The organism is Hymenobacter sp. AT01-02 (genome assembly GCF_000961955.2).
In the GTDB taxonomy this organism is placed as follows: domain Bacteria; phylum Bacteroidota; class Bacteroidia; order Cytophagales; family Hymenobacteraceae; genus Hymenobacter; species Hymenobacter mucosus.
Genome location: NZ_JZIR02000009.1, coordinates 1 through 40,562, shown reverse-complemented (window position 1 = coordinate 40,562; position 40,562 = coordinate 1). Strand labels below are relative to the sequence as shown.

Annotated in this window: 33 protein-coding genes and 2 pseudogenes; 27 read left to right on the top strand and 8 right to left on the bottom strand. The window is 49.2% G+C overall.

Annotation, left to right across the window (positions count from 1 at the left end):
* Positions 1-50 precede the first annotated feature (50 nt).
* The 5 genes from VI25_RS03605 to VI25_RS03585 all read right to left on the bottom strand — a co-directional run bounded on the left by VI25_RS03605 (position 51) and on the right by VI25_RS03585 (position 8,583).
* The gene (locus VI25_RS03605) at positions 51-3,284 is read right to left on the bottom strand and encodes a TonB-dependent receptor plug domain-containing protein (RefSeq protein ID WP_055562274.1); all 3,234 of its coding nucleotides are present in this window, start codon (positions 3,282-3,284) and stop codon (positions 51-53) included.
* A 32-nt stretch (positions 3,285-3,316) separates the two neighbouring features.
* Entirely contained in the window at positions 3,317-3,616 is a 300-nt protein-coding gene (locus VI25_RS24995; RefSeq protein ID WP_082455384.1) for a carboxypeptidase-like regulatory domain-containing protein, read from the bottom strand.
* A gap of 255 nt (positions 3,617-3,871) precedes the next feature.
* Positions 3,872-4,669 (bottom strand): DUF4397 domain-containing protein, encoded by a 798-nt coding sequence (locus tag VI25_RS03595; protein ID WP_045687106.1) that lies wholly within the window; start codon positions 4,667-4,669, stop codon positions 3,872-3,874.
* Positions 4,670-4,702: 33 nt separating this feature from the next.
* A complete protein-coding gene (locus tag VI25_RS03590; protein WP_052694919.1) occupies positions 4,703-7,948 on the bottom strand; it encodes a TonB-dependent receptor in 3,246 nt (1,081 codons plus the stop codon).
* A 149-nt stretch (positions 7,949-8,097) separates the two neighbouring features.
* On the bottom strand, positions 8,098-8,583 hold the full coding sequence (locus tag VI25_RS03585) for a C40 family peptidase (protein WP_236704861.1): 486 nt from the start codon (positions 8,581-8,583) through the stop codon (positions 8,098-8,100).
* Between the two features lie 240 nt (positions 8,584-8,823).
* Here VI25_RS03585 and VI25_RS26410 point away from each other — a divergent pair, with 240 nt between their 5' ends.
* Complete coding sequence (locus tag VI25_RS26410) at positions 8,824-9,654, top strand: FAD-binding oxidoreductase (protein WP_236704860.1); 831 nt, start codon at positions 8,824-8,826, stop codon at positions 9,652-9,654.
* Positions 9,603-10,232 (top strand): FAD-binding oxidoreductase, encoded by a 630-nt coding sequence (locus VI25_RS26405; protein ID WP_236704859.1) that lies wholly within the window; start codon positions 9,603-9,605, stop codon positions 10,230-10,232. The genes VI25_RS26410 and VI25_RS26405 overlap by 52 nt, the downstream gene beginning before the upstream one ends.
* A gap of 106 nt (positions 10,233-10,338) precedes the next feature.
* Here the strand turns inward: VI25_RS26405 and VI25_RS03575 are convergent, their stop codons facing one another.
* The gene (locus tag VI25_RS03575; RefSeq protein ID WP_052694920.1) at positions 10,339-10,836 is read right to left on the bottom strand and encodes an acyl-CoA-binding protein; all 498 of its coding nucleotides are present in this window, start codon (positions 10,834-10,836) and stop codon (positions 10,339-10,341) included.
* A 122-nt stretch (positions 10,837-10,958) separates the two neighbouring features.
* Here VI25_RS03575 and asnB (VI25_RS03570) point away from each other — a divergent pair, with 122 nt between their 5' ends.
* The 25 genes and pseudogenes from asnB (VI25_RS03570) (at position 10,959) to VI25_RS03445 (ending at position 39,150) form a co-directional block, all read left to right on the top strand.
* On the top strand, positions 10,959-12,866 hold the full coding sequence (gene asnB / locus VI25_RS03570; RefSeq protein WP_045687108.1) for an asparagine synthase (glutamine-hydrolyzing): 1,908 nt from the start codon (positions 10,959-10,961) through the stop codon (positions 12,864-12,866).
* 91 nt (positions 12,867-12,957) lie between these two features.
* Positions 12,958-13,689, top strand: coding sequence for a glycosyltransferase family 2 protein (locus tag VI25_RS03565; RefSeq protein ID WP_045687109.1), 732 nt, complete (start codon positions 12,958-12,960; stop codon positions 13,687-13,689).
* A 55-nt stretch (positions 13,690-13,744) separates the two neighbouring features.
* On the top strand, positions 13,745-15,082 hold the full coding sequence (locus VI25_RS03560) for a UDP-glucose dehydrogenase family protein (RefSeq protein WP_045687110.1): 1,338 nt from the start codon (positions 13,745-13,747) through the stop codon (positions 15,080-15,082).
* A gap of 84 nt (positions 15,083-15,166) precedes the next feature.
* Positions 15,167-16,111, top strand: coding sequence for a UDP-glucuronic acid decarboxylase family protein (locus VI25_RS03555; protein WP_045687111.1), 945 nt, complete (start codon positions 15,167-15,169; stop codon positions 16,109-16,111).
* Between the two features lie 103 nt (positions 16,112-16,214).
* Complete coding sequence (locus VI25_RS03550) at positions 16,215-16,625, top strand: sugar 3,4-ketoisomerase (protein WP_045687112.1); 411 nt, start codon at positions 16,215-16,217, stop codon at positions 16,623-16,625.
* Positions 16,626-16,894: 269 nt separating this feature from the next.
* Entirely contained in the window at positions 16,895-17,557 is a 663-nt protein-coding gene (locus VI25_RS03545; RefSeq protein WP_152981479.1) for a hypothetical protein, read from the top strand.
* Positions 17,558-17,629: 72 nt separating this feature from the next.
* Positions 17,630-18,571 carry a glycosyltransferase family 2 protein gene (locus tag VI25_RS03540; RefSeq protein ID WP_045687114.1) on the top strand — a complete coding sequence of 314 codons (942 nt, stop codon included), beginning with the start codon at positions 17,630-17,632 and terminating at the stop codon, positions 18,569-18,571.
* Positions 18,572-18,588: 17 nt separating this feature from the next.
* Complete coding sequence (locus VI25_RS03535; RefSeq protein WP_045687115.1) at positions 18,589-19,701, top strand: DegT/DnrJ/EryC1/StrS family aminotransferase; 1,113 nt, start codon at positions 18,589-18,591, stop codon at positions 19,699-19,701.
* Positions 19,702-19,864: 163 nt separating this feature from the next.
* Positions 19,865-20,635 carry a glucose-1-phosphate cytidylyltransferase gene (gene rfbF / locus VI25_RS03530; RefSeq protein WP_045687116.1) on the top strand — a complete coding sequence of 257 codons (771 nt, stop codon included), beginning with the start codon at positions 19,865-19,867 and terminating at the stop codon, positions 20,633-20,635.
* 2 nt (positions 20,636-20,637) lie between these two features.
* The gene (rfbG, locus tag VI25_RS03525; RefSeq protein ID WP_045687117.1) at positions 20,638-21,711 is read left to right on the top strand and encodes a CDP-glucose 4,6-dehydratase; all 1,074 of its coding nucleotides are present in this window, start codon (positions 20,638-20,640) and stop codon (positions 21,709-21,711) included.
* Entirely contained in the window at positions 21,708-22,610 is a 903-nt protein-coding gene (locus tag VI25_RS03520) for an NAD-dependent epimerase/dehydratase family protein (RefSeq protein WP_045687118.1), read from the top strand. The genes rfbG and VI25_RS03520 overlap by 4 nt, the downstream gene beginning before the upstream one ends.
* 83 nt (positions 22,611-22,693) lie before the next feature.
* Positions 22,694-23,992, top strand: coding sequence for a lipopolysaccharide biosynthesis protein RfbH (rfbH, locus tag VI25_RS03515; protein WP_045687119.1), 1,299 nt, complete (start codon positions 22,694-22,696; stop codon positions 23,990-23,992).
* 9 nt (positions 23,993-24,001) lie between these two features.
* Positions 24,002-24,982, top strand: a complete 981-nt coding sequence (locus VI25_RS03510) for a glycosyltransferase family 2 protein (protein WP_045687120.1) — start codon at positions 24,002-24,004, stop codon at positions 24,980-24,982.
* Between the two features lie 67 nt (positions 24,983-25,049).
* Positions 25,050-25,829 carry a glycosyltransferase family 2 protein gene (locus VI25_RS03505; RefSeq protein WP_055562272.1) on the top strand — a complete coding sequence of 260 codons (780 nt, stop codon included), beginning with the start codon at positions 25,050-25,052 and terminating at the stop codon, positions 25,827-25,829.
* A 30-nt stretch (positions 25,830-25,859) separates the two neighbouring features.
* The gene (locus VI25_RS03500; RefSeq protein ID WP_052694923.1) at positions 25,860-26,861 is read left to right on the top strand and encodes a glycosyltransferase family 2 protein; all 1,002 of its coding nucleotides are present in this window, start codon (positions 25,860-25,862) and stop codon (positions 26,859-26,861) included.
* Between the two features lie 86 nt (positions 26,862-26,947).
* Positions 26,948-27,934, top strand: a complete 987-nt coding sequence (locus VI25_RS03495; RefSeq protein ID WP_052694924.1) for a glycosyltransferase family 2 protein — start codon at positions 26,948-26,950, stop codon at positions 27,932-27,934.
* 53 nt (positions 27,935-27,987) lie between these two features.
* The gene (locus VI25_RS03490; RefSeq protein WP_045687121.1) at positions 27,988-28,932 is read left to right on the top strand and encodes a glycosyltransferase family 2 protein; all 945 of its coding nucleotides are present in this window, start codon (positions 27,988-27,990) and stop codon (positions 28,930-28,932) included.
* A gap of 186 nt (positions 28,933-29,118) precedes the next feature.
* Positions 29,119-30,894 carry an ABC transporter ATP-binding protein gene (locus VI25_RS03485; protein ID WP_045687122.1) on the top strand — a complete coding sequence of 592 codons (1,776 nt, stop codon included), beginning with the start codon at positions 29,119-29,121 and terminating at the stop codon, positions 30,892-30,894.
* Between the two features lie 49 nt (positions 30,895-30,943).
* Positions 30,944-32,086, top strand: a complete 1,143-nt coding sequence (locus VI25_RS03480; protein WP_045687123.1) for a glycosyltransferase family 4 protein — start codon at positions 30,944-30,946, stop codon at positions 32,084-32,086.
* A 128-nt stretch (positions 32,087-32,214) separates the two neighbouring features.
* Positions 32,215-33,210, top strand: coding sequence for a hypothetical protein (locus VI25_RS03475; protein ID WP_055562270.1), 996 nt, complete (start codon positions 32,215-32,217; stop codon positions 33,208-33,210).
* Complete coding sequence (locus tag VI25_RS03470) at positions 33,207-34,091, top strand: hypothetical protein (protein WP_045687126.1); 885 nt, start codon at positions 33,207-33,209, stop codon at positions 34,089-34,091. Before VI25_RS03475 ends, VI25_RS03470 begins: the two co-directional genes overlap by 4 nt.
* A gap of 32 nt (positions 34,092-34,123) precedes the next feature.
* The gene (locus tag VI25_RS03465; protein WP_045687127.1) at positions 34,124-35,050 is read left to right on the top strand and encodes a glycosyltransferase family 8 protein; all 927 of its coding nucleotides are present in this window, start codon (positions 34,124-34,126) and stop codon (positions 35,048-35,050) included.
* 35 nt (positions 35,051-35,085) lie between these two features.
* Entirely contained in the window at positions 35,086-35,973 is an 888-nt protein-coding gene (locus VI25_RS03460; RefSeq protein WP_052694925.1) for a glycosyltransferase, read from the top strand.
* Between the two features lie 66 nt (positions 35,974-36,039).
* Positions 36,040-37,895: pseudogene (gene asnB / locus VI25_RS28780) on the top strand (asparagine synthase (glutamine-hydrolyzing)).
* Complete coding sequence (locus VI25_RS03445; RefSeq protein ID WP_236704858.1) at positions 37,807-39,150, top strand: glycosyltransferase; 1,344 nt, start codon at positions 37,807-37,809, stop codon at positions 39,148-39,150. The pseudogene asnB (VI25_RS28780) and the gene VI25_RS03445 overlap by 89 nt, the downstream one beginning before the upstream one ends.
* A 16-nt stretch (positions 39,151-39,166) precedes the next feature.
* Here the strand turns inward: VI25_RS03445 and rffA are convergent, their stop codons facing one another.
* Positions 39,167-40,312, bottom strand: a complete 1,146-nt coding sequence (gene rffA / locus VI25_RS03440; protein ID WP_173664781.1) for a dTDP-4-amino-4,6-dideoxygalactose transaminase — start codon at positions 40,310-40,312, stop codon at positions 39,167-39,169.
* Positions 40,309-40,562, bottom strand: a pseudogene (locus tag VI25_RS26400) (glycosyltransferase); the annotation flags it as partial. The pseudogene VI25_RS26400 and the gene rffA, both read right to left, overlap by 4 nt.

Below are 40,562 nucleotides of genomic sequence, written 5' to 3'. Positions count from 1 at the left end.
AGTGGGTTAGCGCTAGCGCTAACCCACTTTTAAAAACATAAACGGTTGGCTTAGTTAAAGATATACCGAACGCCAACCTGCGCTTGCCAGCGCGAGCTGATGGTCGTCACGTTGTCACGGAACGTCCTTGCCTGCGGAACGCCGGGGGTAACTGTAGTAGTACCGTTAACCGTGGTAGCTGATGGGTTCGTCTGATAAGGGAACTGGAATACTGGTTGGTTATTTGTGCTGTAACCAACGAAGCTTACTGGGTTGTTGCGGTTGGTAGCCCGTAGCGTACCCCAATCACTGTTCAGTAGGTTGCCCACGTTGAAGATGTCAAAGCTCAGCTGCAGAGTATGACGGTTTTTATCATTGATAAATATGTCCTGGAGCAGTTTAGCATCAACTTGGTGCAGCCACGGAAATTCAGCGCCGTTGCGTTCAGCATATTCACCGCGGTGGTCGCTCAAATACTTGTCTTGGTTGATATAAGCATTGAGGTCGTTCCACTGCTGAGCAGCCGAATACACACCACCACCCTGCGCTGCCGTCAGCGTGACGTCACGTAAGAGAATGTCGTTCTGGTCACGGGGGATGTACATCAGGTCGTTAGACGTCTGACCATCGCCGTTCATATCGCCGTTGTACACATAGCTGAAGCGCCCGGCAGGGGCTCCAGTGTAGAATAGCGAGAGCGTGGTGCCTAGGTGGCCGAGGTACTCACGGCGGTAAGAAGCCACTGCTACGATGCGGTGACGCTGGAAGAACTGGGAGTAACCCAGCACGTTCGCGTTAGGGTCACCAGACACTTGACGGTCACGCCACTGTGACTGGGCAATTGAGCCGCCATCGTTTACTGAGCGAGCGTCCGTGTAAGTGTACGCCACGCTAGAGTAGAAGCCATTGCTGAAAGACTTCTGCAACTGGCCCGTAACGGCGTAAGAGTAGCCCTTGTTGGTATTGCGCAGGACAATAGCATCCGAAATGTTCGGGCGAGCTACTGTGTTACCCCCCTGGTTGGCCGGAACAGAGCCGTAAATACGGTTATTGGCAATCAACGAAGCCGGCGTTCCGCTAGGTACGCTGGCGGCGTAGTATCCCTGATACAGGGTGCCGGGCGTATAGAAGATTGGGCGGTTGTCAGGGCCATTAGCGGTTCTAAAAGGAGCCGACTCAGAGCCTGGTAGGTTGATATTCTGTAGGTATACGGCGTTCAGGTCGCGGGTATAAAAAGCTTCCAGGGTACCAACAATGCCACCGGGCAATTGCTGGTCGATGGCCAGGTTCGTACGCCACACTTGTGGGAATTTAAAATCCCGGTCTGTTACCGCGAGGTTGTAAGCTACGTTAGCCGCTGCTGGGCCCGCCACTGGACCTCCTGAGCCAGGAACGTAGTACGTCGTGTTCGGATTAAACCGGTTGTAGGCTGCGTTAGCACCAGTAAAGTTGGTAATAGACTGAGAGCCAAACAGTACACCGTTGTTGCTGGCCTGGTTAGAAATCCACACGAACGGAACACGGCCGGTGAAAATGCCGGTACCACCACGCACCTGCGTAGTTTTATCGTTTTTCACATCCCAGTTGAAGCCGATGCGGGGCGAGAACAGAACCTGGCGCTTTGGCAAACGACCGGTATTGATAGTCTCGCCGTCGCGGAAGGTCAGCCCTGGGTACGTAGTGCCAGTTGCTGGGTCTGTACCACCCGATACAGCGTAGTTCTGCGCTACATCTGACGTGATGATGGGTAAGTCGGCGCGCAGACCTGCGGTGATGCGCAGATTAGTAACAGGCGTATATTCATCCTGTACATACACACCTAGCTGAGCAGCTTGAATGCGTGCGTAGGGAAACTCGTTATTCGCATTGGCTCCGTATTGAATACCGAACTGCGAAGGGTTTGATCGGGCCGCATTAGCAGCTAATGGCGTCAGCGTTTGACCAGCACGGTCGTAGCTGTACCCAACGTTGCTGTAGAAGTCCTCGAGAGAGTTGAAACGGTAAAAGCTGTTGTAGTTGGGGGCAAAACCGTTTTTGAAGCGGTAGTACTCATTATAAGTGCCCACCGTTACGTTATGCTTACCCAGGAAGGCGGTGAAGTTGTCGCCGATCTGATAAACATCTGTATTCAGGAGGTTGCCAGCCGTGAAGGGCTCGTAACCAAACGACGTAAGAGTTGCGTTAGGAGCCTGGGTTCCAGTTTGGCCTTGCAAGCCCACACCATTGCCAATCTCTACGAAGGGAAACAGCGAGGAGAAAGGGGTGCGGTAGTCACGGAAAGCGGTGTAGCCGGCCGTTAAGTTGTTGGAATACCGAGTCCCGAACGTGCTGTTCAATTCAGCAATGATGGAGTTCAGGTTGTTATTGATAGTATAGTAAGCGGACTGATACGGCAGGCCAAATTGGTTACCCGAACGACCAAGAGTTGTGTTAATAGCTCCGCTACCGCTTGGGGGAATATCAGCGTACGACTTTAGGTAGTTATACTTGATATTGAAGCGGTGATTGGCACTAATGTTCCAGTCAATCTTCGCCGTGAGCTTGTCGCTATTCTGGCGCTGACTGTAGCCCTGGTAGGGTCCGGTGCTGTAATTATACTGGCTCTGTAGGAAATCACTCAGGGTATTGAGAATGGGCTCGCTTGCTTGCGAAACACTCGTGCTATTAGCTGGCCGGTCACCACGGCTAGCTACGAAGTTACCAGCAGGCGGGTCAGTCCGACGCTCCCGCTCCCCGTTTAGAAAGAAGAAGACCTTGTCCTTAATGATTGGGCCACCTACGCGGAAGCCGTAGTTTTGCAGGCGGAAGTCCGTAATTGGAACTTCCTGGTCGCCCACTTTCCGACCAAGGAATAACTTTCGCTGGTTACGGTTAAAGAAGTAAAGTGAGCCAGTTACTTTATTGGAACCCGAACGAGTTACGGCGTTGATGCCGGCCCCCGTGAATGAGCCTTGGCGCACATCATATGGCGCCAAGTTTACCTGGATTTGCTCAATAGCGTCAACCGAAATAGGCTGGGCATTGGTCTGTCCACCAACCGTACCCGACAAGCCGAAAGCGTTGTTGAATACTGCACCGTCAATGGTAACGTTGTTGAACGAGCCGCTACGGCCACCAAAGCTATTGGTAGGGCCGGCTTGGGGTGTAAGACGCGTGAAGTCCGTAAATGAGCGGTTTAGAGTTGGAAGACGCTCAATTTGCTCACGCTGAATGGTCGTTGCTGCCCCCGTCCGACCTGCGTTAATAACTGGGTCTTGACGGCCCGTTACTACTACTTCATTCAGCTGCTGGGTGGCCTCACTCAAATTAATATCTAAGCGCTGATTTTGGCCTAGCGTCAGGAAGATATTATCCCGTAGGCATCCGTATATCCAATGAAGGTTACACGAATGGTGTACGGACCACCTACGCGCATGTTCTGGATGTTGAAGCGACCTTCCGAGTTGGTCGGCGCTACGTATTGCGTGTTCGTAGGTGTGTGCACAGCAATAACCGTAGCACCCGGTAGCCCGGCCCCGTCCTTGTCGGTAATGATACCGTTCATGGCCGATGTAGTGGTACCCTGACCCCAACTAAGGTGCGCCGACAATAGCGCCAAGGGCAGGAGTGCTACATGTGAGTAATTGTGGTGTCTCATGAAAAAGGGGGATTGGTGAAAAACCGGGGGCAAAAGTACTTGGTGAGGTTGCTGTTGGTGTGTTATTAAAATGTTATTAAAACTAAGTTAGAAGTGGATTCGATAAATACCGTCATCAGAATGATCCACCAAAGAGAATTATAGTGAAAAAAATATGGTGTTTAGCTATTGATTGTTAGCAAGATAGATTGGAAAAGGCATAAAAAAAGGCCGGAGAAATTTCTCCGGCCTTTCAGCAATCCAATTAAAGTTGCCCTAGTTGTGCTGCACCACTGAGATGCCTAGAGGTGTAGCGTTGTTACCGGCAATGCCGCGCACATAAAGTGTGTAGCTCTTGCCTTTTGCAAATGTAATAACCTGCTGTGTGCCAACTAGGGGCGTGGTGACAGCACTACGCACATCCAGTGTGTAGGTAGCAGCCGGAACCTCCGTGAAATTCGCAAACGTGACTAGCGAAGCACCGGTACCCGTAGTCAGACCACGGTAGGCCCGAGTAGGAGCTGCCGAGAACAGCGAAGCCTGCGTTATAGAGTTAAAGATGCCGTAGGTGCCAGAAGACGATAGATTGACGAATCGGATCCGGGCATTGTCTGCATTAGCTGGTGCTGCAAGCGAAGTCGTCAGCGTCAGCGTCCGAATGCCACCTACATCAGTTCCTGCTGCCGCACGCGTGGGAGCATCGGTGATGAAAGTAAGGTAGTTTGTGCCACCTGAAAAAGAAGTGCGGCTTGCGGGCACAATCGTCGTACCGCTAGCAGTTTTGATGTTAGTTGGCTCGCTAAACTCGAATAGACGCAGGCCAGCGTTTACGGCGGTAGCGTTGGTAGCCGAGAGATACGGTAATGCAGTACCGAAGGCAGCGTTGTCAACCGTTACAGTAGTACCCGTAGCACCGGGAGAAGCATTTACTACTGTTACCTGCGCCTGACCTACTGTAGAAGTGGTAACTGGGCTCGGCGTAGCGTAATCTGGGTCATCACAACCAACCAAGGCGCTAGCTACCGAAGTAGCCAGCGTTAGTTTGGTGAAAAACGAAGCAAAAGAGAATTTCATGAATGAAGGCGTTTAGCTAAACCTACTGACTGATTAGAACAGGTAACGAACACCAAATTGTGCCTGCCAACGAGAGCTCAACTGGCTAATTTGGTAGGCTACCGTAGGTGTGGTGCTAGCGTAGCTGAAGGTAGGACGGCCAGTAGTGCCATTCTCCAAGCCCTGGTAACGCAGCAGACCATAGTTGCCGTTCGATACGGAGTAGTCGCGGCCCCAATCCTTGTTCAATAGGTTGCCGAAGTTGGTTACGTCAACTGACAACTGAATGGTGTGGGTTTTGTCACCCACCTTGGTGTAGAAGTCCTGTAGCAAACGTACGTCGATGCGGTGCTGCCAAGGGGTACGGGCACCGTTACGGGCGGCGTACTCACCACGGTGCTTGCTCAGGTACTCATCGTTCTCGATGAACGTATTCAGCTGGTTCCAGATCTGGTCAACCGTACGGGTATCCGAAACGCCATCCGTTACCAACACAATCTCGTTTTGGCTGCGGGGGATGTAAATCAGGTCGTTTGAGTTGCTGGTGAAGCTACCGCCGTCATTGTTGATGTCAGCTCCGTAGTAGCTGTACGAGAAGGGCGAGCCCGACTGGCCGTTATAGAAGGCAGAGATAGTCGTGGCAAAGTGGTTCGCGTACTCCTTGCGGTACGAGAACGAACCTAGTACGCGGTGACGTAGGTCAAAGCTCGAGTAGGAGAGAGGCAGGTTGTTAGGACCAGAAACGTGGGGGTTGAATTCCCAGATCGAAACAGCCGTAGAGCTAGTGCCCGAGTACACGTCACGCGACTGGCCGTAGGTATAGGCCGAAGTAGCGAAGAAGTTCTGGTTCAACTGCTTCTTCAGTTCACCCGTGATGCTATACTGGTAGCCTTTGCTGGTGTTAGTCAGCATAATCACGTTGTTGAAGTCGCGGCTGTTGCGGTAGCGGGCAGTGCCGCTTGGGTACACCGGACGACCATCACCTTGCAATACACCGGTGGGGTTTACCAAGTTGATATCTACTGGCAGCACGTCGTTGAGCGTCTTAGAGTAGATACCTTCAACCGTGGCTACAATGCCGAGGGGCAGACGGTAGTCTACAGCAAAGTTCGTACGGATGAGCTGTGGGTTACGGAAGTCTTTGGCTGTAACAGCAATGCTGCCTTTTGCAGCCGTTGCGGGCGTGCTGCTAACCTGGTCGCGAACCGTAGCGTAGTTGCTACCTAAGCCTAGACCGGCTGCAGGACGGACAGTGCTGTTGTTCGTATCGTAGGTAGCGAAATCGACACCCGTGTTGCCGTACTGGTTGGAAATCCACACGTAGGCGGGGCGGCCCGTGAAGATACCTACACCACCACGTACCTGGAAGGTTTGATTCTTACGCACATCCCAGTTGAAACCGATACGAGGCGAGAATTGCAGACGTGACTTAGGCAGTCGGTCGGTCTTCACATCGTAAGCGTCGCCAGTAGCTGTAGCCATGGCGAACGTAGAGTCTACGCGGGGATTGTACGAAGGCTTGTCGAAGTACACGGGCAGGTCTACGCGCAGGCCGGTAGTGAAGCGGAAGTTGTCCGTCACGTTGTATTCATCCTGAGCGTACAGGCCGAACTGAGCCGCACCAAATTTTGCCGTAGGCTTACCACCAGGTAGAGCAAAGTTTTGACGGTAGCGGAAGCCGGTGCCAGTAACTGTATTAGCCTCGAAAGCATCAATGCTTGGGAAGTTATAACGGCCCTGGGTGCTCTGTACAAACAAGTTATCGAAACGGAAGATTTCGTTATTCGTACCGAAGGTCAGGACGTGCTTACCCGCGAAGATGTTGAAGTTGTCGTTGATTTCCAGGATATCCTGGTCAAGGCGGTTCGCTACTGAGCTGAATTCCGAGCCAGCAAATATTGTCCCGTTGTTGGAAGTAATCTCAATTGAGGGGAATAGCTCTCCTACTGGCGTACGGCTGTCGCGGATGGTGGAGTAACCTACCAACAGGTTGTTGGCATAGCGGTTACCAAAGCGGCTTTTCAGTTCGAGAACTGTCGCGTTGGTTTTGCTTAGGAACTGGTACGCGTTGTTGCCGAAACGGAAGTTGGTCAGGCTGCGGCTGATGTTATCGTCCGAAGCGTCTACGAAGTTGTGGCGCAGCGTAAGCTGGTGGTTCTGGTTGATGTTCCAGTCCAAACGAGCAAACGCCTTGTTAGAACGGGTTTCGGCGTTGATTTCACCAAATGCACCAGCATCGTAGCCATACTCAGCTAGCTTGTTGGAAATACGCTGCAGGTCTTCCGTGCTAACAAAACGCACCAGGTTCGATGCGCCCGTGTTGCCACTGATTTCAGCGCTGCTACCCGTTTGGAACAGCAAAGGAGCCGTACGGCGGGTAATTTCGCCGTTTACAAAGAAGAACAGCTTGTCCTTAATGATCGGACCACCCAGGCGGAAACCAGCCTGGTAGTCGTTGAACTTGTCGAGCTTGGTACGCTCGCCCGCCGCGTTTGGCGTGGGGCTCTTACCAGCCGTGTTCTGGTTACGACCGAAGGCAAAAACGGACCCCGAGAAGTCGTTGGTACCCGAGCGGGTAATAGCGTTTACGCCACCACCGCTGAAGCGGCCCTGCCGTACGTCGTAGGGAGAAATTACAACCTGGAATTCCTGGATAGCGTCCAGCGAAATTGGGTTGGCTCCTGCCTGTCCACCAGGAGTACCGGTGCTACCTAGGCCGAACAAGTCGTTGTTCGAGGCACCGTCAATTTGAATGTTGTTGAAGCGGCTGTTACGGCCTCCCAGTGAGTTGCCATTGGCTTGGGGAGTCAGACGCGTAAAGTCGTTGAACGAGCGGTTGATGGTAGGCAAACGCTCAATTTGCTCGCGCTGCACGTTGGTAGCAGCACCGTTGCGCTCCGAGTTTAGCGTTGGGTCTTGGCGGCCACGTACTACTACCTCCGTCAGCTGTTGCGTAGCGTTGCTAAGGTTGATGTCGAGCTTTTGGTTCTGACCCAGAGTAAGGAAGATGTTCTCCCGTACCGCATCCTGATACCCAATGAACGTTACGCGGACCGTGTACGGACCACCTACGCGCATGTTCTGGATGTTGAAGCGACCTTCCGAGTTGGTCGGCGCTACGTATTGCGTGTTCGTGGGCGTGTGCACTACAATAACCGTAGCACCCGGTAGCCCGGCCCCGTCCTTGTCGGTGATAACACCGTTCATGGCCGAGGTAGTAGTACCCTGTGCCCAGCTTACATGCGCCGACAAAATTGCCAAAGGCAGCAAGGCCACATGGGCGTAAAGGTTTTGTCTCATAGAATGAGTAAGGTTGATGAAAAAAGGTGCTCTTGAAAGTTTAAAAAGCGGCGCAAAACTGCCGTGTTGACAACCGCATCACATTACTTCAGTGTTACTAGAGAAACTTTGCCTTTGAGGTCTTTTCGGCGCAAAGGTAAGAGGGAATTTCACAATCTTGGTCTTACTGCCTTAATGAATCTGCTTAGATAATAATCAGACTCCAACGCATTTTCTACTACACCTAAAGAACTGGAAGAGTGGATAAACTGTACACTCTCGTTGGACGCTTCCGTTATTAAACCCACATGCGTTATGGTATTGCTACCAGGTGAAGCACCGAAAAATACTAAATCGCCCGGCCGTAAATTCTGCGGTTTTACTGGGTCGCCCCATGCCGCCTGCTCGTTGCTAGAACGGGGAATAGTAACGTTGATAGCTGCAAATGACATGAAGAGTAGCCCAGAACAGTCCATGCCTAGCCGGTTAGTGCCACCAAACCTGTAGGGCGTTCCTTCGTATGACCGTGCCGTTTCAATCACGGAAACCACATTGCGCGGAACATTGGCTGGAAAGGGGTGGCGTACTGCCGGGCGTTTGACCGTTACCTTGCTTTTGCCAGTAGGAGTAGCCACTTTGGTTTTGGATTTGCTCACGGGTGCGCCGCCCCGGCGCCGCTCAGCTGCCTTGATACGAGCCATATCCCGGGCCGAGTGGTACCGGCCATTCCGATAGTTTACTTTCTTGGTGCCACTGCATGAAGCTAGCCAGCCTACACACAGTAGTAACAGCATCGACAACCAGCAGCGCCACTGCCCTGAATGCCGTACCTTCGTAACGTCGTGTTCCCGCATCGGGGCAAAGATACGTGAAGTGCTCATTTCGCTCCTCTATATATGGAATATCAAGTTTTGACCCCCACTCTCGTCACCGCTTTTGAGGCCATTGTGGGGCCGGCTCATGTGCTAACCGCGCAAACCGTTGAAGCCGATGTGTACACTGACTATGGTCGCGACCATACCGAGGACTTCCACTTCGCTCCCGACGTGGTTGTGCGCCCCGCTAACGCCGAGGAGGTAAGTCAGATTGTTCGCCTCTGCTACGAACATCATATTCCCGTTACGCCTCGCGGTGCGGGTACCGGCTTATCGGGGGGAGCGCTACCCATCCATCATGGGGTAGTGCTCAGCACTGAGCGCCTCAACAAAATCATTGAAATAGATGAGCGCAATCTGCAGGCAACTGTGGAGCCGGGCGTAGTAACGGAAGTATTTCAAAATGCTGTTAAGGAAGTCGGGCTATTCTACCCTCCAGACCCAGCCAGCAAAGGAAGCTGCTTTTTAGGGGGCAACTTGAGTGAGAGCAGCGGTGGCCCCAAAGCGGTGAAATACGGCGTAACGAAAGACTACGTGCTTAATATGCAGGTAGTGCTGCCTACCGGCGATATTATCTGGACCGGGGCGAACACGCTCAAAAATGCCACGGGTTATAACCTTACCCAGCTCATGGTCGGCTCGGAGGGTACATTGGGTATCATAACTCGCATTGTCTTTAAGCTCCTGCCTTACCCGCAGCAAAACTTACTGCTGCTAGCTCCTTTCCGCAACGAGACGGAGGCTGCCGCTGCCGTATCTGCTATTTTCCGGGCTGGTATTGTGCCTCCGGGCTGGAATTTATGGAGCGGGAAGCCATTGAGTGGTCGTCGCGCTACCTTAACATTCCGCTAAGCTTACCCGAAGATATCCGGGCCCACTTGCTAATCGAGCTCGACGGCCAAGACCTCGACCAGCTTTATAAGGAGGCCGAAGCTGTGTATGGAGTGTTGGAGAACTACGACGTAGATGAGATTCTGCTAGCCGATACAGCTGGGCAAAAAGACGACTTGTGGCGTATCCGTCGCAACATTGGTAATGCAGTGCGCTACAATTCGGTGTATAAAGAAGAGGATACGGTAGTGCCTCGCGCCGAATTGGCTACTCTGTTGCAGGGAGTAAAGGAGATAGGACAACGCTACGGATTCAACTCCGTGTGTTACGGGCACGCTGGCGACGGAAACCTGCACGTCAACATCATCCGGGGTGATTTGGATGACGAAATGTGGAACCATGGTCTGCAAGAACCCATCAAGGAGCTGTTCCGCCTTTGCGTACGCCTCGGTGGTACTATTTCCGGTGAGCATGGAATTGGCTTGGTGCAGAAGCCGTACATCGGCATTGCACTGGGAGAGCCGCAACTCAACTTGATGCGTGGAATCAAACAGGTATTTGACCCCCGCGGTATCATGAATCCTGGTAAGATCTTCTAGTCAGAATACCGACTAGGTAAATGGTGTAAAACCGCTACCTGCTTACGGCAAACAAAAAAGCCTCGTTGAATACGAGGCTTTTTTGTTTAGCAAGAGAACTGGCAGACTACTGCTGTTCGCCTTTTAGTTTGTCTTCGCCGCCGTAAGGGGCACCGGCAGTAATATCGCCCTGTAGGCCGCCCTGTGAAATACCTGGAGCGCTATCGGGTTGCTGAGAGGTAGTAGTGTTACCATCCCCCGACAGTTGGGAGCCGGTTGCTGGCTGGCCGTTGCCAGTTATAATGGTGGTTTTCTCACCAACCGGCCCGGCTATTTCAGCCACTTTCTGGACGTATTGACGTTTGGCGTCGTCTTCGCTAACACCTTTGAAACGGCTCCACGAATCCCATTGTGCCTGCGACATCCCTTGGGGGCCGCTTGGGTTATCAGGGGTATCATCGCCTACTTCGTCACCACTAGTATCATGGTCACCCTCAGTGGCTTGTTTATAGAGGCCGTACAATTCGGTCATATGGGCAGCAGCTTTGTCGCCGGGCAGTGCGTCCACGCGCGATACAGCGGCTTCAAACTCTCGTTGCAGGCTAAGCTGGTCTTGCAAATTCATAGAGGTGGCGGGCTAGAAGGGAAATTTTACTGGGTGTACTAACGTGGCACGGCTTTGGTTGCGAGCCGCGGCCGGAGTTTTTCAGAACTCAAGTCCTGATAGTTCGTACTTTTGCCCGCCCTATGTGTGGAATTACTGGAATATTCGCCTTTACTGAAGCGGGCCGTAGCTCGCTGGCCTCCTTACGAGCCTCAACTGACGCCATCTCCAGCCGGGGGCCCGATTCGCAGGGCCATTTCGTCTATGATCGGTGCGGGTTAGGCTTTCGTCGTTTGGCCATCCTCGACCTCACCGCCGATGGCAACCAGCCCATGACGGATGAATCGGGACGCTATACTATTGTATTCAACGGCGAGATTTTCAACTTCAAGGAGTTGCGCCAAAAGTTGATCAGCAAAGGTCACCGCTTCCACTCCCAAACGGATACGGAGGTAGTACTACAGCTATATATTTCGGAAGGACGCAACTTTCTTAAGAAGCTGAACGGGTTCTTTGACTTTGCCATTTATGACAAAGAAGAAGATTCTATGTTCTTGGCCCGCGACCGGATGGGAGAAAAGCCCTTACTCATCTACCGCGACGAGGACAAGTTGATGTTTGCTTCTGAAATGAAGTCGCTGCTGGCCCTCGGGATTCCGCGCAAATTAGATTATGTGTCGTTGAGCCACTACTTGCAGCTCAACTACATTCCAGGTCCAGCCACTATTTTTCGGGGAGTAAAGAAGCTGTTGCCCGGCCACTACTTGTACATGAAAGGCAAGAAAGTGGTGCGTAAACGCTGGTATAAAATTCCGTACGATCCCAAAAAGGTTGATAAGAACAAGCTCAGCTACGAGGAGCAGCAGAAGAAGCTCGTTGATTTGCTCGACGACGCTACAGCCCGCCGTTTGGTAGCCGACGTACCCCTGGGTGCTTTTCTCAGTGGCGGTATCGACTCTAGCGTTATTGTTGCTTTGGCTTCGCGCCATACCCAGCATCTGAATACGTTCAGCATTGGTTACCGCGACGAGCCTTTCTTCGACGAAACGAAGTATGCTAAGCTGGTTGCAGACCGCTACAAAACTAACCATACCGTTTTTTCGCTTACGAATCAGGACCTCTACGACCACATCTTTGATGTCCTGAACTATATCGACGAGCCGTTTGCCGATTCCTCCGCGTTGGCTGTATACATCCTCAGCAAGCGCACGCGCGAGAAAGTAACCGTTGCGCTGTCTGGCGATGGTGCTGACGAACTATTTGGGGGCTACAATAAGCACATGGGCGAGTTCCAGGTGCGGCAAGGCGGTTTCAAGGCTGAAGCAGTAACTGGCCTGAACTTACTTTGGGATGTGCTGCCCAAGTCGCGCAACTCCTTCTTCGGCAACAAAGTCCGGCAGTTTCAGCGCTTCTCTCGCGGCATGCTTAGCGGCCCCAAAGACCGGTATTGGGATTGGGCTTCTTTCGCTTCGGAAAAGGATGCGCGAACTTTGTTGAGCCCGGCTGCTCGCCGCAAAGTAAGTAAAAAGCTGGCCGACAAGCGTCGTAAAGACATTCTGGAAGATTTGCACGCCGATGGCGACCTGAACGAGGTGTTGCTCACGGATACCAAATTGGTGCTGCCTTATGACATGCTCACGAAGGTAGACCTGATGAGCATGGCTAACTCCCTGGAGGTACGCCCCCCTTTCCTCGATCCTAACGTGGTACGCTTCGCCTTTTCACTGCCCGTCGAAAGCAAAATCGACGCGAACATGAAAAAGAAAATCGTGCAGGATGCCTTCCGGCCAATGCTGCCCGAAGAACTGTATAAACGTCCGAAGCACGGATTTGAAGTTCCGCTGTTGAAGTGGTTCCGTGGCGAGCTACGCCCCTTGATTGAGGATGATTTGCTTTCTGATGCTTTTGTTGAAGCCCAAGGGGTATTTGATGTAGCGGCTATTCAGGCGCTGAAAACCCAGCTTTTTTCGCGTAGTCCTGGCGATGTACACGCTCGCATCTGGGCACTGATTGTCTTTCAATGGTGGTGGAAAAAATGGATGATGGCCTAAGCTCAGCCGTGTTCATCATGGCAAAGGCATAGTAGATTCTTTCCTGTATTGAAATAACTTGCCGGCCGATTCCAACTTCCATATCCGTTTGATGAGCTCTATAGGCCCGCCGCGTAAGCTTTCTATCGTTATTCCAGCCTATAACGAGGGTGCTACTATTCACTTGATTTTAAATCAGGTGAAGGCAGTAAAGCTTTTAGCAGATATTGAAAAGGAAGTCATTATTGTAAACGACTGCTCACAGGATAACACGGAAGAAGCGGTGCAGCACTATATGGCTGCAAACCCGGATCTTCCTATTCAATATCGGAAACATACTGTAAATCAAGGAAAAGGCGCAGCACTACACACTGGTATTCGAGAAGCAACTGGTGACTATATTGTCATCCAGGATGCTGACCTTGAATATGATCCGGAAGAATACAACGTCCTATTGCGTCCAGTACTCCGTGGCATGGCCGATGTCGTGTATGGTTCGCGCTTTATGGGTGGAAAACCCCACAGAATCCTGTTCTTTTGGCACAGCATCGGTAACCACTGGCTGACAATGCTGTCAAATGCCTTTTCCAATCTTAACCTGACGGATATGGAAACGTGCTACAAACTTTTTCGTCGGGATTTAGTACAGGGGTTGCATTTAGAGGAAAAGCGCTTTGGCTTTGAACCCGAAGTAACCCTTAAAATCGCGCGTATTCCTAATGTTCGTATTTATGAGGTAGGAATTAGCTACTACGGCCGCACATACGCAGAAGGCAAAAAAATTGGCTGGCGCGACGGCTTCAGGGCTATTTACTGCATCATTAAATATGGCCTTTTCACTTAACCGCAGGGTATTTGAAACACCTTTTCATCAGTAACACCATACTCTTTCTCTCCATATGAAAATTGCAGTAGTAGGTACCGGGTACGTGGGCCTTGTAACAGGCACTTGCTTTGCCGAGGTAGGCATTGATGTCACTTGCATCGACATCGACCAGAAGAAAATTGACAACCTCCACAAGGGCATCCTACCCATTTATGAGCCGGGCTTGGAGGAAATGGTATCACGCAACGTGGCTGCCAACCGTCTGCACTTTTCTACCAACATTGCGGAAGCCATTCAGGGCTGCGATGTTGCATTCATTGCAGTGGGCACGCCTCCCGGCGAAGATGGGTCTGCTGACCTGAAGTACGTGCTGGCGGTGGCGCGTAGCATCGGCGAAAACATCAATAACTATTGTGTTATTGTTACGAAAAGCACGGTTCCCGTTGGTACTGCTGCTAAGGTGCACAAGGAAATTGCGGACGCTTTGGCTAAGCGCAGCGCCGACATCGAATTTGATGTTGCTTCTAACCCCGAGTTCCTGAAAGAGGGTGCTGCCATCGATGACTTCCTCAAGCCTGACCGTATTGTGGTAGGCATCTCTTCGGAGCGTGCTGAAGAGGTAATGAGCCGCCTCTACAAGCCATTCCTGCTCAATGGCCACCCCATCATCTTCATGGACATTCCTTCGGCCGAGATGACGAAGTACGCAGCCAACTCTATGCTGGCTACCAAGATTTCGTTCATGAATGACATTGCCAACCTGTGCGAAATCATGGGTGCTGATGTAAACATGGTGCGTAAAGGCATTGGCTCCGATGCTCGTATCGGCACTAAGTTCATCTATCCTGGTATCGGTTACGGCGGCTCTTGCTTCCCTAAGGACGTGAAGGCCCTCATCAAAACGGCTTCTGAGAACGGCTACCAGATGCAGGTACTGCAGGCGGTAGAAGGAGTAAATGAGGCCCAGAAAGAGGTGCTGTTCAGCAAAGTGAAAAAACACTTCGGCAACGACCTCAAAGGTAAGAAGATGGCAATCTGGGGTCTGTCGTTCAAGCCCAAGACAGATGATATGCGCGAAGCTCCTTCGTTGGTTATCATTGAAAAACTGTTGGCTGAAGGTTGCACCGTATCGGCTTACGACCCAGTGGCAATGCCCGAGGCAAAGCACTCCCTTGGTGATAGCATCACCTATGCGAAAGACCAGTTCGATGCATTGGTAGATGCCGACGCTCTGCTAGTTGTAACCGAGTGGCCTGAGTTCCGCTCACCTTCCTTCGATGTAGTAGGCCGCTTGCTGAAGCAGAAAGTTATTTTCGACGGTCGTAACATCTACGACCCAGCCGAAATGAAAGAAGCCGGTTTTGCTTACCACTGCATTGGTATCCGGACGGCTCACCACGAGCCAGCATAGTTCTCGGTTACTACGCTAATAGCCGAAAAGGAGCTGCTCTACCAAGAGTAGCTCCTCCATTCAAGAGATTCAACGTTTTACACTATGTCTGACAAAAAACGCGTCTTAATTACCGGCGGTGCGGGCTTTCTAGGCTCTCACCTCTGCGACCGGTTCCTGGCGGAGGGTTACCACGTCATCGCCATGGATAACCTGGTTACGGGTGATCTGAAGAACATCGAGCACTTGTTCGGTAAGGAGGACTTCGAGTTTCATCACCACGATGTATCGAAGTTTGTGTTTGTGCCCGGCAAGCTGGATTATATCCTGCACTTCGCCTCGCCAGCTTCTCCAATCGACTACCTCAAAATTCCAATCCAGACACTGAAGGTAGGCTCACTCGGTACGCACAACCTGTTGGGTCTGGCGCGCGTGAAAGGTGCTCGTATGCTGATTGCCAGCACTTCAGAGGTATACGGCGACCCCGAAATTCACCCCCAAGTAGAGGAGTACTTCGGTAACGTAAACCCTGTAGGTCCGCGCGGCTGCTACGATGAAGCCAAGCGTTTCCAGGAGGCTATTACCATGGCCTACCATAACCACCACGGTTTGGAAACCCGCATCATCCGCATCTTCAATACCTACGGCCCTCGTATGCGCCTCGATGACGGCCGCGTACTGCCAGCGTTCCTGTCGCAGGCGCTGCGCGGCGAGAACCTGACGGTGTTCGGTGATGGCATGCAGACGCGTTCTTTCTGCTACGTGGACGACCTCGTAGACGGTATCTACCGCCTGTTGCTGAGCGATTACCACCTGCCCGTGAACATCGGTAACCCTTCCGAAATCACGATCAAGGAGTTCGGTGAAGAAATTGCTCGTCTAACCGGCGTAGAGTTCAAGCCCGACTATCGTCCGCTACCCGAAAACGACCCCATGAAGCGTCGTCCAGATATCACCAAGGCGAAAGAAATCCTTGGCTGGGAGCCGAAAGTTGACCGCGCAGAAGGTCTACGTCGTACCCTGGAGTACTTTAAGGAGCACGTGAAGTAAAAGCCGCACATGTTCTGAGTGATGGAGAATCCTTGCCTGTTATCATACGGGCAAGGATTTTTCTTTTACTTCGTGGGCTACTTGTTCTGTTGCCTTACTTACTATGCCGCCTGATCCTGCCCTGAAACCCCATTTGATTACCTTCCCAACCACGGGAGAATCAGGAACTGGGTACATAGCCGTAGCAGAAGCAGGCGCTAGCATTCCATTTACCACGCAGCGCAGCTACTGGACATACTTTACGCCGGAAAGTATTGTGCGTGGCCGCCATGCGCATTACCGTACAGAGCAAGTGCTAGTAGCCGTAGCTGGTCGTATTGTAGTACTCACGGAAATGCCAAATCAGGAGCTACAGACGTTTGTACTGGAAAAGCCTAACGTAGGCGTGTACATTCCGCCCTATTGCTGGCACACGATGCAGTATTCGCACAATGCGGTGCAACTCGTGTTGGCCTCCACGCTCTATGAGGAAGCGGACTACATTCGTGAATACGCGGAGTTTAAGCGGCTATGAACTCGCTAGCAACAGCTGTAGCAGCTCGCAGGGCGGTGCTGCCTTTCTACTCCCCGTATCATTTCATTTATCGTAAGTCGCTACCTAGCCCTACGGCTGGAGAGCAAGAAGAACAGCGTCTCCTACACTTTGGAGCGGCAGTTGATGAGCGGCAGTGGGATGATTCAGCTACTGCTACCAGCTTTCTATACCAAATACTTCGGTGGGATAGCCAGATAGCAGGGGTTCCTACGGTTAGGGTGCGTGCCATCCTGTTTGCTACTCCTGCCTTGTCCGTAGAAAGTGTAAGACGGTTTGTACGTGAGCTGGAGGCGCAAGGCATACGGTACGCTGTAATGGAAGTGCCCGTTGAGGATATTCGGGTCCTGCAAGGGTTGAATGAGGCCGCTTGGCAACTATTAGAAACCCGACTGCACTACGTGCACGATGCGTTAGATACTTTATCTGAGGCGCGCTACCCAGTACGTGCTGCTACACGTGCGGAGCAGTCTACAATCGGGGAGGTTTCGCGCAACAATGCCAACCCCTACGATCGATTTCATGCAGATCCCTTTTTTACGAAGCAGCAAGCCGACACCTTTTTAGCCGAATACGCGGCCGCAGCAGTTGCCGGCTATTGCAATGAAGTACTAGTACCAAATGGCCCCGACGTGGTGCTAGATAGCTTTCTGGCCATGAGTTACTTCGCCTCTTCCAACACTTCAGGGCTGGACGTAGCTCGAGCCGTGTTAGCGGCGGTAGGACCCGCTAATAAAGGGTGGCATCGGAAGCTACTGAGTGAGGCGCTGTACCGTGCGAAAGACAACCATGCCAGCGTAATGCTGATGACAACACAGGCTACTAACCGGGCCGCCGTGCACAATGCCGAGCAATTGGGGTTCCGATTAGGGACCGTTACGCATACCATCCGTTGGGCCACCTCAGGTGGGTAAAACCTTTTATTTCGCGCCATTTTCAGGCAAGGTGCGTGTGCTGCACCAGCCGTCATCCACTACCTTGTGCGCATGCCCAAGCTGTCCATTATCATTCCCTGTTATTTCAACGAAGCCAATATTCCGGTTACTACTGAAGCCCTGCTGCTCAATGAAGCCCGCTTTCCATCGGAAGTCACCTTCGAGTATGTGCTGGTAGATGATGGCTCCGGGGATGGGACAGTAGCCGCCTTGCGCGCCTTTCAAGAGCGCCAGCCGGGTAAGGTGCGGATAGTAGAACTAGCGGGCAACGTAGGTTCTTACAACGCTATTGTGGCAGGTATGGCTCATGCTACCGGCGACTGCAACGTCATTATCACCGCCGATATGCAAGACCCTCCTGAGCTAATGGTAGCCATGTATCAGTACTGGCAGCGGGGGATTAAACTCGTTATTGGCAATAGGCAGGACCGCCAGGAAGATGCCATTACGAAGCTGCTGGCACGGGTATTTCACGGCTTGATGCGCCGCTTTGCCTTGCGAAACATTCCCCGCGGCGGGTTCGACTACGTGTTCTTCGACCGGCAGATACGCGAGCAGATTGTGCAGTTGCAGGAGCGCAACAGCAATGTCTTCTACTTAATGACGTGGCTGGGTCATGCTTATGTCAACATTCCCTATGTGCGCAGCCGCCGGGAGATAGGCCGCTCCCGCTGGACGCTCTCCAAGAAGGTTAAGCTGTTCCTGGATTCTTTTCTGTCCTTCTCGTTTTTTCCCATTCGAGCCATTTCGGCCGTGGGAATTAGCCTGGGAGTTATTGCCCTGCTCTACGGTTGCTATTTGGTATTGCTGCGCCTAAGTGGTGTGCAGGAGCCCGCCGGCTGGACCATGCTCATGGTCGTTCTGCTGTTCGTGTCCGCCTTTCAGATGATGGCCCTTGGTATCATTGGAGAGTACGTGTGGCGTAGTTTGGATGCCGCGCGCAATCGGCCATTATACGTAGTAAAGGAAGTACGCGAGCCTTCCAACTCATAAATCAAGCAGGGACGTTCATGCAAATTCCGTTTCTCTCGTTTGCCGGTCAGCACGACCCTATTCGGGAAGAAGTAGTAGCGGCTATGGCCCGAGTCTACGACAGCCATTGGTATGTACTAGGGGAGGAGGTAAGACGGTTTGAACAAAACTATGCCGCCTTCAACCAAGTAGGCCATTGCGTGGGGGTAGCCAACGGGCTGGATGCGCTCCACCTATGCTTGCGGGCCTTAAATGTGGGGCCTGGTGATGAGGTGCTAGTTCCCAGCAATACGTACATCGCCACCTGGCTGGCGGTGTCGTACGTAGGGGCTACCATCGTGCCCGTTGAGCCGCGTATTGATACCTATAACCTAGACCCAGACCGGCTAGAAGAAGCCATTACGGCCCGAACGAAGGCTATACTGCCAGTGCACTTGTACGGGCAGGCTTGCCAGATGGACGCCATCATGCAGATTGCCCAACGCTACAACTTATGTGTAGTGGAGGACAATGCCCAGGCTCAAGGGGCAAGTTGCCAGGGCAGGCTTACGGGTAGCTTTGGGCAGGTAAACGCAGTAAGCTTTTACCCCGGCAAAAACCTGGGTGCCCTGGGGGATGCCGGGGCCGTAACAACGGATGATGCATTCCTGGCGGCGCAAATCAGAACCTTGCGAAACTACGGCTCCCAGCAGAAGTATCGGAATGAAGTGGTGGGGTACAACTCCCGCCTCGACGAGTTGCAGGCCGCTATTCTAGGGGTTAAGCTACCCTACTTAAACCACTGGACCCAACAGCGGCAGCAGCTTGCAGCGTGGTATACCCAGCACCTATCCGGCATTCCAGAAATTGTATTGCCACAAACGGCCACTGCCTGTACGCACGTGTATCATGTGTACGTGATTCGTACCCGGTACCGCGACGAGTTGCAGCAGTACTTAACGCAACACGGAATCGGTACGCTCATTCATTATCCTATTCCGGCCCACCTACAGCCTGCTTACAAACACCTGGAATTTCAGGCAGGGCAATTTCCAATTGCCGAAGAGCTAGCCCGTACTAGCGCAAGCCTTCCGCTGTGGCCGGGTCTGACGTTGGAACAGGTTGTTTTCGTGTGTGCGTGTATCAGGCGTTTTTTTGCTGCTGCGCGCTAAGGTGAGCTGCCGCCCGTAGCGGGCGTTGGCAGGTGTGGGCTTACTGTCTGTGGGCTTATTGTGTAACTGATAAGCTGATAATAGCTAGCTTTGCAAGGTAGATTGGAATAATGCTGCTCCTCTGACAAGGTGTGGTTGATAGGTAAACTTTATTCATGCTCCTGTGAAAGTTGTGATTCTTGCTGGTGGCCTAGGTACTCGTCTTTCCGAAGAAACGGTGCTCAAGCCCAAACCAATGGTAGAAATTGGTGATATGCCCATTCTCTGGCATATTATGAAAATCTATTCGGCACATGGCTTCAATGACTTCGTTATCTGCCTCGGTTATAAAGGCTACGTTATCAAGGAATACTTTGCCAACTACTTCCTGCACAAGTCAGACGTAACCATAAATCTGAAGGAGAACTCCTTGCAGGTGCACGACAGCTTCGCCGAGCCCTGGAATATTACCCTCGTAGATACCGGCATGGAAACCATGACGGGTGGGCGCATCAAGCGGGTAAAGCAGCACATCGGCAACGAAACCTTCTTTCTAACCTACGGCGACGGAGTTGCGGATGTGAATATTCGTGAGTCGTTGGAGCAGCACCAGCAAAGTGGCAAGCTGTGCACGGTTACGGCAGTGCAGCCCAGCGGCCGTTTCGGAGCACTCAACTTTGGTGAGCAAGATGCCGTGACTTCCTTTACGGAAAAGCCTAAGGGCGACGGTGCCTGGATTAACGGCGGATTCTTCGTGTGCGAGCCAGCCGTAATAGATTACATCGAAGACGACGCAACCATTTGGGAGCGGGAGCCGCTGGAGCGTATTGCCGCCGCCGGTCAGATGCAGGCCTACAAGCACCACGGCTTCTGGAAGCCCATGGATACCCTACGCGACAAAGTAGAGCTGGAAAACGACTTGCGGAACGGAGTGGCGAAGTGGAAAACGTGGTAAGTATGGACCTGAAAGCAGTTTACCAGGGTAAAAAAGTGTTCCTGACCGGGCACACCGGCTTCAAAGGCGCTTGGCTATTACAGTGGCTACACATGCTGGGTGCTCAAGTAAAGGGCTATGCCCTGGCTCCCGAGCAAGAGGAAGACCTGTACAACCTGATTCAGGGCGACACGCTGTGCGAATCAGTCATTGCCGATTTGCGCGACCGGGAAAAGCTGGAAGCGGAAATTGTGGCGTTCCAGCCCGACTTTATATTTCACTTGGCGGCCCAGCCGCTCGTGCGCCTTTCTTACGAGATACCCGCCGATACCTTTGCCATTAATGCAATTGGTACGGCCTACGTACTGGATGCGGTGCGCCAGCTAGAGAAGCCCTGCACCATCGTTCTTATCACCACCGATAAGGTATACGAGAACAAAGAGTGGGTATATCCCTACCGTGAAACCGACCGGCTAGGTGGCTATGATCCGTACAGCGCCAGCAAGGCCTGCGCAGAGCTGGTCATCAACTCCTATGTGCAATCCTTCTTTAACCCGGCCGCATACGAGCAGCACCGGAAAGGTATTGCCGTTGGGCGCGCGGGCAATGTGATTGGCGGCGGCGACTGGGCCAAGGACCGTATTATTCCGGATATAGTGCGGGCTCTGCGAAACGACGTGCCTGTTACTGTTCGGAACCCGAAAGCTGTGCGGCCTTGGCAACATGTTCTTGAGCCCTTGGGCGGATATCTGCTCCTCGGCGCCAAGCTAGCAACTGAACCTATCCGTTACGGTGGGGCATGGAATTTTGGACCGCAGGCAGAAGACAATAAAACAGTAGGGGAAGTAGTCGAAGCAGCCATTTCTATTTGGGGTAGTGGCAGTCATGTTTCTCCTAACTTGATTAATCAGCCTCATGAAGCTGGTTTGCTTAAGCTTGATATAAGTAAGGCAATTAGTGAGTTGCGTTGGTTACCAAAATACACGTCTCACAAGGCTATTACGGAAACAATCAATTGGTATAAAGCTTTCTGTTCCGATAAATCGGAGATGTCAAGCTATACCACGGAAACAATACGGCAGTATTCGGAACTATGAAGATTGCTGTAATAGGGTCAAATTCTTTTTTGGCTTCTTATATCATAGATGAGTTCTCTAAAAACGAAGAGAACTCACTTCTTCTTTTCGGAAGTGGCAAGCAGAATAGTGCGGAGGCGAATAAACTTTTTATTGAGTTTAGATACCCTGAAACACTAATAGACCTTTCTATTCTGCTTGCGTGTGATTTAGTAATTTATTGCGCAGCAACCGGAGTACAGGCAAATGGTGCTGTAAATACTTCTTTAATATATGGTGTAAATGCATTTTATGCTATAGAAATAATCAACTATCTGAACGATCATAATTTTGCTGGTAAATGGGTGAGCTTTGGGTCCTACTTTGAAATAGGAAATACAGAACTAGCATATGATTTCAACGAGGAAGAAATTGTAGCTAGTGCTTTAGAAGTGCCAAACCACTATTGCTCATCCAAAAGATTACTAACTAAATTTATAGCAAATAAAGTTGTTGGTATCAGTGTGTTTCATTTTATTCTGCCAACTATCTATGGTAGAAGAGAAAATCTGAATCGCTTGATCCCATATATCATAAACTCTTTAAAAGAGGATAAGCCACTGAGGTTAAGTGCAGGCAAGCAGATGCGACAATATTTACATTGCGACGATGTGGCCGCAGTAGTTAAATTAGTTTCTGCCAATGATTACCCGACGGGTATCTATAACTTAGCTAATGAGGGCCCAATACAAATAGCTGATCTGGTAAAACATATATTCTCTCTTTTTAATCGTGATGCTGAGCCCTCTTTGGGAACAGCTACTACAAGAGATGAGAGCATGAAATATTTAGCCATTAGTCCATTAAAAATTGCTGCCCATATTCCTGAATGGAAACCTTCTATAGGTATTCAAGAAGGAATAAAAGAATATATGGTCTAGGCAAATGGCCCAGATTTAATTGAAAGGTAGTCTACCATGTTCCTGCTGATAAATTGTTTCACAGGAAATAAAATTTTTACACCATGTACAAGAACTTTAGCGACGAGTTACAGCAACTTTTGACGCAAAAAGCAGCAGCCAATACAGCAAAGACCTTCATTCCAGGTCAGGACTACCTACCAGTAACAGGTAAGGTATTGGATGCCGAGGACCTTCTCTACGGCGTAGATGCCACACTTGATGGCTGGCTCACTACTGGTCGCTTTGGTCCTAAGTTCGAGCAGAAACTAGCCAAGTGGTTCGGCTGCAAGTCTTCTCTCGTAGTCAACTCTGGTTCGTCGGCTAACCTGGTGGCTTTTTATGCACTTACCTCCCCGAAGTTGGGTGATCGGGCTATTAAGCCCGGCGATGAGGTAATTACGGTAGCTGCTGGTTTCCCAACTACTGTGAACCCTATGGTTCAGTTTGGTTGCGTGCCGGTGTTCGTAGATGTAGATATTCCTACCTACAACATCAAAGCGGAGCTAATTGAACAGGCCGTGACGCCTAAAACCAAGGCGATTATGATTGCCCATACCCTAGGCAATCCATTCAACCTGGATGAGGTAATGCGCGTGGCCCAGAAGTATAATCTGTGGGTGATAGAGGACGACTGTGATTCCCTGGGGGCCACCTACAACGGGAAGAAAACCGGCACCTTCGGCGACCTAGCTACGCTGTCCTTCTACCCAGCTCACCACATTACGATGGGTGAAGGCGGAGCCGTACTGATTAACAACATCCGGTTGAAAATGCTGGCAGAAAGCTTCCGCGACTGGGGCCGCGACTGCTACTGCGAGCCAGGCAAAGACAACACCTGCAATAAGCGCTTCTGCTGGCAGCTAGGCCAGTTGCCGTACGGCTATGACCATAAATACACCTACTCGCACATCGGCTTCAACTTGAAGGTAACCGATATGCAGGCTGCTATTGGCTTGAGCCAGCTCAACAAAGCCGACTATTTCGTGCAGCGCCGTCGCGAAAACCATGCGATGCTGTATCAAAAGATGAAGCAGTTTGAAGAGCATTTCATCTTGCCCGAGGCTACTCCTAATTCCAACCCAAGCTGGTTTGGCTTCCTACTTACAATTCGGGATGGTAGCCCAATTGAGCGCCAAGACCTGATTCAGCACTTGGAGGATCATAAGATAGGTACGCGCCTGTTGTTTGCTGGTAACTTGCTCCGTCAGCCTGCTTACCAAAACATCGAGCATCGAGTAGTAGGTAACTTAGAGAATACTGATACGATCATGAACCGTTCTTTCTGGCTGGGCGTATGGCCTGGCTTGCAGGAAGAGCACTATGACTACATGGTAGAAGTCCTTAAGAAGTTTTTCTCTTAGTTTAACAATATGTCATATAATGATAAAGCTCTTCTAACAGTTATGATTCCGACTTACAATCGGAATCATAAAGTTCTGCTTTCAGTCGAAAGACTAATTCCTCAGTTAAATGACAACGTTAGATTAATAATATTCGATAATTGCTCCGATACTGCGGTTAGTGAGACAATCGGTCATTTGAACCATGAAAATATCGAAATAGTCAGACATGCCAGTAACATCGGCATGTCTGCTAATTTTATCTCCTGCTTTGAAGCATGCCAAACAGAATGGATGTGGTTGCTCGGTGATGATGATCCTCCAGCCTTGGATGCTGTTGAGACTATTATAGCTGATATAAATAGATATAGTGAATATTCATTTATTAATTACAAAAATCCCTATGCGATAAAAAGGCAAGATACTTTCACGACTCAAGGACTAGAAGGGCTAATTGAAGGTATGGATGACTTTGGTAACTTGTTATTTATATCTGTTGGTTTATATCATCTTAATAAGTTAACGCCTAATAAAAGGTTAGTTAATCAGTTGTCCTACTCCTTAGCGCCGCACATAGTTTACCTTTTTACAGGCCTTCAAAAAGAGGCCAGGGTATTATTCAGCCCTGCTGTATTACATGATTTCTCTCTTAGAACTACTACTCCCGACGAGGACTGGTCTTGGCTATCACTGAGCCTAAGTATACCAGTTTTATATGAGATGCCTTTAAATGTAAGTCAAAAAGCGAAGGAGAAATTCGCTGACTTGGTGCTAACTCATGTAAAAAAACCAAGTCAAATTTATGGAATAATTGAACAGCCAAGCACTATCAATATGCCATTGTATGAGAAAAGATATTTACTAAGACAAATATATTTTAGATCTCTATTGCACAAAGGGTTAAACAGGTATTTTTTATCGTGGTTATGGTGTGATTTAAAATTGCAAATGAAGTATATACTAAAAAAGCCTGACTCCGCTTATAATATAGAGAGATATAAGAGAATATAATGTTCCTAGTATTTAATTATTTATACTGTAAACATAGTCGATTTTTTGGCTCACATAGGTGTTATAAATGAAAGTTTCAGTTGTAATACCTTGCTTCAACCATGGTCAATACATACAGGAAGCACTACAAAGTGTCGAATGCAATGTAGGTAGCACTCCGTATGAAATAATCATAGTTGATGATGGCTCAACGGATGCCCATACGCTGGTAATGATGGAGAAGCTGGAGCAAGAGGGATATACTGTTATACGGCAAACTAACCAAGGGTTAGCGGCTGCCAGGAATGCTGGTATTTCCTCAGCAAGAGGAGAATATATCATTCCACTGGATAGCGATAACAAGCTTCATACTAATTATCTAACCAAAGCGCTAAAAATATTAGACGATAGCCCTGAAGTAGGAGTCGTTTATGGTAAGCCGTTTTTTTTTGGTGAAGAAACCGGTTTAAAAGAAGTTGGAGGATATAATTTTTCTAAAATAATTCAATGTAATTACATTGATGCATGCGCAGTTTTTAGAAAAAGTGTTTGGGAAAAGGTAGGTGGATATGACGGTGATTTGCCGGCCATGGGAAATGAAGATTGGGAGTTTTGGATTCATTGTCACTTGCTTGATATAAAGTTTATATATCTAAATGATATATGCTTCTACTACCGAGTATTGTCTGATTCTATGTCTGCCACGACTACCAGGCCAGGATTTGAAAAGAACAAAGCATATATATATACCAAGCATAGTATCAATATCGTAAATAAACTAATCAATGAAATAGAGTCATGGAACTATGTTAAGAACAATAAGCTTAAAACTGCGGCTAAGATATTGCTGGGTATGAATATAAATTAAATAGGGAGCAAACACAGCGCAACTCACGTAATGCCTAAAGTCACTGTCATCATACCAAATTACAATCATGTACGGTACTTGCCGAAACGGATTGAAAGCGTTTTACATCAAACTGAGCAAGACATAGAAGTGTTGTTACTCGACGACTGTTCGCCCGATAACAGCCGGGAGGTAATCACGCAGTATGCCGCTCAGGATGATCGTATTAAGCTAGTATTTAACGAAGAGAACAGTGGTAGTACCTTCCACCAGTGGAATAAAGGTATCGCTCTAGCCCAAGGAGAGTATATTTGGATTGCAGAAAGTGATGATTATGCTGATCCTGTATTATTGGAAACGCTTTTGCGTCCAATGGAAAAAGATTCTACAATTGGTCTAGCTTATTGTGAATCACAAATGATTGATGAGAACAATAATGCACTTGGCATACATTATATTATGCCCAAGGAGCTAGATGGAGCTTTACTTAAACAGGATTTTATAATAGATGGTATTGAATTAGTGAAACAATTTATGTCCTTCTGTAACATTGTGCCTAACGCTAGTGGAGTATTAATTCGGCGGAGCGTCTTAGATCAAGTTGGTCCAGCAGATGCCAGCTATCGTTTAGTAGGAGACTGGTTGTTTTGGGCTAAAATCATGGCTACATCAAAAGTTGCCTTTGTAACTACTCCGCTGAATTATTTTCGTCAACATACAAACAATGTCCGAAGTAGTACACTTCGAAATGGATTAGCTTTAGTAGAAGAAGCTAGGGTTATGAAAGTAATTAAGGCATTTGGTGAGCCTAATGCCATTAATTACGAAATGAAGATAGAAAACATACTCGGTAAATGGTTTTATGCATTTATTAGCAATCATGCCATGCCATTTTCACTTCATCGGGAATTGTACCAGAAGTTGTGTGACCTTGAACCTTCATTCCCTAGAAGGTTCGCTAAATACTTTTTTTCTACACTGATTGAGAATAAATTCAGTGGTTTACGCCAATTAGTTGGAGACGGAATTCTCAAAAGAATACTTTCCAAATAAAACGAACGGTGGCTTCGATACTGGGGAGCTTACATTTCGTATTTCTCCTAAATTCAGCTTAGGTAGCTGACGTAACCAAATCAGGCATGCCAAAAGTAACTGTCATCATTCCTAATTATAATCATGCTTTGTATTTGCCAAAACGTATTGATAGTGTTTTAGGGCAAACAGAACGTGATATTGAAGTAATACTTCTAGATGATTGTTCTCCCGACAATAGCCGTGAAATCATTGCCCATTATGCTGCTCAGGATAAACGGATTAAGGTAGTTCTGAACGAGCAGAACAGTGGAAGCACTTTTCGGCAATGGAACAAGGGATGTGCCCTAGCAACTGGGGAGTACATATGGATTGCGGAGAGTGATGATTACGCTGATCCACGCTTGTTAGAAACACTTGTGGCGCGGCTCGAAGCCGACCCTCAGGTTGGCATAGCGTACTGCATGTCTATCAGTGTTGATGAGAAAAGCCAGCCTGTTGGCAATCATTATGCATACTATGAAGAAGTAGATGCTCAGCGCTGGGCCCATGACTTCACCATGCCTGGGATTGAGCTTGTGCAGCGTTACATGCCCTTCCGTTGTATCATCCCGAATGCTAGCGCCGTAGTCGTTCGGCGTAGCGTAATTGAACAAACCGGCCCGGCAGATGAAACGATGCGACTATCCGGGGACTGGGCATATTGGTCGAAAATCCTGGCCTCTTCTAAGGTAGCTTTTGTTGCTGAGCCCCTAAACTACTTTCGTCAGCATACCAATAATGTGCGCAGTAAAGCATTGGTCACGGGTCTGGCTTTAGCGGAAGAAGCACATATTCTGAAATTCTTGCAGCAGTTCGGACCACTGGATTCAGCTGTCTATCAAAAGAAAATAGACAGCCTCCTGCAACGCTGGTTTTACGGCATGGTGAATTACAACATCACGCCTAAAGTGCACAAGGAAATTTACGCTCGGCTTGCACAAGTAGACCCTCACTTTGCACGTCGTTTCGCATCCGCTTTCAGCCGTTTCTTGTTCGGTAACAACATGAGCGGTATACGGCAGTTTATTGGCGACAAACTGCTAGCTCGCTAAACTAAAAAGAGCGGCTCTATAGGGTCGCATTTCTACTTGTTTTCTTGCTTTACATGCTTTCACCTAAGTTAAGCCTTATTATTGCCTCGAAAGACCGAAAGGCTATTTTAGCAGTAACGCTAGAAAAAGTATATCGAGCGTTGCAGGGAGTGCCAGCAGAAGTGCTGATTATTAATGACTCCAAAACAGAGAGTATTTCTCTGCCCGCCGAGTATCAGGATAAAGTGCGGGTTATTGATAATCCTAAAAGCGGAGTTGCTTCAGCGCGGAACTTAGGTGCGAAAAACGCATTGGCTCCATTGCTAGTCTTTATGGACGACGATATGTGGGTAACAGCTGAGAACATTCAAGTAACAGTAGACTTATCTCAGCAATATTCGCAAGAGCCGCGTTGCTTCAACTTAAATTGGGTGTATCCTCCTGATTTACAGAAATATGTTCAAAGTACTCAGTTCGGGCGCTACTTACACCATTATGGGTTTGACTCATTAAAAGGGTGGTGCCGTGGTTTACCGTGGAATGACAATGAGTTGTTTGCCACTCCGGGCATTACGAGTCAGTATTTAGCTATCCGCAAGGTAGACTTTGAAAAATCTGGGGGCTATAATGAGAATTTCCCACATGCTGGTTTTGAAGATCATGAATTTAGCCAGCGCTTAGCCGAGCATCATATACAGCCATACATTTGTCCTACCAGCATTATGTATCATAATGAGGCAGACCGAATGAATTTAACTGCATGGCTAGCTCGGAAAAAGCGGGGTGGTGAAACGCGAAGGGTCGCTGTTGAGCTTGGTCACCAAGAGCTGGTGTATGATTATGGTCTTCTAAAAGGCAGCGTTTATCAAGTTATAAGCCTCATACGTCCAGCGGTAATGGGGATATTGACGCTTATACCCAATAAGAAGGCTTTTGATAAACTCTATTTTGGTCTTACAAATCTGCTGCTAGGGGCTGCCTTATATAGCGGCTATCAGATGGTTCCGTCGCGTGCGTAGCCGCTTAAGGGAAGCTTAATGTAAGGTGCACCAGATAGGTTTACCTATCTTTGTGGTTTCATACTGCGTGCCACACGGCAAAAGCGTCACTCTGTTTCTAACCTGCAGCCGTGAGTAACTGCTGCTTTAGCGCGTCTAAGGAAGTTTAGCTACCAAGCGCTTTTCTAGAGTATTAAGAACAAAACAATGAATCAAGGTATTATCAGCGAAACATTACGTAATGTACTGTTTTACTTGTCCGACGCGGACCGGCGGAAAGCAGTATGGATGTTTTTATTGCTGATCTTCTCCTCCGTGCTAGATGTTTTTGGTTTAGCGTCATTGGTTCCAGTAATTATGGCTGCCTCGCAGCCTGGATCTATATTCCGTAACCAATATTCCAATTGGCTTTATCATGCGCTAGGTTTTCAATCGGAAACAGCTTTTTTAGTTGCTCTTATAATTCTGCTTGTGATATTCTTTCTTATAAAGAATTTATTCACAACCCTAGTGAATTATCAACAAGTTCGATTCACTGCACAAATTGCTTTGAATGTAGTAGGCACCCAAATAGATAAATATAATAATTTGTCTTTTTGGGACTTTAGCAGGTTAGGTTCATCTAATTTAGTCCACTTTACGGTAGGTATTCCGCAAGCATTTGTTAATGGTATTATTCGTCAGTTGTTTGTTCTGCTTTCAGAAGCTGTTGTCATTCTCGTAATTATTGTTGCTATCCTAGTTTATCAACCCGTTTTATTTATGGTGTTGGCTTTAGTGCTAGCTCCAGCTACTGTCTTTACGTACCGCCTGTTGCGTAATCGCTCTATGCGCATTGGCACTCGGGTTGACGCGCTACGACCAGTAACCTATTTGTTGCTTTCGGAGGCTTTTGCCGGCTATATCGAGCTTAAACTTGCTGGTAAACAATTTCAAGTAAAGGAAAAAGTAATCGAGAATCAGAACGAATTACAGGACCTAGAAGCTGTTTCCTATCTCTATGGACAGCTACCTCTCAAAATGATTGAAATGGTGGCTATACTAGCAGTGGCCACTATCTTTTTATACTCCCTTCTATTATCAAAAAATCCTGAAAATCTAGTAACGATAATTGGACTATTTGCAGCAGCAGCATACCGCCTGATGCCATCAGTCAATCGTCTGATTATTGCGATGGTGTCGTTAAAGCAACACCGATTCACATTTGATAATTTAGGCAGCCATCGGGACCTGGTGCATCAAGTACTGCCCCCTCAGCAACCCTTGGTATTTAAGAATTCCATAGAGCTGCGAAACGTGTCTTTTACATTCCCGGAGACAACTAAGCCGGTATTAAATAATATTTCTTTCAAGGTTAATAAAGGAGAAAGAATAGGCCTTATCGGTTCTTCCGGCTCTGGTAAGACTACCTTAATGAATCTGTTGCTGCGGTTTTATGAAGAACAGCAAGGGAAGCTACTTATCGATAACCAACCATTAACGGAGCACAATCTCGAAGCTTGGTATAAGCTAGTAGGGTATGTAAAGCAGGATACCTTCTTGATGGAATCATCTATCCGGGATAATATCACCTTGGCAGATCAAAAGGTAGATGAGCAACGGTTGCAGTACGCTATTGAGCAGGCCTCATTAACAGACTTTATTCAATCACTACCCGATGGTATTGAGACATTTGTAGGCGAACGAGGGTCGCGTCTTTCCGGAGGCCAGCGCCAACGGATTGGTATTGCTCGTGCATTGTATAAGCGCACGGAGGTACTACTTATGGATGAAGCCACGAGTGCATTGGACAACGAAACCGAGCGGGAGGTAAATGAAGCAATCAGTCGCCTTGCAACTACTGATATTACCATTTTCATCATTGCTCACCGCATCACGACTCTGCGCGACTGCACGCGTATTTACGAGTTGAAGGATGGTGAATTAATTGCAGAGCGGACTTACGATGAATTGGTAAGCCGTACGATGGCATCTAGCAAGTAGGAGGGAAGAGACTTGTATAGCTGGCTTTGCTAGCACTCAGTTGTTGTTTATGGCTGCTTCTACAGTACCCGGCGCCCCTGTTCGCGTCACTTACGTCATTTCTGCTGTTAACAAGGCACTAGCTTTTGAATGGATTGCCAAACACTTGAACCCAAGTAAGGTAGCCTTATCCTTCATTTTGTTGAATCCTGGAGACAGTGAACTAGAGCAATATATCCGGGGTCTGGAACTTCCTGTAGCACGGGTTATCTATCGTGGAAAAGCTGACCTACTACGCGCCATACGTGAAGTGCGTAGTCAGCTCAAAACCTGGAAAAGTCAGGTAGTGCATACGCATCTGTTTGATGCTAATGTGGTAGGACTGTTGGCAGCTTGGTCGGTAGGCATACCGCGTCGCATATTGACGCGTCACCACTCTACCCTGCACCATCAGTATTTCCCCCGCGCTGTGTACTACGACCGGTTTACGAATACTCTTACAACCCATATTGTTGCCATCACGGAGATGGTCAAGCGGATATTGGTGGAAAAAGAGGGCGTGAAACCACAAAAGATTCGCCTGATTCATCATGGCTTTGACTTGGCTACTTTCATGCAGCCAAAGCCGGAGCGGGTAGCTGCTTTGCGGCAGAAATATAAAACGCAGGATGCCTACCCGGTTATCGGTGTTATTGCCCGCCAGACCGAGTGGAAAGGAATTCAGTATATTATTCCTGCCTTCGCCACACTACGTGAGCAGTATCCCTCCGCCAAACTACTGCTGGCTAATGCTCACGGCGACTACCAAAAGGAAATCCAAGCCCTCCTGCAGCAATATCTGCCAGCCGAGTCCTACGAGCAAATCCGTTTTGAAAACGATCTGGGCTCGTTATATCAATTGTTTGATGTGTACGTGCATACGCCCATCGACGACCACAGTGAGGCTTTTGGGCAAACCTACGTGGAAGCACTGGCAGCTGGTATTCCAGCGGTATTTACGCTTTCAGGCGTGGCACCAGAGTTTATCCGTCACGAGGAAAATGCCTTGGTAGTCCCCTTTGCCGACAGTGCTGCCATTGCTGCCGCCATGCAACGCTACCTGGCTGACCCTGCGTTACGCGCACACGTACAAACCACCGGGCAGGCCGTTGCTACTCAACGTTTCGGGTTAGATACTTATCTTTGCGCACTGGAAGATCTGTACTGCGGTTAGTAAGTAAATGTGCTGCGGCTTTCAGTCCTAACTTCTCATCGACATCTGGTTTTCATTGCGGAACTGAAGGGTGGTACTGCCCCACGGCTGTCTGCTCGTTGATTCCGTCTCTCAAGCGTTCTGTTCCCATGCATTTGCTCGTAACCCAATCGTTCGGCCGGGAAAGTGAGTACCGGCGGGCTTTGCTCACCATTATGAGCTTTTGGGCGTGGTATAGCGGACCTGCCAGTCAGGTTAAGACTGTACTGTTCACGGATGCCCCTGATTTCTTCCGACAATATCTGACGGACGTGGAGGTAGATTACGTGCTGCTTACTCCCGAGAAAATAAAGGTAATGCGAGGGCAGATTGACTTTCTGCACCGTATGAAAATCGCGCTGATCGAAGAGGCATTCCAGCGGCACCCAGGGGCTGACATGCTGTATGTTGACTCCGATACCTTTTTTACGGCCGATGCTCTGCCTTGGATGCAAGACTTCCGGCCGGGGCGCAGCTTTATGCATCTGCTAGAGTATACCTACGAAGAATGCCGTAAGCTGCCTCTGCCCATGGGTGTTACGTTTCACGCGTTTTTACATCTTATTGAGCAGCAAAGCTTTCAAACTACGCGGGGCACAGAGCAATATACTGCTAGGCAAGAATCGTGGAATGCCGGCGTAATGGGTCTTCCGGCCGAAATAGTTGCTATGATCCCGGATGTGTATCAGCTCACGGACCAATTTTATCCTCCTACGCAGAACCACGCCAGCGAGCAGTATGCCTTTTCTTTAGTACTGCAAACTCGTACGGAGCTTCACCCTTGTGACCAATACGTGTATCACTACTGGTACCGTGTGAAGAAACAGGTAACAGATTTGGTACTAGCTGATACTATCACAGCTGAATTCAAGCAGCAAACGTGGGTTGATAAGCTAGCGGCAGTGCGGCGGTTAACCCAACAACTGCCAGCTATTTATGATACGCATCCTTTGATGCTTCAGGACAATGCCGTGCAAGCATTCAACGAGAACCGCTTTAAGGAGGGGTATCAGCATGCCTGGATTGCTTTGCGCAAATCGCCTTTCACGCCTTCATTTCTAAAAGACGTGTTGTACCATGCTAAGCGTCATATTACCCAAGCATGAGCCAAGCTATAAAAATTGGGTTCTGCGTAGCCTACGACTGGTACTTTCTGGAGCACTCTCTGCCACTGGTATATGAGCAGGCTGACCGTATCTGTTTGTCGCTGGATCAGGACCGTATTAGTTGGGCTGGCAAGCCCTTCTCCTTCGACGACGAGGCCTTCTTTGCACTAGTCAAACGACTAGATACCAAGAACAAGATTGAGATCTATCAAGACGATTTTCATCGGCCGGAACTGGCTCCTATGGATAACGAAGTCAGGCAGCGTCACCTGATTGCGGAGCGGTTAGGAAAGGGCGGCTGGCACGTGCAGCTCGATGCCGACGAGTACTTTCTCAACTTTGCAGGGTTTGCTAAGTGGCTGCGCGGCTTTAATCCAGCACGTCCTGTCAATGTTCGGTGCCCGTACGTTACCCTGTTCAAGCAACTAGATACTGGGTTTCTGGCCGTAGACCGGCAGCAGCAACTCTGGGCCGACGTATCCAACCCAGTGGCTACTAACGATCCTGCCTACTACCACGGGCGAGTTAGTCATTGGTTTAACATTTATGCCCCCTACTTTATTCTGCATCAATCCTGGGCGCGTGATGAGCATGAGATTCGTGAGAAGATCAGCAACTGGGGCCACGCACACGATTTTGATACGCAAGCTTACCTAGACTTCTGGCTTAAGCTGAGCTCGGATAATTATAAAGAGGCAAAAAATGTCCATCCTCTAGATAAAGAGGCATGGCCCTTGCTACAGTTTGTGCCCGGGAAGCACATTGCTGACTTGGTTCCGTTTTATACAGCGCATCCACCACAAACCCCAAGCACGCTACGGCTGATGTGGGAGAATTCGTTGTGGGCCTCGCGACTAAGGCGGGTGCTCCGCCTTAAGTAAGATATATAACCCGTTTAGCTGACTTTTGCAGTATGTCCGCCTCGTGCGCTTTCCATCTAGGTATAACATTTGATCAGAACTATCTGGATCAATTTTATGCCCTGACTACCTCCATTTTTGTCAGCAACCCTAACAAGCCAATCGCAATCCATGCTATTGCAACCGGCATTCAGCCTGCAGATAAAGCTAAGATTGAAGAACACGTACAGGCTCATAACTCAACCATCTCCTTTTATCAAATTGACGAAAGTTTAATTTCTCAATTCGTATTAGGCAGCAAGTGGACTGTTGCCGTCTACTATCGACTCTTCTTTGCATTTCTAGTACCTGAATCAGTAGAGTATCTGCTTTATATTGACAGCGACACGTTGGTAGTGGGCGATTTAAGTCTGTTTACTCAGATTGATCTAGGTACCTGCCCTGTGGCAGCGGTATATGACAACTGGGTAAAGACACAGCCTTTGTTAGGTATTACGGAAGAAGGGCAATATTTCAATTCGGGCGTACTCTACATGCACATGAAAGAGTGGCGCCGGCAGCGAATTTCTGAGCAAGCACTACAGTATTTGCAGCAGTACCCGGAGCGCATTAAGTATGTAGACCAATGTGCGCTGAATGCAGTGTTGCGTAACAACTGGAAAAAAATCGACAGCCGATTTAATACCCTACACTCCTATGTACCGGAGATGCTGCCGCGCCAGGAATTTGAAACGTACCTAGCCGATAAGGTGATTTTGCATTTCACCTTACATAGGCCCTGGGCCATGTTGTGTCAGAACCGTTTTCGTTACCTGTACCACCGTTATCTACAACAGTCACCTAGTAATCGAAAAGAACTTTACACTGATTTTGCTCTGAATAAGGTGCCATCTTTGCTGCGCATTCGTCTTCGAGAGCTATACATCGACAATCCGGCTCTAGGCAGACAGTGGCGGCGCCTCAAAGCTAAACTACGCTAGGTAAGGTAGCCCATGCCTAAAATTAATCTGTGAGAATGGCCGTAGCTTCGTTGGTATCAGTAGTAATTCCGTGCTATAACGCGGAGATGTATATCGCCGCTACCCTGCAATCAGTTCTGCAACAAACCTACCCAGCAGTGGAGGTAATTGTGGTAGATGATGGTTCAAAAGACGGGTCGGCTAAAATTGTAGCGGATATTGCCCGCGCTGACCAGCGAGTACGTCTGCATTCCAAACCAAACTCGGGTGTGGCCGATTCGCGTAATGTAGGTATTACGCTGGCTCAAGGGACATACATCGCTTTCTTGGATGCTGATGATTTGTTTGAGCCGGAGAATCTTGCTCGCAAGGTGGCGTATTTGGAGCAGCACCCGCAAACCAGGCTGGTTCATTCGGCGGAGGAGCGGTTTCAATCCGAAACCAATCAAACAGTAGAAATTATCCAGGGTAAAGGGGGGCACGTGTTACCCCTGCTGCTGGAAATGAGCACTACCGTTATTCACAGCCCTTCTAGTGTAGTGGTGCACCGAAGTGTGCTGGATGAAGCCGGATACTTTGATACCAAGCTCTCAACCTCGGCCGACTGGGAAATGTGGGTGCGCCTAGCGCGGTGCACAGAATTTGGTTACCTACCTCACACCCTAGTCCGCTACCGTATTCATGGCCAGCAGATGCATAATAACATTCCATTGATGGAACGGGATATGCTCTATGCTTTTACGAAGCTACACCAAGAAGGAGCGTATTTCCCGTCGGAAACGTACTACCGGCAGTGCTTGGCTAACTTGTATTTGATTCTAGCTGCCTGCTACCGCGGCGATATGCATGACAACGCGCGGTTTCTACGCTTTCTAGCCAAATCCATTTCCACCGATATGCGTCCGCTGTGGCGGCGGCTGTGGCGGTCTGGCACAGCGGCCTAATTCATCTGTCACCTGGGTAGAACAGCAGCCTAGCTGTTTCAACCAGGCATAACCTTTTCATTGCCCATGTGCGGTATTGCTGGTTTTCTGAATCGTACGTCGGCATCTCCTCTCACCGAAGAGATGCTGCGCAATATGACTACGTGTCTGGCCCACCGCGGCCCTGATGCCGACGGTTTCTACTTCGATGGCCAAGTAGGGCTGGGCCATCGACGCCTAAGTATACTTGACCTTTCTTCGGCGGCAAACCAGCCAATGTTTTCGCACAATGATCGGTTTGTAACTATATTCAATGGTGAGGTCTATAACTTCCAGGAAATAAGAGACCGACTAGGCTTGCAAATGCGAACTACTTCCGACACGGAAGTAATTCTGGAGGCGTTTGTGAAGTTGGGACCTGACTTTGTGCAGGAGTTGAATGGAATGTTTGCTATTACAATCTACGACAAGCAAACTGGGCAGTTGGATGTGTTCCGGGACCGGCTGGGAAAAAAGCCGATCTACTATTATCTGGACGCCAACACGTTTGGCTTTGCTTCTGAGCTAAAGTCACTGGTAAATCTTGCGCCCATCCGGCAGAGGTTAACGGTTGATAAAGAAGCAGTCAATCAGTTTCTGTACCTAGGCTACATTCCCCGGCCTCGATCTATTTATAACGAAATAAAGAAGATGGACTCGGGTGCGCATATCCGGGTGAATGCCACTGAGTTTAAGGAGTCTAGGTATTGGAAGTTAGAAGACAAGGTCAGGGCGGAAGTGCTGAGCGACGAACAAGAGGCTAAAAAGCAGCTGCACGACCTCATTCGCACCTCGGTACAGTACCGCATGATTGCAGACGTACCCTTTGGTACGTTCCTAAGCGGTGGTATCGATTCTAGCCTAGTGACTGCTATGGCGCAGGATGTGTCTGCTACGCCGGTGAAGACGTTCTCTATCGGCTTTGACTCGGCGAAGCACAATGAGTCGAGCTATGCTGCTGCAGTGGCCACACATTTGGTACTGACCACCATAGCTTCACCGTAACAGAACGTGAGGCGCGCGACAGCATGGCGGAGCTGGCGACCATTTACGATGAGCCCTACGCCGACTCCTCGGCAGTGCCGACGCTGATGGTATCAAAACTAGCTCGGCAGCACGTCACGATGGCTTTGTCAGGGGACGGCGGCGACGAGCTATTTCATGGCTACGGTATGTATACTTGGGCAAACCGGTTGGCCAAGGGTAGTGTAAACTTACTGCGCCATCCGGCTCGATTGGTGATGCAGCAGATGAGCAACCGCTACAAGCGCGTGGCCGACCTGCTGAATTATCCGGCACAAGCGCGACTTCGCAGTCACATCTTCTCGCAAGAGCAGTATCTGTTTTCTGAAAAGGAAATTGAGAAGTTACTGCAACCAGGCATGAGCAACCTGCCAGCTCTGCCAGAGCAATGGCCTAGCCCCCGCACCCTTACGCCTGCTGAGCAACAAGCCATCTTTGATATGCAGTACTACCTGCAGGATGACTTGCTGGTAAAAGTGGACCGGGCATCAATGCGCTATTCCTTAGAGACAAGAGGGCCCTTGCTGGACTACCGCATTGCTGAGTTCGCACTCAACCTCGATCCAGCGTTGAAGGTAAAGAACGGGGTTAGTAAATACCTGCTTAAACAAGTGCTGTACGACTATGTGCCGGCACACATTTTTGATCGGCCTAAGTGGGGGTTCTCTATCCCACTCGGCACTTGGCTAAAAAAGGATCTTCATTATCTCATTGATGAATACCTGAGCCCGCAGGTCCTAGAGAAAGTAGGCTTCGTGCGTCCCAACGTTGTACGAGAGCTAGTGCAGCGCTTTGAAGCCGGCGAAGACCATCTTTACAATCGAGTATGGCTTCTTATTGTATTGCATCAATGGGCTGTCACGCACCAGTTGGGAGCTTAAGGGCCTTTTACTTTTTAGCATGAATTCTTCCGCCCCCCGCGTTCTGTTTATTTCCTACGATGGGATGACTGACCCATTAGGTCAGTCGCAAGTGCTACCCTATCTAGTAGGTCTGTCTAAAGCTGGCTACCAAATTACTCTGCTTTCCACAGAAAAGAAGGATCGGTACGCTCAGCACGAGAAAACCATTCGAAATATTACTGAAGGGGCTGGTATCCGTTGGGAGCATATCTTCTTCACGCGTAAACCACCGGTTTTGGCTAAGTTTTACGATCGGTACCAACTGCGAAAGAAGGCGCTAGCTCTGCATAAGGAGCTGCACTTTGACATGACTCACTGTCGTAGCTACGTAAGTGCTGAGGTAGGCTTGTTGCTGAAACGCGAGTTCGGAGTGAAGTTCCTGTTCGATATGCGCGGGTTCTGGGTCGATGAGCGGGTAGAAGGAGGTATGTGGAATCTTGAGAGTCCTATTTACCGCCGGGCATATCGTACTTATAAGCGTAAGGAAGCAGAATTCATAGCGGCAGCCGATGGTATTATCAGCCTTACCGAAAACGGTAAAGGAGAAATGCAAACGTGGCCATCCTATCCTGGTACTCCTATTACAGTGATACCGTGTAGCGCTGATTTTTCGGTATTCCCACTGCTGACACCTGAAGACCGCAAGACGGCTCGTCAGCAACTAGGATATGATGAAGATGCATTGGTGGTGAGCTATTTAGGTTCAATCGGTGCTTGGTACTTGCTGGATGAGATGCTGGCTCAGTTTGCGGTAATCAAGCAACTCAATCCTGGCGCTAAAATGCTTTTCGTTACGCAAGAACCGAAAGCCATGGTGCTTGCAGCAGCCAGGAAAATAGCTGGCCTGGAAGAAACTGATTTTCATGTTCTTCCTGCTACCCGTAAGGAGGTACCCAAGTTAGTTGCAGCCTCCAACTTGAATCTGTTCTTTATTAAGCAGAGCTACTCGAAAAAGGCCAGTTCGCCCACGAAGCTTGGCGAAATATTGGCAATGGGGCTTCCTGTAATCTGCAACGACGGTGTGGGAGATGTAGCAGACATTATCCGTCAGACAGATGGCGGCTCGGTAGTATCTACCTTGGATGCTGCAAGCTACGAAGCAGCGGCGCGCAGTATTCCTGAATTATTGCAAAAAGATGGAAGCCAATTGCGGCAAAAAGCACAGGAATATTACGACCTAGAAACAGCCATTGGCAGGTATACAAACGAGTACAAGCGGCTTCTCGACAACTAATTTGCCTCTGTATATTCTATTGTTGATAGAAAGCCAAAACCTGTTCAGCAATACATACTTGTTGCTCCTCGCTTAGCTCGTAATACAGCGGTAAACGAAGCAGGTGCTGAGCATAATACACTGTATTAGGCAAAGGAGGCCCCGTGTACGCGTGCTCGAAAAAAGGACTTGTATGCAAGGGCTGGTAGTGAAAAATGGCTAGGATATGGTGCGCACGTAAATGGTGGATCAAAAGATCACGCTCTTTAGGTGAACGGCAGAGTAGGTAGAAAATGTGGGCGTTATGTGCTTGAGCATAACTGGGTATAAGCGGTAGCTTAACCCCTATGCTCATTAAGGGAGCCAATGCCTGTTGATATACATTCCACTGTTGTAACCTGCGTTTCGATATTCTAAGCCGATTGTCCAATTGTGCGCAAAGGAAAGCTGCCGTTAGTTCAGACGGTAGGAAAGAAGAGCCAATATCTACCCACTCGTACTTAGCTGTTTCACCCCTGGAAAAGGCGGCCCGATTAGTTCCTTTCTCCCATAGGATTTCAGCTCTTTCCGCGAACTGATTATCATTTATAGCCAACAGTCCACCTTCACCCGCACTGATATTTTTAGTCTCATGGAAGGAAAAAGCTGCTAAGTGACCAATTGTCCCTAAACGACGACTTCCATGGTATGATTCTATAGCTTGGGCAGCATCTTCAATTAAGATCAGGTTATGCTGGCTCACTAGGCTCGAGATGAAATCCATGTCACAAGCGACTCCAGCGTAGTGCACTACAACGATTGCACGGGTACGAGGTGTGATCAAACGAGCAATTTCACCAGGATCAATGTTGGGATGCTCAGGGCTGCTATCAGCAAACACCAACGTAGCTCCACGTAGCAGGAAGGCGTTGGCCGTAGAGGTGAAAGTGAATGATGGTAGAATAACCTCGTCGCCAGGTTGTAGATTTAACAGCAGAGCCGCCATCTCCAGCGCTGCAGTACCACTGTTGGTTAGCAAAGCACGCGCAAACCCATACTCTTCTTCGAAGAAGCGTTGACACCGCTGAGTGAAAATTCCGTTGCCGGAAAGCTTACCAGCTGATACTGCTTCTGCAATGTTATGCAGCTCAGACCCTGATAAATAGGGTTTGTTAAAAGGAATGAGAATATCGGACGGGATCATACCGGCGTGGTGGTTTCTGCTACCACGAATAAAGGGCGTGCACGGACGCCTTCGAATGTTTTTCCTACGTACAGCCCGACGACACCCAGCACCGTGATTAGTATGCCGGAGAAAAAGCTTATGGATACAATAAGACTAGCGTACCCTAACACATCAATCTTACCAAGCAGCGCGCGAGTGAGCATTATTAATCCTAAAAGAAATGCGCCGCTAGCGAGCAGCAAACCAAAGTAGACCGTTAGCCGCAAGG

What these genes read in the sequence shown, in the direction of transcription:
- VI25_RS24995 (WP_082455384.1), bottom strand. Translation starts at nt 3,616, where the DNA reads ATGAGACACCACAATTACTCACATGTAGCACTCCTGCCCTTGGCGCTA.
- VI25_RS03595 (WP_045687106.1), bottom strand. Translation starts at nt 4,669, where the DNA reads ATGAAATTCTCTTTTGCTTCGTTTTTCACCAAACTAACGCTGGCTACT.
- VI25_RS03590 (WP_052694919.1), bottom strand. Translation starts at nt 7,948, where the DNA reads ATGAGACAAAACCTTTACGCCCATGTGGCCTTGCTGCCTTTGGCAATT.
- VI25_RS26410 (WP_236704860.1), top strand. Translation starts at nt 8,824, where the DNA reads ATGGAATATCAAGTTTTGACCCCCACTCTCGTCACCGCTTTTGAGGCC.
- VI25_RS26405 (WP_236704859.1), top strand. Translation starts at nt 9,603, where the DNA reads ATGGAGCGGGAAGCCATTGAGTGGTCGTCGCGCTACCTTAACATTCCG.
- VI25_RS03575 (WP_052694920.1), bottom strand. Translation starts at nt 10,836, where the DNA reads ATGAATTTGCAAGACCAGCTTAGCCTGCAACGAGAGTTTGAAGCCGCT.
- asnB (WP_045687108.1), top strand. Translation starts at nt 10,959, where the DNA reads ATGTGTGGAATTACTGGAATATTCGCCTTTACTGAAGCGGGCCGTAGC.
- VI25_RS03565 (WP_045687109.1), top strand. Translation starts at nt 12,958, where the DNA reads ATGAGCTCTATAGGCCCGCCGCGTAAGCTTTCTATCGTTATTCCAGCC.
- VI25_RS03560 (WP_045687110.1), top strand. Translation starts at nt 13,745, where the DNA reads ATGAAAATTGCAGTAGTAGGTACCGGGTACGTGGGCCTTGTAACAGGC.
- VI25_RS03555 (WP_045687111.1), top strand. Translation starts at nt 15,167, where the DNA reads ATGTCTGACAAAAAACGCGTCTTAATTACCGGCGGTGCGGGCTTTCTA.
- VI25_RS03550 (WP_045687112.1), top strand. Translation starts at nt 16,215, where the DNA reads ATGCCGCCTGATCCTGCCCTGAAACCCCATTTGATTACCTTCCCAACC.
- VI25_RS03540 (WP_045687114.1), top strand. Translation starts at nt 17,630, where the DNA reads ATGCCCAAGCTGTCCATTATCATTCCCTGTTATTTCAACGAAGCCAAT.
- VI25_RS03535 (WP_045687115.1), top strand. Translation starts at nt 18,589, where the DNA reads ATGCAAATTCCGTTTCTCTCGTTTGCCGGTCAGCACGACCCTATTCGG.
- rfbG (WP_045687117.1), top strand. Translation starts at nt 20,638, where the DNA reads ATGGACCTGAAAGCAGTTTACCAGGGTAAAAAAGTGTTCCTGACCGGG.
- VI25_RS03520 (WP_045687118.1), top strand. Translation starts at nt 21,708, where the DNA reads ATGAAGATTGCTGTAATAGGGTCAAATTCTTTTTTGGCTTCTTATATC.
- rfbH (WP_045687119.1), top strand. Translation starts at nt 22,694, where the DNA reads ATGTACAAGAACTTTAGCGACGAGTTACAGCAACTTTTGACGCAAAAA.
- VI25_RS03510 (WP_045687120.1), top strand. Translation starts at nt 24,002, where the DNA reads ATGTCATATAATGATAAAGCTCTTCTAACAGTTATGATTCCGACTTAC.
- VI25_RS03505 (WP_055562272.1), top strand. Translation starts at nt 25,050, where the DNA reads ATGAAAGTTTCAGTTGTAATACCTTGCTTCAACCATGGTCAATACATA.
- VI25_RS03500 (WP_052694923.1), top strand. Translation starts at nt 25,860, where the DNA reads ATGCCTAAAGTCACTGTCATCATACCAAATTACAATCATGTACGGTAC.
- VI25_RS03495 (WP_052694924.1), top strand. Translation starts at nt 26,948, where the DNA reads ATGCCAAAAGTAACTGTCATCATTCCTAATTATAATCATGCTTTGTAT.
- VI25_RS03490 (WP_045687121.1), top strand. Translation starts at nt 27,988, where the DNA reads ATGCTTTCACCTAAGTTAAGCCTTATTATTGCCTCGAAAGACCGAAAG.
- VI25_RS03485 (WP_045687122.1), top strand. Translation starts at nt 29,119, where the DNA reads ATGAATCAAGGTATTATCAGCGAAACATTACGTAATGTACTGTTTTAC.
- VI25_RS03480 (WP_045687123.1), top strand. Translation starts at nt 30,944, where the DNA reads ATGGCTGCTTCTACAGTACCCGGCGCCCCTGTTCGCGTCACTTACGTC.
- VI25_RS03475 (WP_055562270.1), top strand. Translation starts at nt 32,215, where the DNA reads ATGCATTTGCTCGTAACCCAATCGTTCGGCCGGGAAAGTGAGTACCGG.
- VI25_RS03470 (WP_045687126.1), top strand. Translation starts at nt 33,207, where the DNA reads ATGAGCCAAGCTATAAAAATTGGGTTCTGCGTAGCCTACGACTGGTAC.
- VI25_RS03465 (WP_045687127.1), top strand. Translation starts at nt 34,124, where the DNA reads ATGTCCGCCTCGTGCGCTTTCCATCTAGGTATAACATTTGATCAGAAC.
- VI25_RS03460 (WP_052694925.1), top strand. Translation starts at nt 35,086, where the DNA reads ATGGCCGTAGCTTCGTTGGTATCAGTAGTAATTCCGTGCTATAACGCG.
- rffA (WP_173664781.1), bottom strand. Translation starts at nt 40,312, where the DNA reads ATGATCCCGTCCGATATTCTCATTCCTTTTAACAAACCCTATTTATCA.